A 55535-nucleotide genomic window follows, 5' to 3' on the forward strand; every position below is an offset into this window, starting at 1 on the left:
TTCGTCGAGTTCAACTGGGAGGACCAGCCGCACTACCTGGGCGCCTTCAAGATGAACCTGCCCGGGCAGTACGCCTACCAGCGCAGGCTCTTCGCGCAGTTCATGACCGGGGTGGGCAGCGCCACGCCCTACGGCTTCGTGCTGGCCGGCGACGACGTGTCCTGGACCGGTGGCTGGGCCGAGGGCGCGGTCACCAGCGCACTCAATGCCGTGAACAAGATTGCCGTGTGCCTGGGCGGCGCGAGCGACCCGCGCAACCCCGGCCCGGTGGAATCCTGGGCCGACCTGCAACCGGTCGAACTGCGCTGAAGCTATCCACAAAAAAAGTGGGTAGCTCTGTGGATAAAGCGCTACACGCTGCGTACCACAAGGGCTGCGTCAGTTTGATTACAAACTGAACAGCTTCCCTGGGTATGCGTCGGGGGCTGTTGGCCACTGTGCCAAGTTCGTCATGCCCGTGGTCCGAATCGATCAAGCCCGGCCCCGGTCGATGGGGCACGATGGACGGTCTGTCCAAGGAGCTGACCATGATTCGACTGACCCTTACCCAAGCCCATGAACTGGCAGAGTCGATCCTGCTGCACAACGGTTTCAACGCGGCGCACGCCGCAGCCGTGACGGCCACGGTGGTCGCCGGGGAGCGCGATGGCTGCGCCTCCCATGGGCTGTACCGGGTGATCGGCTGTGTGAACTCGCTCAAGGCCGGCAAGGTGTCGGCGGCGGCCGAGCCGCAGGTGATCGACCAGGCGCCCTCGATCGTGCGTGTGGATGCTGCTGGCGGCTTCTCGCAGCTGGCGTTCCAGGCCGGCTTGCCGATGCTGCAGGCCAAGGCCCGCAGCAACGGTATCGCGGCCCTGGCCATCAACCACTGCGTGCACTTTTCGGCGTTGTGGGTCGAGATCGAACAACTGACCGAGGCCGGCCTGGTGGCGCTGGCGTGCAACCCCAGCCATGCCTGGGTGGCGCCGGCCGGGGGCAGCCAGCCGGTATTTGGCACCAACCCCATCGCGTTCGGCTGGCCGCGTGCGGGCGCCAACCCGTTCGTGTTCGACTTTGCCACCAGCGCGATTGCGCGCGGCGACATCGAGCTGCATCGGCGCGCCGGCAAGGCCATCCCCGAAGGCTGGGGCGTGGATGCCCAGGGGCAGCCGAGCACCGACCCGAACGTGGTGCTCGACAGTGGCGCCATGCTGACCTTTGGCGGGCACAAGGGCTCGGCGCTGGCGGCGATGGTCGAGCTGATTGCCGGGCCGCTGATCGGCGACCTGACCAGTGCCGAGTCGCTGGCCTATGACGCGGGCAGCAAGTCCTCGCCGTACCATGGCGAGCTGATCCTCGCGCTGGACCCGCAGCGGTTTCTGGGGGCGGGCGCCGAGGCGCACCTGGCGCGGGCGGAGGCGGTGTTTGCGGGCATCGAGGGGCAGGGTGCGCGGCTGCCGTCACAGCGCCGCTTCGAGGCGCGCAAGCGCAGCCTGGAGGAGGGCGTGCAGATCCCCGAGGCGCTGTACAACGACCTCAAGGCATTGCTGAACTGAAACCCCATCGCGGGCCAAGCCCGCTCCCACAGGGTCTCCACTGACCATGAACACAGTGGTGTACCTGTGGGAGCGGGCTTGACCCGCGATGGGCTGCAAAGCAGCCCCAAATCAGTCAGAGCGGTTCGCGACTACTACAACCCTCCACCAACCGCACAATCCCCAACGGGTTGCCATCCTGCAACGCCGCCGGCAGCAGATCATCCGGGCAGTTCTGGTAACACACCGGCCGCAGGAACCGATCGATCGCCAGGCTCCCCACCGACGTCCCCCGCGCATCCGAGGTGGCCGGGTAGGGCCCGCCATGCACCATCGCATCGCACACTTCAACACCGGTCGGGTAGCCGTTGAACAGCACCCGCCCAACCTTCTGCTCCAGCAGCGGCAGCACCTGGGCAAACTGCGCCAGGTCGTCGGCTTCTGCAATCAGGGTGGCGGTCAACTGCCCATGCAGGCTCGCCAGCGCGCTGTGCAACTGATCCGCATCGGCCACTTCCACCACCACCGTGGTCGGCCCGAACACCTCCTCCTGCAACAGCGCATCACCGTCGAGCAGCAAGCTCACATCTGCCTTGAACAGCTGCGGCTGCGCCTGGTTGCCCTGTTGTTCACGGCCCGCCAGGTGGCTCACCCCAGGGTGCGCCTGCAACGCCTGTACGCCCCTGGCATAACTGCGCAGGGTGCCGGCATTGAGCATGGTCTGCGCTGGCTGCTCGCCTAGCGTCGCCGCCAAGTGCGCAACAAACGCCGAAAACTGCGGCGAGCGCAGCCCGATCACCAACCCGGGGTTGGTACAGAACTGCCCGCAGCCCATCACCACCGACGCCGCCAGCTCCGTGGCGATTTTCTCGCTGCGCACCTGCAGCGCCTGCGGCAGCACCAGCACCGGGTTGATGCTGCTCATTTCGGCAAACACCGGGATCGGCTGCGCCCGCGCCGCCGCCATGTCGCACAGCGCGCGCCCGCCCTTGAGCGAGCCGGTAAAGCCCACGGCCTGGATCGCCGGGTGCTTGACCAGCGCCTCGCCCACCCCGGCGCCATAGATCATGTTGAACACGCCCTCGGGCATGCCGGTGCGCTCGGCGGCGCGAATGATCGCGTTGGCCACGTGCTCGGCCGTGGCCATGTGCCCGCTGTGGGCCTTGAACACCACCGGGCAGCCGGCCGCCAGCGCCGCCGCGGTATCGCCCCCGGCGGTGGAGAACGCCAGCGGAAAGTTGCTGGCGCCGAACACCGCCACCGGCCCCACGCCGATACGGTACTGGCGCAGGTCCACCCGTGGCAGTGGCTGGCGCTCGGGCAATGCGCGGTCGATGCGCGCACCGTAGAAGTCGCCCCGGCGCAGCACCTGGGCAAACAGGCGCATCTGCCCGCTGGTGCGGCCGCGCTCGCCCTTGATCCGTGCCGTGGGCAAGGCTGTTTCGCGGGTTACCAGCGCGACGAAGTCATCGTCCAGCGCGTCCAGCTGCTCGGCTATGGCCTCCAGAAACTCCGCCCGGCGCCCGGCCGGCAGGTTGCGAAACGTCGGGTAGGCCGCCGCTGCGGCGCGGGCGGCAGCGTCCACTTCCTCGGCGGTGGCCTGGGTGAAACGGTACGGCAGGGCGTCGCCGGTGGTGGCGTCATGGCTGTGCAGGGTGATGCTGCCGGCCGCGCTGCGCGCACCGCCGATGTAGTTGTGGCCGATGATCTCGGTCATGCAGACCTCCTGTTGAAAGGGTTGGGCTCAGGCCAGCGAGTTGCCGCGAGCGCTGGCGGTGTCGGTGCTGGCGGCAACCCGCTCGGCCGACTCGGCGTCGACCAGGTGCAGCGACTTGCCACGGGTTTCACGGGTCAGGCCGACGGCGACGATGGAGATCGCCGCGGCGCCCACCAGGTACCAGGCAATCGGCGTCGAGCTGTTGTACTTGTTGAGCAGGGTGATGGCGATCAGCGGTGCCAGGGAGCCGGCGAAAATCGGCGCCACCTGATAGCACAGCGACAAGGCGGTGTAGCGCACATGGGTGGGGAACATCTCGGCCATCAGCGCCGAGTAGGGCGCATAGGTCATCGACTCGATGGCCAGGCCCAGGGTGATCGCCGCCATGATCAGCCAGTTGTTGCCGGTGTCCATCATCGGGAAGCCGACGAAGCCCCAGAACGCGGTCAGCACCGCACCGGTCAGGTACACCGGCTTGCGCCCCACCAGGTCGGACAGGTAGCCCATCAGCGGGATCAGGAAGAAGTGCAGCAGGTGCGCGCCGAACATCAGCAGCAGAATCTGCGAGGTGTCCTTGTGCACCACCAGCTTGAGGTAGGTGATCGAGAAGGTCACCACGGTGTAGTACAGGATGTTCTCGGCAAACCGCGCACCGATGCCCACCAGTACCGAACGCCAGTGATGGCGCAGCACTTCCACCACACCCAGCTGTTGCACCTTGTGCTGTGCCTGGCGGGCCTGGGCCTGCTTGAAGATCGGGGCATCATCCACGCTGGTGCGGATCCAGTAGCCGATCAGCACCACCAGTGCCGACAGCCAGAACGCCACGCGCCAGCCCCAGGCCAGGAACTGCTCCTCGCTCAGGGTGCTCGACAGCGCCAGCAGCGCCACCGTGGCCAGCAGGTTGCCCGCCGGTACGCCGGCCTGCGGCCAGCTGGCCCAGAAGCCGCGTCGGTTGTCCGGGCAGTGCTCGGACACCAGCAAAATCGCGCCGCCCCATTCGCCGCCAAAGGCGAACCCCTGGATCAGGCGCAGCAGCACCAGCAGGATGGGCGCGGCGTAGCCGATGCTGTCGAAACCGGGCAGGCAGCCCATCAGAAAGGTGGTGATGCCGACCACCACCAGGCTCAGTTGCAGCAGGCGCTTGCGCCCGAACTTGTCGCCATAGTGGCCGAACACCAGGCCGCCCAGCGGGCGGGCCAGGAAACCTACGGCGTAGAGGGCGAAGGCGGCGATGATGCCGTCGATGGGGCTGTCGGTCTGGCGAAAGAACAACTGGCCGAACACCAGTGCCGAGGCCGTACCGTAGAGAAAGAATTCATACCATTCGGCGACGGTACCGGCCATGGCGGCCGCTACCACACGCTTGAGTCCCGCCGGGGCGGTGGTTGCGCGGGGAGAGGGGTGTGCAGTGCTCATGCTGGCGTTTCCTGTGCAGGCGCAAGACAGAAAAACAGGCGCGCCGGGTGGGCCCCGCAGAGAGGCCCGCCCGGCACTCACTCAGAGGCCGACATCCGGCAGTTCGGGGCGGTTGGCCAGGGCCTTGGCCATGATCTGCTCGACGAACTCGCGGTCGTCCTTTGGCAGGGCCAGGCGCGGTGGACGGGTCAGCGCGCTGCCGCGACCGGCAATGGCTTCACACAGCTTGATGCACTGCACCAGGTCGGCGCGGGCATCCAGGTGCAGGATCGGCATCAGCCACTCGTAGATCGGCATGGCCTCGGCAAAACGTCCGGCCTTGGCCAGGCGGAAGATCGTCTCGCCCTCCTTGGGGAACACGTTGGACATGCCCGACACCCAGCCCTCGGCGCCCACCGCGATGCTTTCAAGCACCACGTCGTCGAGGCCGGCGAACAGCACGAAGCGGTCACCCACCTCGTTGCGCACGTCGATGAAACGACGGGTGTCGCCGGAGGAATCCTTGAAGCACACCACGTTGTCGCAGTCGGCCAGGGAAATCAGGATGTCCGGGGTCACGTCGTTTTTGTAGATCGGCGGGTTGTTGTAGACCATCAGCGGCACGTCGGCATGCTTGGCCACGTAACGGTAGTGCTCGGCGGTCTCGAACGGCTTGGAGCCGTACACCAGTGCCGGCATCAGCATCACCCCGTCCACGCCCACCTTGCGCACCGCGTTGGCCACCTTGGCGGCCTGCACGCTGGTGAACTCGGCCACGCCGCAGATCACCGGCACACGCCCACGCGAGGCATCCACAGCCACTTCGGTCACGGCAATCTTTTCTTCGGCCGTCAGCGAGGTGTTCTCGCCCACCGAGCCGCACACCACCAGGCCCGACACGCCGTCGCGGATCACGTTGGAAATCACCTGGTGGGTTTTTTCCAGGTTGATGGAGAAGTCGTCGTTGAATTGGGTGGTGACCGCAGGGAACACGCCACTCCAGTTGATGCGCTTGCTCATTGGTTGTCTCCGGTGGTTGTTAGTATTTCGTATACGATATTTTATGTGTGTGGAGCAGACCAGCGTTATTTCGGGGTTTTTGCTGGTCTTTTTGCTTAGGGTTTGTGAATCAAGGGCTTAGCGATCAGGCGCCGGGCCAGGTGTCCGACAGTCGGTAGCCTTGTGGCCACGGGTCGGCGGGGTCGAGCAGCAACTGATGGGTACCGGTGATCCAGGCACGCCCCGAAATGCACGGGTAGATGGCGGCGCGGCCGGCCACTTCGGTCAGCGAATCAATGCGACAGTGGAACTCCGAGCCCAGGATCGAGCGGCCGATGAAGCGTTCGCCCACCTGCATCAGGCCCTTGGCCTGCAACACTGCCATGCGCGCCGAACAGCCGGTGCCGGTGGGGGAGCGGTCGATCTTGCCGGGCTGGATCACCACCGCGTTGGCACCGGTGGCCACGCCATTCTCCATCACGATGGGCGCGGCGATCTGGCAGAACGAGATATGCGACCAGCCGGGGTTGAGCGGGTGCACAAAACCCAGTTGCTCGTTGGCGGCGCGGGTGATCTTCAGGCCCACCTCCACCAGGTCGGCGGCCTCGTCGGGGCGAATGGCAAAGCCCAGGCGCTGGGCATCGACAATCGCGAAACTGTCGCCGCCATAGGCGGTGTCGACCTGCAGCGAGCCCACGCCCTCGACCTCGATCCAGGCGTCCAGGCGGTCGGCGAAGGAGGGCACGTTCCTGACCTCCACGCGCTGCACCTTGCCGTCCCGGCATTCGGCCACGGCCTCGATCAGGCCGCCGGGGGCTTCGAGCACCAGGCGGGTCTGCGGCTCGGTCATCGGCAGGATGCCGCTGTCGAGCAGCACCGTGGCCACGCACAGCGAGTTGGAGCCGGACATCGGCGGGGTGTCGGCCGGCTCCATGATGATCCAGCCCATCTGCGCGGCCGGGTTCTTGGGCGGCACCAGCAGGTTGACGTGGCGGAACACGCCGCCACGCGGTTCGTTGAGCACGAAATTGCGCAGGGTGTCGTCCTGCGCGATCCAGCGCGACTGTTCCCACAGGGTGTCGCCCGGTGGCGGCGCGACGCCACCGACAATCACATCGCCGACCTCGCCTTCGGCGTGGCAGCTGACTACATGAATCACCTTTGATGAACGCATTGCCTGGCTCCTGATTGATTGGGGCTGCTGCGCAGCCTCATCGCGGGTCAAGCCCGCTCCCACAGGGTATGGGCTGATCTGTGTGGGAGCGGGCTTGACCCGCGATGAGGCCCCTGGTTACTTCACTGACTTGAGAAACGCCGCCGTCTCCGGCTGCTGCGGATTGCCGATCACCTGGTCCGGCGAGCCGATCTCGTGCACCAGCCCGTTGCGAAAGAACGCCACCCGGTCCGACACATCCCGCGCAAAGCGGATCTCGTGCGTCACCAGCACCATGGTCATGCCGTCCTCGGCAAGCATGCGCATGGTGTCCAGCACTTCGCCCACCAGTTGCGGATCGAGCGCCGAGGTGGCCTCGTCGAACAGCATGTAGTCCGGCGACATCGCCAGCGCCCGGGCAATCGCCATGCGCTGCTGCTGGCCACCGGACAACTTGCCGGGGAAGGTCTTGAACTTGTCGCCCAGCCCCACGTGGGTCAGCTGCTGGATCGCCAGTGCCTCGGCTTCCTCGCGGCTCTTGCCCAGTACCTTGCGCGGCGCCAGCATCACGTTCTCCAGCACCGTCAGGTGCGGGAAGGCATTCCATTGCTGGAACACGATGCCGATCTTCTGGCGCAGGCGGTTGAGGTCGGTGGCGCGGTTGTGCACCTCGATGCCGTCCACGCGAATGCTGCCCTTCTGGATCGGCTCCAGGCCGTTGATGCACATCAGCAGGGTCGACTTGCCCGAGCCCGAACCGCCGATGATCGACACCACCTCGCCCTTGTTCACCGTCAGGCTCACGCCCTTGACCACTTCCAGGTCGCCGAAGGATTTGTGTACGTTGTCGATCTCAATCATTTTCTTGCCACCTTCTTTCCAGTCGGGCGCCCAGGCGTGCGACCACCAGGCTCATGACGTAATAGATGAGGCCCGCGATGCACAGCACCAGCAGGGGTTCCTGAATCCGTGTGACGATGGTCTGGGAGGCGCGCAGCAATTCGACGATGCCGATCCACATCACCAGCGCGGTGTCCTTCATCACGCTCAGCACCAGGTTCAGCCAGCCCGGAAAGGCCACCCGCGAGGCCATCGGCAGCACGATCCAGCGCAGGTCCTGCAGGTAGCTCAGGCCCAGCGACCGGCTGGCCCGGCGCACGCTGGGCGGCACCGCCAGCACACCGCTGCGCACGATCTCGGTGAAGTACGCCGCGGCGTACACCCCCAGCACGATGCAGCCCACGCTGAAGGCGCTGATGTTCAGGCCCACGATGCTCTTGAACGAGTTGAACAGCACGAACTGGATCAGCAGCGGCACGCTGCGAAACACATCCAGCACCCAGGCCAGCGGCAGGCTGGCGCGTGGCAGCAGCGCACGCAGCAGGCCGAACACCAGCCCGGCCACCGAGCCCAGCATGATCGACCAGAAGGTCAGCTGCAGGGTGACCCAGGCCCCGTCGAGCAGGAACAGCATGTCGTTCCAGGTAAAGCTTGTAGAAAACATGGACAGCTCCTCAGTAACGGAACAGCCGCCAGGCCATCAGCCGGGCCACCGCGACGATCAGCTTGGCGATCAGGTAATACAGCACCGCTGCAATGGCGAAGTACTCGAAGGTGCGGAAGGTCTTGACGTTGTAGTCCTGGGTCACGCCGGTGAGGTCGTTGTTGAGCCCCACGATCACCCCCAGCGAGGTCATCAGCACCGCCCACACCATCTGGTTGCTCAAGGGGTAGAACACCACCCGCAGCAGCTGCGGCACGATGATCATGCGGTAGGCCTGGAACGCGCTCATGCCCAGCGAGCGTGCCGCGCGCATCTGCGTGGTCGGCACTGCCTTGAGCCCGCCGCGAAAGTTCTCCGCCAGGTACCCGGCGTTGTTGAAGGTGATGCCAGCCAGCAGCGCGAACCACGAACTCACGTGCAGCCCCAGCGAGCCAAGCCCGAAGTACAGGATGTAGATCTGGAACAGCGAAGGGGTGTTGCGCGCAATCGATACCCAGGCATTGCCGATGCCGCGCAACACCGGCTGCTGCGCTTCACGCATCACGGTCAAGGCCAGGGCGATCAGCACGCCGAAGATCATCGACAGCGCGGCGGTCTCGAAGGTGACCCAGGCACCGGCCAGCATGTCGGGCAGGGCGCGCAGGGCCGAGCGCCATTGGAAGGTGTAGTCAAACATGCGCGGGGCTCTCCTGTGGGGCGGCCGGCTGCAGCCAGGCCGGCAGGCGACCGCTGGCGCTGCCGGTGCAGGCGGCCTCGACGCACTCGCCAAGGCTGGCGAAATGCACCGCCCGGCCCGCCAGCCCGGGGGCGTAGTGGGCGTATTTGCCCGAGTTGGTCATCAGTGTGCGGGCGGCGGGCGGGATCACCGGCTCGCCGAGCATGCACCAGCAGGTGTCGGTCACCAGCACCGCGCCGAAGGCTTCGATCGGGGCAAGGTGGCCGGCGTCACGGGCCTGCTCCAGCACCGCACGGCCGCAGGTGATCACCAGGCTGACCGCCGGGTTGCGTGTGCGCCCGCGGCACAGCTGTGCCAGGTGCGCGAACTCGCCCAGGGAGAAGTGCGGGTTGCCCAGCGACACCAGGTCCACCTGGCTGTCACGGGCACTGTTCAGCTCGCGCCAGCTCACCAGCAGGTCGGCCAGGGCAATGCGTTTTACCGGCAGCACCTCGCCCGCGCTGACCGCCTGAACCGGGTCCAGCGCTTCGGGTGTGACCCCGGCGATATGGAACAGCGGCGCCGCCGAGGTGGTGGCGAACGCGGCGCCGAAGGCCTTGAGGTCGTCGTGGGTCGGGGCAAAACGCTCCAGCCCCGTCACCAGCGGGATCTGGCTGCCGACCATGGCGCCGATGTGATAGCCCAGCAGCGGGTAGAACGCATCGTCCAGGTGGGTCAGCGCCGGCAGGTCGATCTGCACCCGCGCCTTGCGCTGGGCCTCCAGGTGGCAGCCGATCAGCGGCGCGCGGCCGGTCAGGGCGATGCAGATATCCAGGTAGTCGGGGTACTTCAGGGTACGCGCGCCGAGCACGCTGTTGGCGTACACCACGGCGTTGGACTCGGCCCACACGATCTGCTCGCCGAGCTTCGGCGCGCTGTCGAGCAGGTAGGGGGCGCAGGTAAAGCTCATCTGCGCGCCCATCGCCATGTAGGCATCGCCCAGCGCACTGGCAGGTACGCCCAGCGCCGCGTCGATACCCAGTTCGCGCCAGCGGCGCTGGTCCACGGAAATCGAATTGAGGGTGGTCGGCACCCGCACCCTGGCGCCCCACTGCACCAGCTGCTGCGCAAAGCGCAGGCTGGCGGGGCCGGTGTAGATGCAGCCGTCGATATGCGCCTGGCTGATGTCCACCAGGCTGTGTGCGCCCTGCAGCTCGGCCATGCGCAGCACGATCTGCATCGCCACCTGCGCGGCCTTGCCCAGGTCGCCCGCGAGCAAGGCCTGGTCGTGGTCGGTAAGGGTGAGGGTGGTCGGGCGCGTCGCCGCCGGCGGGCTGGCCGGGGCTGCCGGCAGCGCCTCGGCGGGGGCCTGGTCGAACAGCACCAGGCGCTCGCCCTGCACCTGCGCAAAGGCCTTGCCGCGCAGGGCGGCAAAGGCCTGCTGGCCGATGCACAGCACCGGCAGCGAGCGCCCGAACAGCAACTGCGCCACCAGCACGCCCAGGGTCAGGATCTCATCCGGCTCGGCCAGCACCAGTGCCGCCGGTGCATGGCCGTTGCTGATCAGTTCCATCATCACACTGCTGCCGGTACACGAGCCGCGCCCGCTGGGAATGGCCAGCACGCGGCCGGCCAGGTGTGCGCCGCTGAGCGGGTGATGGCGGTCGATGACCTCGCCGCTGAAGGCGTCGACACCGCCCCAGAAACTCAGGCCGATGTCGGCGAACAGCAACTCGCCACTGGCCGCGCCATCGACCAGGCTACGCCCGTTCAGGGCAGTGGAAGGGCTGGGCATGCCGGGCACCTCAGTAGTAGACCTTCGGCACGGTCAGGTCGGTCGGCGGGATATCGGTGCCTACCCATTTGACGAACAGCTCGTTGTAGCGGCCGCTACGTACCTGCTGGTTGACGAACAGGTTGAGGTAGTTGAGCAGGCCGTACTCGTTGCGCTTGGCTCCCAGCGACACGTAGTCGATCACGTAGGGTGCGTTGCCGGCGATCTTCAGGTTCTTGTACTTGCCCGACTTGAGCGTGGCGGCGGCCACGGTGTTGGTCACCACGGTGGCATCGATGTGCCCCTGGGCCACGGCCAGGATGGTGTCGTTCTGCGACTGGTAGGCGCGGAAACTGCCGCTGCCCCACTGCTTCACGTCCTTCTCCAGCGCGATGGCTTCATAGGTGCCGCTGGTGTTGCCCAGGGCCTTGCCCTTGATGTCGTCGAAGCTGTTGATGCCGGTGTTGTCGCGGGTCAGCACGACCATCTGGAAGGCAAAGTAGGGCACCGTGAGGCCGACCGTCTTGGCCCGCTCCAGGGTGTCGGAGGTGGACGCCACGATCACGTCGGCCCGCCCCGAGACCAGCGCCGGGATACGGTCCGGGAACGGCGTCTCGACGATCTCGGCATCTACCCCGAGGACCTTCGCCAGGTCGTTGCAGTAGTCGACGTCGAAGCCGGCCGGCTTGTTGGCGTCGTCGCGAAAGCCCATGGGCGGGAAGTCCAGGGTCACGGCGCAGCGCAGCTTGCCGGAGCCGATGATGTCATCGAGCTTGTCGGCCTGGGCGGTGGCGATGAAGGAGGTACTGAGCACAGCGCTGAGAGCTACAACAAAAGCGGGGTTTTTCATGGAAGCCTCGTTTGTCGGAAGGTGCTGGTAGCGGGCGTATTGTGAATTTCGTATACGATATTTTTATAGCAATGCGCGTGCCTGTTTTTGCCCGGGCGATGCAATTGCTGTGCGGCCCTTGAGCCAGAGGACTTGCGTTGAATCCGGCAGGGCAGGCGGGCGGTGCGCAGGAAACGCTGCCCGGTGCCGGCGGTGTTACATATGGGAGCAGTGGGCGCGGCGGCGCACCCTAAAGGAACACACCGCGTCTAGCGGCGGGTATCGCGGTACTGGCTTGGCGACAGGCTGGTGAGGGCGCGGAACTGGCGGCTGAACGCGCTGTGGTCGGTGTAGCCGCAGCGCAGGGCGATCTCGGTGATCGGCAGGTCGCTGTGGTGCAGCAGCCGCGAGGCTTCTTCAAGGCGCACCTTGTGGATCATCTGGCGCGGGGTGAGCTGGAACACGCGCTTGCAGTTGCGCTCCAGCTGCGCGGCAGACAACCCGGCAATCGCGGTCAGCTCGGCCAGGCTCACGGGCCGTGCGAAGTGCTCGCGAATGTGCGCATCCACCGCCGCCAGGCGATCGAAGCCGGGGTGGCTGGCCTGGGGCGCCTGCAGGTCGCGGGAGATGCCGGCCAGGCCGACGATCTGGCCCTGGGTGTCGAACAGTGCCAGCTTGTGGGTCAGGCACCACACCGGCTGGTTGCCGAAGTACAGGTGCAGTTCGAGCTGGTCGGCCAGCTCGCGGCCGCTGTCGAGCACGCGGCGGTCCTGCGCGGTGTACAGCGGGCCGAAGCGTTCGGGGAACACGCTGTCGGCGGTCAGCCCCAGCAGCTCGTGGCTGTGCCTGAAGCCGCAGCGCCGCGCCAGGGTGTGGTTGACGAAGGCGTAGCGGGCCTGGGTGTCCTTGATGAAGAACACCACGTCGCTCAGCGTATCGAGCAGCGGCGCGATCGGCTGCAGGCTGCTCAGCAGGCTGGGCAGGTCGCAGGGCTGGAAGCTGTTGAGCGATACGTACATGGCGCTGGCGGTCTGGTGGGCACCTTCGGGATCATAGAGATCCGGCGCCCGCCTCGAAAGCCCCGGGCTGCGTTTCATGCGGGCGGGGTGTCGTCCAGGCACAGCAGGGTCTCGATGCGCGCCGGGCTGAACGGCGGGCGCGGCGCCGAGGGCTGCCAGCCGAACAGGTGCTGCGCTGCGGCGCCGCACACCCGGCCCTGGCAGGCGCCCATGCCGCAGCGGCTGCTCAGCTTGGCCTCGCGCCAGTCACGCTGGCCGGCGAGCTTGCTGTAGGGCACGTCCTCGCAGCGGCATACCAGGGTGTCGGGGCGGGCCAGTTGCTTGAGCTGCGGGGCAAGGGCGAAGGCGTGGTTGAGCGCCTTGGCGAAGCCCTGCCAGCGCGCTCGCTGCGGCCAGTGGCGGGCGGCGCCCTGGCGGTCGCCCACGGCCGCCAGCCCGGCAATGGTGCCTTCCACCAGCGCCAGTTCGCTGCCCCCAAAACCGGTGCATTCCCCCGCCGCGAACAGGCCCGGCTCACTGGTGGCCTGCCACGCATCCACGGCCAGCGCCTGGCCGTGGAGTGTGCAGCCCAGGGCCTGGCCGAGCTGGCTGTTGGGAATCAGGCCGAAGCCGCAGGCCAGGCGCTCGCAGGCTAGCTCGACCAACTTGCCGTGCTGGCGCAGGCGCACGCCTTCGAGGCGCTCGCTGCCGAGTGCCTCCACCACATGGCTGTCGGTGCGGTAGTGGCGGTCGAACAGGCCGAACGCCTGCAGCAGCTTGTTTGGCCAGCGCGGCAGTTGTGCGGCAAAACCCGCCACCGCGCCGCGGGTTGCCTGTTCGGCAACGCCTACCACCTGCGCGCCGTTGTGCCGCGCCGTGGCAGCGCTGGCCAGCAGCAGCGGGCCGCTGCCGGCGATCACCACGCGTTGGTCGCGCACCGGCAGGCCGCCCTTGACCAGTGCCTGCAGGCCACCGGCACCGGTCACGCCAGGCAGGGTCCAGCCGGGGAAGGGCAGCAGCAGTTCGCGTGCGCCGGTGCACAGGATCAGCGTGTCGTAGTCGATCACCCAGCCGCGCTCGGCGTCTTCCACCAGCAACTGGCGCGGGCCCGTGGCGGCGATCACGCGGGTCTGCGGGTGGTGCTGCACATTGTTCAAGGCGCCCACGTGCTCGCGCAGGCGCTGTGCCTGCGCCGGCACGCTGGCCTGCGGGCCGTCGCGCCAGATCTGCCCGCCGGGCCAGGGGTTGTCGTCCAGCAGCACGATGCGTGCACCGCTGGGGGCAGCGGCCAGTGCGGCATTGAGGCCGGCCGGGCCGGCGCCGATGATCAGTACGTCGGCATGGGCGCTCATGCGTGGGTCTCCACCTGCATGCCGTCGCGGCACAGGGTCTGGCAGGCCAGGCGGCGCCGGCCGTCGATGCTCACCCGGCATTCCTGGCAGATGCCCATGCCGCACAGCGGTGCGCGGCGCTGGCCGCTTACCGAGGTACGCGTGCAGCCGTCGCCAGCCAGGGCCAGTGCAGCGGCCACGCTGGTGCCTTCGGCCACGCGCAGGGCACGTCCGTCCAGGGTCAGTTCAGGCATGGGTCGGTTCTCCGAGAAAACGCTGTGGCAGGTAGGCCTGTGCGGCCAGGGGCGGGTGTTCGTCGAACAGTTGCGCCACCAGCAGGTCGGCGGTGGCCGGGGCCGTGGTCACGCCCAGTCCTTCATGCCCCACCGCCAGCCACAGGCCGGGGCGTTGCGGGTGCTGGCCCACCAGCGGCAGGCCGTCGGGGCTGGCGGCGCGAAAGCCGGTCCAGGCGCGAATCGCATTGAGCTGGGCCAGCGCCGGCACGTATTCGGTGGCGCGCTTGAGCATCCTGGCAAGCATCCAGCCTTCCACCTGCGGGTCGGTGGTGCCGAACTGGCGTGAGGCACCGATGAACAGCTGGCCGGTAGGGCGCGGCTGGATATTGCACGCGGCCGACGGGCCGCTGGCGTTGTGCGCACTGGTCACGTAGCCCAGTTCCACCAGGGTGTGGGTGACCTGGCCGGGGTAACGGTCGGTGATCAGCAGGTGGCCCTTCTTGGGTTGTATCGGCAGTTCGGGGCACAGTTCGGTGGCCTGGATACCGTTGGCCAGCACTACGGCCGTGGCGGCCAGCCACTGGCCGTCGTCCAGGCGCACGCGGGCGCCATCCACCTCGGCGACCCGTGCCTGGCGCTGGCGAATGCGCGGCTGGTCGAGCATCCAGCGTGCGGTGGCCGGGGCATACAGAATGCCGTCGTCCTCGATCAGCAGGCCGCCCTCCAGCCCTTCGCGCAGCAGCGGTTCGCGTTCGCGCAATCGAGGTGCGCCAACCAGCTGGCAGATCACCCCATGGGCGCGCAGGTTGGCATGCTTGTGCTCGGCCACGGCCATTTCTTCAGCGTTGGCGGCCAGCCACAGGGTGCCGTTGCTGCGGTAGGCGCAGCCTTCGGGCAGGTTGCGCGCAATGTCGCGCCAGCGTTGCAGCGAGTATTGGCTCAGGGCCAGTTCGGCGGGGTTGTCGTCCAGCACCAGCAGGTGGCCCATGCCGGCGGCGGTGGCGCCGGGCAGCCCGGCATCCAGCACCAGCACGTCGAGGCCGCGCCGGGCCAGGGCCTGGGCGCAGGCCGCGCCGATGATGCCGGCGCCCACCACGATCACATCGGCGGCCAGGCCCTGGGTCACAGGCGGATGCCCCAGGCGAACGGGTCGTCCTGCTCGATGATCAGCGTGGCTTCGGCGCTGATATGCGCGCGGCCGCGAATGGTCGGCACGATGCGATCGCCTGCGGTTTCGAACGAGCCTTCGAACTGGCTGCCGATCACGCTGGCCTGGCGCCAGATCTGGCCCGGTTGCAGCTTGCCGTCGGCGGCCAGGCACGCCAGCTTGGCGCTGGTGCCGGTGCCGCAGGGCGAGCGGTCATAGGCCTTGCCGGGGCACAGCACGAAGTTGCGGCTGTCGGCGTCGGGGTCGTCGGCGAACAGCTCGACGTGATCGATCAGGCCGCCGTCCTCGCCGCGCAGGCCCTGATCTTCCAGGGCCTGCTGCACGGCCACGGTGTAGGCGGTGAGCGCGTCGAGGTTGTCGCCGCTGATACGCAGGCCGTGCTCGGCCACCAGGAAGAACCAGTTGCCGCCCCAGGCGATATCGCCGGTCACTTCGCCGATGCCGGGCACCTGCACGCTGACGGCGTGGCGATAGCGGTAGGCGGGTACATTGCGCACGCTGACCGAGTGGTCGTCGTGCAGGGTGGCTTGCACGTTGCCCACGGGGGTTTCGAGGGTGTGGGTGCCGGGGCCGATCCTGCCCAGGTGGGCCAGCGAGATCACCAGGCCGATGGTGCCGTGGCCGCACATGCCCAGGTAGCCGGTGTTGTTGAAGAAGATCACCCCGGCGCAGGCGCTGGGGTCGACCGGTTCGCAGAGCAGTGCGCCCACCAACACATCATTGCCGCGGGGTTCGAGCATGCAGGCGGCGCGCCACTGATCGTGGTGTTCGGCCAGCTGTTGCCTGCGTTCGGCCATGTTGCCGTGGCCCAGGTCGGGGAAGCCTGCGGTGACCAGGCGCGTGGGTTCGCCGCCGGTGTGGGAGTCGATCACGGTGATGCGTTTCATGGGGCGCGTCCGTTGGGGGTATGGACGCAAGGGTGGCGGTTGGTGGGGGGTGGCGTCTTGATGGAATTGCGCGGTGTGGATGACGAAATCGGCATAGGGCCATGACATGTCCGAACTGTTGCAACGCGCCATGGCCTGGGGGTTTTGAGAGATCAGCCTTGTTGGCCCGGCTCCAGACTGGGGTGGGGCTTGGCCATCGGCAAGTGCTCCAGCAAGGTCTCGCACACCCCCGCAATATGCTCATCCAGCAAGCCCACCGCGCGCTCCACATCACCCGCCCGGCATGCATCGAGGATCTCGCGGTGTTCGTGGTCGGCACGCTCCTTGCCCGCCGACAGGCTCATCTGCATGCGCAGGTACCGCTCCAGCTTGTCGTTCACCGAACGGATCATGCTCACCAGAAACGGTCGCTGCGCCGGCTCGTACAGGCACGCATGCAACTCCCAGTTCAACTGCGCCCAGCGGCCCACATCGTTCTCGCCAATGAACTCCTGGCAGATGCGCTCGGCCTGTTCGAACGTGGCCTCGGTCATGTTCGGGATGGCCAGGCGCAACACCTTGTCCTCCAGCAACATGCGCACCTCGAACATCTGCGCCAACTCGAAATCCGACAAGCGCGTGACCATCGCCCCACGGTTGCGCTGGAACATCACCAACCCCTCGGCCTCAAGCCGCTTGAGCGCCTCGCGCACCGGGATCTTGCTGACGTTGAACTGGCGCGCGATGTCGTCCTGGCGAATCGGCTCGTCTTCGTCGAAGTGCCCGGCCACGATGGCATCGCGCAGGTGCCGGGTGATGATCTCGGACGTGGAGGGCGTGTTGCCTAGGTCCGGCGCGTTGAGTTTGGGTAGGTTCACGGTGGCAATCATTCGAGGGGATTTAGGGATATGGTATACGAATTATCTGGAAACGTTCGCCCGAGAGCGCGACGCGTTGCCACACGATGACGGCGACGGCGGCTCGAAACCGTCCCCCGACAGGCACTGGCGCAGGTGCGTCAGCAGCGTCGCGACCTTGGGCTGCGCCTGCCGGCTCTTGAGCCACGCCAGGTGAATCGGCAGGCCGTCGGTGGCCAGCGGCGCCAGCACCTGTACCAGGCTGCCGTCTTCCAGCTGACGGCGAATCAGCCAGGTCGGCAGCTGTGCGATGCCATGCCCGGCCAGCACTGCGGCCACCTGGCCCTCGGCATCGCCCACCGCCATGCGTGCCGGCATGATCCGACGCTCGGTATGCCCGGGGCGGGCGGTAGGGAAGTGCCACGGGCCGACCATGCCGTCATTGAGCCCGTACACGATGCAGCTGTGGCGTTCCAGTTCGAGTTCGTTGCCGGGCTCGCCATGACGCTCCAGGTACGCGGGGGCGGCGCAGAACACCACGCGCTGCGAGCCCAGGTAATGGTGCCCCACCGCCGCCGGCCAGCTTTGCGGCCCGCCGATGCGCACGAACAGGTCGATGCCGGCCTCGACCGGGTCCACGAAGCGGTCGGAGAAGGTCACGTGCGGCATCAGCAGCGCATGCTCGCGCACGCAGGCCAGAATCGCCGGCAGCCCGTGCAGGCGCCCGAAGGCCGCCGGCAGGTCGATGCGTACCCGGCCGCGTGGCTCGGCGTCTTGGGTGCTCAGCGCCAGCTCCGCCTCTTCCAGCTCGGCCAGCACGCCGGTGCAGGTGCGATAGAACGCCGCCCCGGCTTCGGTCAGCGCCACGCGCCGTGTTGTGCGTGCCAACAGGCGCGTGTGCAGCCGCGCCTCGAGCCGCGCGACGCTCTTGCTGACTGCCGAGCCGGTCAGGTTAAGGCGCTCGGCCGCGGCCTTGAAGCTGCCCAGGTCGGCCACGCAGACGAACACGTCGATGCCCTTGAGGCGTTCCGAAGAATACATGTGCCCACCCCATTGATGAATTGCAGTCACTTTACCCGGTAAAACATATCGCCAATACGCCGTTTGTTCCCGAGTAGCCTGATTCAACCTCTACTGCACAACAGGTTGCGACCATGCACGACACCAAGCCCACCGTCCTCATCACCGGCGCCACCGGCCAGATCGGCGGCGACACCCTGCGCTTTCTGCAAGGCGACGACACCATCGAACTGGTGGCCGCCGTGCGTTCGCCGGCCAAGGCGCAGCCCTTCGAGGCCCGTGGCATCCGCACGGTGATCATGGACTTCGACCACGAGCACACCCTGGCGCCGGCCCTGCAGGGCGTCGACCGGGTGCTGCTGGTGACCGGCTACAGCGTCGACATGCTGCGCCAGAGCAAGGCCTTTCTCGACCGCGCACGCCACGCCGGGGTGCAGCACGTGGTGCACCTGGGGGCCTGTGGCGACGACGACGCCACCATCGGCCACTGGGCCTGGCACCAGTTCGTGGAGCGCTATGTGCAATGGTGCGGCTTCAGCTTCACCCACCTGCGCCCGGAGTGCTTCATGCAGAACCTGCTCAGCTACGACGGCACCCAGGCCGTGCGCAACGGCGTGATCGAACAGTACACCGGCCACACGCGGTTCAGCTGGGTCGACGGCGAAGACGTGGCGCGGGTGGCGGCGCAGGCCCTGCTGCACCCGCAGCGCCATGCCGGGCAGACCTACCGCCTGGGCTACGACGTGAAGTCCTACGACGAGGTGGCACAGGTGATGAGCGAGGTACTCGGCCAGCCGTTTCGCTATGACGCGCAATCACCCGACGTGTTTCTCGAAAACATGCGCGCCGCCGGCGCCGAGATGGCCTACATGAGCTGCGTGCACGACAACTTCACGCGCATGGCCGCCGGCACCATCCCCGGGGTCGACCAGGTGTTCGACAATTTCCAGGCCATCACCGGCCGCGAGCCGGTGCGCTGGGTGGACTTCGTGCGCAAGCACCGGGCCGCATTCGCCTACTGATCGAATACATGTCTGAATCTTTTTGTAAGAGGTAAATGACATATTAGAAGCGGGGCAATCTTCATTTTAAAATACAATAGTGTATGTTTGTGCGCGGTGCGCCTTGCGCCGTCGTGCATAACAATAAAATGAGGTATTGCCCCCTATGATCGGGTTGAGACATCTGCGTATCAGCACCCGCATCACCGTGCTGGTGATCGGTATCACCCTGTTTGTCGTGTTGCTCAGTGGCTGGCTGGGGCTGACCCTGCAACGCAGCCTGCTGCAGGAGAAGATGGCCGGTGTCGGCACTGCGCTGGACACCGCATCCACCCTGCTGGCGCATTATGAGAAGCAGGCCGAGGAAGGCCACCTGAGCCGCGCCGAGGCGCAGCGCCAGGCGGCAGAAATGGTCAGCCGCATTCGCTACCTGGGCGACAACTACCTGCTGATTCTCGACCTGCAGCACCGCATGCTCATGCACCCCAAGGCACCCGCCCTGGTGGGCAAGTCGCAGGCCGATTTCAAGGACGTCAACGGCAAGCCGTTCGCCCGTGAAATGATCGACCGGGCCGTGGCCCAGGGGCGCGGCACGGTCGAGTACTGGTTCCCGCGGGCAGCCGGGCAGGCGCCGGAATTCAAGGTGTCCGAGGTGGTGCTGTTCAAGCCCTGGGGCTGGGTGCTGGCCAGCGGCATCCACCCGCAGGACGTGCGCCACGAAGTGAACACGGTGCTGCGCATGCCGGCGTTGCTGGTGCTGGTGGCATTGCTCGGCATGGCGCTGTGCGCCTGGCTGCTGATTCGCAGCATCACTCGGCCGCTCAACCACACCGTGCAGGCGCTGGCCCGCGCCACCGATGGCCACACCGACCTGACCTTGCGCCTGCCCACCGACGGCTTCGACGAGCTGACCCAGGTGGCGCACAGCTTCAACCGCCTGGTGGAGGCTGCGCACCGCGTCACCCGCAGCATGGCCAAGGCCAGCCAGCGCATCTCCAGCACCAGCGACAGCCTGGGGCAGATCACCGAGGCGGCGCAGCGCAGCATGCAGGCCCAGCAACTGGAGACCGACAGCGTGGTCACGGCCATGAGCGAGATGGTCAGCACCGTGCAGGACGTGGCGCACAACGCCAGCGTCGCCGCCAGCGCCACCCGCGATGCCGAGCAACAGGCCACGGCCGGCAGCGCCACGGTGCGCGATGCCGGTGAGGCGATTGGTGCGCTGGCCGAGGCGCTGGAGCACAGCCGCAGCGTGGTGGACCAACTGGCCACCGACTCGGGCAGTGTCGGGCGTGTGCTGGACGTGATCACCGCGATTGCCGAGCAGACCAACCTGCTGGCGTTGAATGCTGCCATCGAGGCTGCGCGTGCAGGTGAGCACGGGCGTGGCTTTGCGGTGGTGGCGGACGAGGTGCGCACGTTGGCGCGGCGTACGCAGCAGTCGACGCTGGAGATCCAGCAGATCATCAACCGCGTGCAGGCCGGTGCCAGCCAGGCGGCGGCGCAGATCGGCGCCAACGTCGAGTCGGCGCAGCAGCCGGTGGCCGCCTCGGCGCGGGCCGGGCAGGCGCTGGCGTTGATCGATGCGTCGGCGTCCACGGTGAGCCAGATGACCTTGCAGATTGCCAGTGCGGCGGAGCAGCAGGCGGCCACGGCAGACGGTATCAACCGCAGCGTCACGCGCATCCACGACGCCTCGACGGTGAGCGCGCGCACCATCGAGCAGACGCGCCAGTCGTGTGATGAGCTGAGGGCGTTGGCGCAGCAGCTGGAGGAGCAGGTGGGGCAGGTAGTTACGGGGTAAATTGTGAGGGCCCCTTCGCGGGGCAAGCCCGCTCCCACAGGATCTCACCCGCCACGCCAGCGTTTTGGACGCACCGCAAGACCCTGTGGGAGCGGGCTTGACCCGCGAGAGGCCTGACCAGGCACTGCAAGACAATCGGACTGTCATGGCCACCCTGGAATGCAAAACGCCCCGGCAAGCCGGGGCGTTTGTTCATCTACACACGATGCCAGCGCGTTACCAAAGCGCCACGGTGTAATCCACGTTCACCCGCAGCTCGTTGTCATCCCTGAACGCCGCAGTCGAGGCAAAGTCATTGCGGTACCATGCATGGCGCAACCGCAATGCAACGTTCTTGAACGTGCCGCTCTGCACCACGTACGACAACTCGATGTCCTTCTCGCTCTCGCTGCGCCCGCTGCCGCCCAGCGCATTCGGCAATTCGATGCGGCTGCCGTCCAGGTAACGCAGCATGCCCTTGAGCCCCGGTACGCCCAGGGCGACGAAGTCGTAGTCATAGCGCACCTGCCAGGTACGCTCCTTGGGGTTGAGGAACTCGCTGCTCAATGCGCCCTCGCTCACCACCATCGGCTCGGACCCGGCGATGTACGGCATCGCCGTATCGCCGCTCAATTGCATGTAGCCCAGCCCCAGGCTGTGTGCGCCCAGACTGTAGGTGCTCATCACGCCGAAGGTACGGTTGTCGACCTTGCCGGCCCTGGCCGGGCCGTCCTCGCCGCTGATGTGGTAACGCACATCGGTCTTCAGGCGCCCGTTCGCCACCGCACGGTTGTCGACGAAGCCGACGTAGTCCTGGCGATAGATGTCCTCCAGCTGCGCATGGTAGTACTTGAGCACCAGCTGCTCGGACCACTGATAGTCGCCGCCGCCATAGGTGAAGCTGTCCGACTCGGCCGCACCATTGAAGCGCCGGTTGGGCGCGGCGACGGTGATCTTCTGGTAGTTGGTGGAATCGCGCTGGTTCATGCGGTCCAGGCGCCCGCCGCTGAGGGTCAGGTTGTCGATGTCCTGGGACTTGAACTGCACCCCGCGAAAGGTCTGCGGCAGCAGGCGCGTGGGGCTGGCGAACAGGATCGGCGAAAACGGTGCCAGGGTGCCGGCCTGCAGTTCGGTCCTGGAGACCTTGACCTTGCCGGTCAGGCCCAGCTCCGAATAATCGTCGCGCGGGTCGCGGTCCCTGGGGTCGAACGGCAGCAGCCCGGTGCCGGTGCGCGCGGGGCTGGAGTCCAGTTTCAGGCCCAGCATGGCCTGGGCATCCAGGCCGAAGCCGACGGTGCCCGGGGTGTAGCCGGAAGTGAAGCGCAGGATGAAGCCCTGGGCCCATTCGCGCGTCGCCGACTGCGCCGATTCGCCCTTGTAATCACGGTCGAAGTAGTAGTTGCGCGCGGTCAGGGTGGCCTTGCTGTCTTCGATGAAACCCTGGGCCAGCAGTGCCGGGCTGAGCCCGCACAGGGTGCCGAGGGCGAGGGTGGTGTTGACCCGTTTCAGAGTGCTCATGGATCTGCCTTTTTTATTATTGTTGTGGGGGTTTATTCAGGGGCATGCAGCAGGACCCATTGCTGGTCCTGCACGCTCACCAGTGCACGCGCGCGCTGGTCATGGCCGAAATGGTCGGTGGCGCTGAGGTTGTACACGCCATGGGTGCCGACCACGTCGCGGGTCTGCTCCAGCTGGTCGCGCAGTTGCTGGCGAAATTGCGTGGTGCCGGGCTCGGCACCCTTGAGCGCCGCCGGGGTGGCCGCCTGCACCAGCAGCATGGCGTCGTACAGGTAGGCGCCGAACGGCGACAGGCTGTTGTCGCCGTACTTGGCCTGGTAGTCCTGCGCGTACTGGCTGGCGATGGCCTTGGAGGGGTGGCTGGCGGGCAGCTTGTCCCACACCACCACCGGGCCCACCGGCAGTATCGCACCGTTGAGCGCCTTGTCGCCGATGCGCAGGAACGCGCTGTTGGCCGCGCCGTGGGTGTGGTACACGGTGCCCTTGTAGCCCAGCCGGCGCAGCTCGGTATGCGGCAGCGCCGCCGGGGTGCCGGTGGCGCCGATCAGCACCGCGTCGGGCTTGCTGCTCATCACCTTCAGCGCCTGGCCGCTGACCGACGAGTCGGTGCGGTTGAAGCGCTCGTCGCGCACCAGCGTGATGCCTGCCGCCGACGCCATTTCGCTGAGCACCTTGTGCCAGTCTTCGCCCCACACATCGTTGTAGCCGATGTAGGCGAGGGTCTTCACACCGTTCTGCTGCATGTGCTCGATCAGCGCCTGGGCCATCAGGGTGTTGGTCTGGGCGATGGTGAAGATCCAGCTCTGCTCGCCGCTGGCGGGGCTGAACGGTGCCAGGGCGATCTGCGCGGTCTGGCTCTCCTTGGCGATCTGCGCGACTGCTGCCGAGGTGGGCACGGTGGTCGAGCCGATCAGCAGGTCGACCTTGTGCTCGCTGACCAGCTTGCGCGCGTTCTTGGCCGCGGCGGTACTGTCGCTGGCATCGTCCAGTACCACGTATTTGACGGCCTGCCCGGCAATCTCCCTGGGCAGCAGCGCCACGGTATTGCGCTCGGGGATGCCCAGCGAGGCCCCCGGGCCGGTGGTGGAGAGAATCACGCCGACGGTCATGTCGGCCTGTGCAGCGGTCGACAGCGTGGCCAGCAACAGCAAGGGAAGAATAGGTTTCATGCAAGCTCCTGATATTGTTTTTATGGGTGTGGCAAGTGCTGCGGGGCGCTACGTGCCGGTAGCGCTGATCACCTCCGTGGTGGCGGTGGGCGCGGGTGCGCGGCCCAGGTAGCTTTCGACCACCCGGGGGTTGCTGGCCAACGCCTGGGCGTCGCCTTCAAGCACGATCTCGCCGACCTCCAGCACGTAGCCGTAGTCGGAAATCTTCAGCGCAGCGCGGGCGTTCTGCTCCACCAGCAGGATCGACACGCCGCTCTGGCGCAGGGTGTCGAAGATGGTGAAGATCTCGCCGATCACCCGCGGCGCCAGGCCCAGGCTCGGTTCGTCGAGCATCAGCAGGCGCGGTTTGGCCATCAGCGCGCGGCCGATGGCGAGCATCTGGCGCTCGCCGCCCGAGAGCGTGCAGGCGGCCTGCTGGCGCCGTTCGAGCAGGCGCGGGAACAGCCCGAACACCTCGTCGAGGGTCTGCTGATGGTCGCGAAAACCGCGCCGGTGGCGGCTGAAGGCGCCCAGGCGCAGGTTGTCCTCCACGCTCATCAGGCCGAACAGCTCGCGGCTCTCGGGCACCAGCACCATGCCCTGGTCGATGCGCTGGGCCACGTCGTGGTGGCCCAGCAACGCCTGGCCGGCGTAGGTCACCTGGCCCTGGCAGGGCAGCAGGCCGATCAGCGCCGCCATCAGGGTGGTCTTGCCGGCGCCATTGGGGCCGATCAGGCTGACGATCTGGCCTTCTTCCAGGTGCAGGTCGAGGTTGCGTACCGCCTCGACCTTGCCGTGGTTGATCGACAGGTTGCGCACATCCAGCAGGCGACTCATTCGACACCTCCGAGGTAGGCGGCCAGCACCGCAGGGTTCTGCTGGATCTGCAGCGGGGTGCCGCTGGCCAGGGGCTGGCCGAATTCCATCACCACGATGTGGTCGGCCAGGCCCATCACGAACTCCATGTCGTGCTCCACCAGCAGCACGCCCAGGCCCTCGCCACGCAACTGCTCGAGCAGTTGCGCCAGCGCCTGTTTCTCGCCATGGCGCAGGCCGGCGGCGGGTTCGTCGAGCAGCAACAGCAACGGGTCGCTGCACAGCGCCCGGGCGATCTCGACGATGCGCTGCTGGCCCAGCGGCAGGCTGCCGGCCGGGGTGTGCAGGTATTCGCCCAGGCCCACCCGCTGGATCTGACGCGTGGCCTCGGCGAGCAGGGCGGCTTCTTCCTTGCGTTCCAGGTGCAGCATCGAGCGCAGCAGCCCGGCCTTGCCCCGGGCATGGGCACCGAGGGCGACGTTCTCCAGCACGCTCATCTCGCCCAGCAGGCGCACGTGCTGGAAGGTGCGGCTCACGCCCAGGTGGGCAATGGCGCGCGGCGACAGGCCTTCGATGCGCTGGCCGTTGAAGGTGATCTGCCCGGCATTGGGCGTCAGCACCCCCGACAACAGGTTGAACAGGGTCGACTTGCCGGCGCCGTTGGGGCCGATCAGCGCGGTGACCTCGGCGGCATTCACCGACAGGCCCATGTTCTTGTTGGCCACCAGCCCGCCGAACTGCTTGAGCAGCCCCTGGGCCACCATCAGCGGCTTGCCGGCCGCCGGCATGCTGCGCCGGGGCAGGGCCGGCGCGTCATCCAGCGCCAGGGTGCGCGGGCGGCTGGCCGGCAGCACGCTGCGCAGCACCGGCAGCAGGCCGCCGCGGGCGTACTGCAGCACCAGGATCACCAGCACGCCGAAGAAGATCATCTCGACGTTGTCGGCATGCCCGAACAGCTGCGGCAGCACGTCCTGCAGCACCTGCTTGATCAGGGTCAGCAACGCTGCGCCCAGCAGCGCGCCCCACAGGCTGGCGACGCCGCCCAGCACGATCATGAACAGGTACTCGATGCCCATCACCACCGAGAACGGCGTGGGGTTGACCACCCGCTGCAGGTGCGCGTACAGCCAGCCCGACAGGGCCGCCAGCAGGGCGGCGATGATGAACACCTGCAGACGGCTGCGTGCGGTATCGATGCCCATCGCCTCGGCCATCCCGGCCGATTCCTTGAGGGTGCGGATGGCACGGCCCTGGCGGCTGTGCAGCAGGTTGTCGAGCAGCCACAGGCTGGCCGCCAGCAACAACCCGATCAGCACGGCGAAATCGGCCGAGCCGCTGATCTGCCAGCCCAGCAGCTCGATGTTCGGCAGGTTCTGCAGGCCGCCGAAGCCGCCCAGGCCCGGCAGGTTGCCGAACAGGTAGAACAGCGCCAGGCCCCAGGCCAGGGTGCCGATGGGCAGGTAGTGCCCGGCCAGGCGCAGGGTCAGCAGGCCCAGGCTGGTGGCCACCACCAGGGTGATCGCCAGCCCCGCCAGCAGGCCCAGCCACGGCGACAGGCCGTACTGGGTGGTGAGCACCGCGCTGGCGTAGGCGCCAATGCCCACGAATGCGGCCTGGCCGAACGAGGTCATGCCGCCGATGCCGGTCAGCAGCACCAGGCCCAGGGCCACCAGGCTGTACAGGCCGATGTAGTTGAGCAGGGTCACGTGAAACGCGGGCAGCACCAGCGGCGCCAGGCCCGCCACCAGCAGCAGGGCCAACAGGGGGATCAGTCGCAGGGCCATCAGTGTTGCTCCTCCAGATGCGGGTTTTTCAGCGACAGCCACAGCAGCACCGGGATCACCACGGTGAACACGATGACCTCCTTGTAGGCCGAGGCGCCGAAGTTGGCGAAGCTCTCCAGCACGCCGACGAAGAACGCACTGGCCGCGGCTATCGGGTAACTGGCCAGGCCGCCGAAGATCGCCGCCACAAAGCCCTTGAGGCTGATCAGAAAGCCCGAGTCGTAATACAGCGTGGTCAGCGGGCCGATCAGTACCCCGGAGATCGCGCCGATCAGCGCGGCCAGGCCGAACGCGGCCTTGCCGGCCAACTGGGTGGGGATGCCCACCAGCTGTGCGCCGGTACGGTTGAGCGCAGTGGCACGCAGCGCCTTGCCGTACAGGCTGTGGCCGAAGAAGGCATACAGCAGGCCGATCAGCAGCAGCGCGCTGCCGATCACCAGCAGGCTCTGCAGGCCCACCGGCAGCTCGCCGAGCATGAACACCGACTCGGCCAGGGCCTCGGTGCGCACGCCCTCGGCGCCGAACATCAGCAGGCTCACGCCCACCAGCGCGATATGCACCGCCACCGACACGATCAACAGCAACAGCACCGAGGTCTCGGCCACCCGCTGGTACACCAGGCGGTACAGCAACGGCCCCAGCGGCGTGACCAGGGCCAGGGTCAGCAGAATCTGCAGCAGCGCCGGCAGGCTCGCCAGGTCGAGGTTGCCCAGCACCGCCCACAACAGCAGCGGCAGGCTCAGGTAGCGCGCCAACAGGCCCGGCAGCCGGCGCCATTGACGGCGCCGTGCGGCGTCGGTGCAGTCCAGTGCGCAGGCGGCCAGCGAGCAGCCCAGCAGCAGCCACACGGTGCCGGGCATCAGGCCCAGCTGCAGGGTGGCCAGGGTCAGGGCGCTGTAGGTGACGAAGTCGCCCTGGCACACCAGGATGGTGCGCGTCACCGAGAACACCAGCACCAGGGCCAGCGCCACCAGTGCGTAGATCGCGCCCGTGGTCAGGCCGTCCTGGGCAAGAAACGCCAGTATCGAGAAATCCATGGGCAGGCCTCAGCGAGCAGTGGGCAAGGGGGAGGTGGGGTGCCGGTCGCAGAGGGCGGTCGGCGTCGGTGCGGCGGTGCCGTACCGGGGGCGTGACGGGTCGGGCGCGCAGGGCGGGACCCGGCGAGAGCGTGCAGGCGCGTGCATAGTGAAGTACTCGTTTTCTATTCTTATTGTGGTGCGCCCCTGCCCGGGGCAGGGCAACATGCAAGGCGTTTAAATACACATGTGCATGTGTATGTATAGACTACGCGGGAAGGTGGGCGGCTTGTCAACAGGCGCCGCAGCGGCGCGCCTGCATTCGCCGATTTATTCGATTATCTATTTGAATTTATTGAATAAATATTTTTCAAGACGAGCGTGCCAATACCCGCTGGATGGCGGGTATTGGATATACAAAGATACATTTGTGTATTTGCAATGTGCCGAGCGGGTCGGCACAGGCGCTCAGGCCGGGGCGTGGCTGCACGCGGGGAGGAGGATGCCGGCCATGCGCTGGCTGCGCGCCAGGCGTTGTTGCGGGGTGTCTTCGCTGTGCAGCAGCGACAGGCTGATCTGGTAGGCGTAGATCAGGTAGGCGCGGTCCTGGGCTTCGTCGCTGGGCACGCCGGCCTGAATCAGCAACCCCTCGATGTAGTTCAGGCGGTGGCTGTCCACCTCGTCGATGGCCTGGCGCGCCTGCTTGTCGCGCCGAGCCCAGCCGCGGATGCCCAGTTCGATTGAGGCGGCGTCCTTGGCGGTCTGGCCGTGGGAAGGCAGCTCCAGCAGGCGCTGCAACTGCTGCAGCGGCGAGCTGTGGGCCGTGCGCAGGTTGAGGATCACATCCTCGGTGGCGCGTGCGCGCCAGTTGCCCAGGATGCCTTCGAGCAGTTCGCCGCGGCTTTTGAAGTGGTAGTAGAAACTGCCACGGGTGATCTTCAGTTCCTTGGCCAGGGTGTCGACGCGCACGGCGTCGACGCCGCTGGTGACAAGCACTTCCTGTGCCGCATGAATCCAATCTTCCCGCGTGAGGTTGGTGCGTGATGACATTGTGTAGGGCCTTGTCCAACAAGCTGGATAAGCGCCAGGGCAGCGCAGGGTTCGACGCTTGGCCTTGGCAGCAAACCGTCATTCTAACGCCCGCCGCAACGGCGAAGCTATTGCCGGCATTGGCCACAAGGCCAGTGCCGGGTGTCCGCATCCTGCCATACATGACAGTACATAGGTGTAGGTACGGCTGCTCATTATTTGAAAATAGTCATGTTTTTTCATTGACTCAGGTCAAAACGGTAAATAGCATGCAGATACACAACTGTATGTTAAGAATAAAAACCGGAGGCCGACATGAGCGCAACTGCAAAGACTCTGCTCGCAGCAGGGCACCACACCCACTACCACGAGGCCGGCCAGGGCGAGCCGCTGTTCCTGCTGCACGGCTCGGGCCCGGGTGTTTCGGGTTGGGCCAACTGGGCCGCCAGTGTGCCGGTGTTCGCCGACCGCTGGCGGGTGATCGTGCCGGACATCGCCGGCTTCGGTTTCACCGAGTTCAAGGATGACGCCCGGTACGACATCAAGCTGTGGGTCAGCCACCTGATCGGCATCATGGATGCCCTGGATATCCAGAAGGCCTCCTTCATCGGCAACTCGTTCGGCGGCGCCCTGGCCATCGGCCTGGCGGTGTTCGCCCCCGAGCGCGTCAACAAGCTGGTGCTGCTCGGCACCCCGGCCGGCGAGTTCGTGCAGACCCCCGGCCTGCGCGGTGCCTGGGAGTACGAGCCGTCGCTGGCCAACATGCGCCAGCTGATGGAGCTGTTCCCCTACGACAAGGCGCTGATCACCGACGCCATGGTGCAGGCCCGCTACGAGGCCAGTGCCCGGCCCGGTGCCCAGGCCGCCTTGCGCAAGCTGATCCCGCAGCCCGCCGCCGAAGGCCAGACGATGGTCAAGGGCTTCCCCGCCGCCGCGCTGGCCAAGATCGTGGCGCCGACGCTGGTGGTACACGGCCGCGAAGACCGTGTGGTGCCGCCGGAGTGCGGGCTGCTGATCGCCAACAGCATTGCCGACGCCGACCTGCACCTGTTCGGGCGCTGCGGTCACTGGGTCCAGAGCGAACAGCCACGGCGCTTTGCCGCGCTGGTTCGCGACTTTCTCGGCGAGTAGTCCGGCATGAGCAGAAACGTGATGGAGCGGGTGCTGTGGCAGCTGTGCGTGGAGCGCGCGGCCAAGCAGCGCTTTCGTGAAGACGCCGCAGGCTTCGTGCAGCGCTTCGCCCTGGCCCCCGACGAGGCGCAGATGATCCTCGACTTCGACGTGGCCGGCCTGCAGGCGGCCGGGGTCAACCCGATGCTGACCATGGGCTTCTGGCAGGAGCTTTCGCCGCAACGCAGCATGCGCGTCTACAAGCAGCGCCTGGGCTGTACCGATGAACAAGGCGCGGGGTTTTCCGCCGCGCTCAAGGGGTGAACCGATGGGCAAGATAGTGGGCGGCTTCTGGATGCCGCATGACCCGGTGATGTTCGTGGCGCCCGATGCGCCACCGGCCGCACAACGCGATGCCGTATGGGGCGCCTATGCCCAATGCGCCGAGCGCCTGGCCGCCTTGCAGCCCACGGCGGTGATCATCGTCGGCTGTGATCACTACATCCTGTTCGGCCCCCATTGCCTGCCGCGCTACGTGATCGGCACCGGCGACGTGGACGGCCCCATCGACCGCCTGCCGGGCCTGGACCGGGGCGTGGTGCGCAACCACCAGGCGCTGGCCGAGCACATCGTCCATCACGGTGAAGGGCAGGGCGTGGACTGGACCGTGGCGCGCAGCTTCACCGTCGACCATTCGTTCTCGATCCCGCACCAGCTGGTGGTCAAGCCGGCCGAGGCCCTGCTGGGCCGTGAGCTGCCGAGCATCCCGGTGTACCTGGCGTGCGGCGTCGACCCGTACATCTCGCTGGAGCGCTCGGCCGACCTGGGCCGGCAACTGCGCGCGGCAGTCGAGGCGTTCGACGCCGACGAGCGCGTGGTGATCATCGGCAGCGGCGGCATCAGCCACTGGGTAGGCACCGTCGAGATGGGCCAGGTGGCCGAGGACTTCGACCGCGAAATCCTTGCCCACGGGGTCAACGGCGACCTGCAGGCACTGTGCGCCTACCGCGACGAAGACATCCTGCGTCGGGCCGGCAACGGCGCGATGGAAATCCGCAACTTCGCCTGCGCCATGGCCGCCCTGGAGCGTCCGCGCGGTGAAGTGATCGCCTATGAAGCCGTGCCCGCCTGGGTCACCGGCCTGGGCTTTGTGCAACTCAACAACGAGGAGCCGGCATGAGCCGCGTACTGCTTTGCCAGCGTGACGAGCTGGCGCCGGGCGAACTGAAGAAGGTCGCCAACGGCGATGGCGATGCCCTGTGCGTCTACAACCTGGGCGGCACCTTCTACGCCACCACCGACATGTGCACCCACGCCACCGCCTCGCTGGCCGAAGGCGACATGGAAGACGACCTGATCACCTGCCCGGTGCACTGGGGCCAGTTCCATATCCCCAGCGGCAAGGCCGTGACCTTCCCCTGCGAACGGCACCTGCGCACCTACAAGGTCATTGTCACCGACCGCGAGGTGTATGCCGACACGGCCCTGGAAGCCGACGAGGCGCTGGCCGACGCCGACAGCCCGGTCTGACCGGGCGCCGTCCAACCGCATACCTGTGAGTCTGAACCATGGATAACAACAAGCACATACCGCTCAGAACCCTCGAAAGCACGCCCGCCCTGGGCAACCTCGACCGCCTCTGCGACATGCAGGAGGGGCGCCTGTCGGGCAAGGTGTTCTGGGACGAGGCGATCTACGAGCAGGAGCTGGAGAAGATCTTCGCGCGCTGCTGGCTGTTCGTCGCCCACGAATCCCAGCTGCCCAGGTCCGGCGACTACCTGACCACCTCGATGGGTGAAGACGAAGTGCTGGTGGTACGCCAGAAGGACGCCTCGATCAAGGTGTTCCTCAATGCCTGCCCGCACCGCGGCAACAAGGTGTGCTTTGCCGAGGCCGGCAGCGCCCGCGGCTTCATCTGCAACTACCACGGCTGGTCGTTCGGCGCCGATGGCGGGCGCCTGATGGGCATGCACGAATCCAAGTGCTACGAAGAAAGCCAGTTCGACAAGTCCAGGCATGGCCTGCGCGAAGCCCGCGTGGCCAGCTACAAGGGCCTGGTGTTCGCCACCTTTGCCAGCGATGCGCCGACCCTGGAGGAGTACCTCGGGCCGATGACCTGGTACATGGACGTGATGCTCGACATGGACGAGGGCGGCAGCGAGTTCCTGGGCGGCTGCATCCGCTCCACCATCGAGTGCAACTGGAAGATCGCCGCCGAAAACTTCGTCGGCGACATCCTGCACGGCGGCTGGACCCACGACTCGGCGGCCAAGGCCATGCTCGGCGGCCCGGTGGCCAATGTCGGCGAACTGCCCGAATCCTACTCGGTGAACTGGAACGGCCACGGCTACGAGTTCGCCACCGACGTGGTCGGCAACGCCGCCACCCTGGGCGAAAAGGACATCAACAAGTACCTGCACGTGCTGCGCCCCAAGGTCGCCGAGCGCCTGGGCGAGTTCCGCTCAAAGCTGATCGGCGCGATCTCCTCGTTCACCGTGTTCCCCAACTTCTCGTTCCTGCCGGGGCAGAACACCGTGCGCATCTGGCAGCCGCGTGGCCCGCACAAGATCGAGCTGTTCACCTGGGTCATCGTCAACAAGAACGCCCCGCAGGACATCAAGGACAAATGGCGCCGTGGCGCGATGATGACCTTCTCGCCCACCGGCGTGTTCGAGATGGACGACGGCGAGAACTGGGAATACTGCACCAAGACCAGCCGTGGCGTGGTCACGCGCTACCAGGACCTGTACGTGGGCCTGGGCATGCACACCCGCCTGGACGACAGCGAGCTGCCGGGCAACGTGTTCAAGGGCCAGCTCAACGAATGCAACGCGCGGGCGTTCTACCAGCGCTGGAAAGACCTGCTGCAGGCACCGACCTGGGCCGACGTACCAGACCGCAACGGCACGCTGCGCTGAGGGGGGCGAGATGACACACCAACTGCAGGACACCCCGGTGTCCATCGACGAGGCCCGCCGGGTCGAACAGTTTCTGCTGCGCGAGGCGCGCCTGCTCGACAACGAGTGCTGGGACCAATGGCTGCTGAGCCTGAGCGAAGCCATCCACTACTGGATGCCCGGCATCGAGAACCGTCGCCGCGAAGACAAGTCCGGGCCCTACCGCCTGGAGCACATGGCCTTCTTCGATGACGGCATGCGCGAGCTCAAGCGCCGCGTGGCGCGCTTCAAGCAGCCCTCGGCCTGGGCCGAGAACCCGCCCACGCGCAACGTGCACCTGGTCAGCAACATCGAGGTGTACGCCGGCGCCGCGCCGGGCGAGTACCTGGCGTACTCGTGCTTCGTCAACGTGCGCAGCCGCGGCCTGGACGAACACGCCCAGCTGGCCGGGCGGCGCGAGGACGTGCTGCGCCTGGAGGCCGAGGGCCTCAAGCTGCTCAAGCGCAAGATTCTGATCCCCAACGCGATGTTGCTGTGCAAGAACATCAACACGTTCCTATGAGGGCCTGCACATGGCTTGGTTGAAAGGGCAGGTGGCACTGGTCACCGGCGGTACCGGCGGCATCGGCAGCGCCATCGTGCGCCGCTACGTGGCCGAAGGCGCCAGGGTCGCGGTAATGGGCCGCGACGCGGCGCAACTGGCGGCGCTGGCTGCCGAGCTGGGCGATGCGGTGATCACCGTGCAGGGCGACGTGGCGCGCTATCAGGATAACCAGCGCGCCGTGGCCGCCACCCTGGAGGCGTTCGGCAGGCTCGACACCTTCGTCGGCAACGCCGCGGTGTTCGACTATTTCACCCGCCTGGACCGCATCGCCCCGCAGGATTTCGAGGGTGCGTTCCAGAAACTCTTCGCCACCAACGTGCAGGGCTACCTGCTCGGCGCGCAGGCGTCGATCGAGGCGCTGCGCCAAACCCGTGGCAGCATGATCTTTACCTTGTCCAACAGTGCCTTTTATGCCGGCGGTGGTGGCATTCTGTACGTCACCGCCAAGCATGCGCTGGTGGGCATGATCCGCCAGCTGGCCTACGAGCTGGCGCCGGATATCCGGGTCAACGGCGTGGCGCCGGGGGCGACCAACACGCCGATGAAAAGCCTGGATGGCCTGAACAGCCGCAGCGTACCGCTCAACCAGATCCCCGGGTTCGAGGCCGGTGCCGCGCAGGCTGTGCCCCTGCAACGGATTGCCGAGCCCGAGGACCACACCGGGCACTACGTGCTGCTGGCCTCGCGCGAGAATGCCGGGTTGACCACCGCCAACATCATCCACAGCGATGGCGGCTGGGAGATTCGCAGCGCCGGCCCCACGCGGTCGCGCAAGGCCTGAGCCTTGATAACCAGAACAAGAGAGATGCGTGATGACAACAACAAGCCTGAGTGCACCGCAACAGCAACTCCTGAACCTGTTCGCCGGGCTCGACCTGCCGGTGCTGGCCGCGCCGATGTTCCTGGTGTCGGGCCCGCGCCTGCTCGCCGCCAGCTGCCAGGCCGGCATCGTCGGCAGCCTGCCGGCGCCCAATGCGCGCACCGTCGAGCAACTGCAGCAATGGCTGGAACAGATCGTCGGCGAGCGTGACGCCGCGCAGCAGCGTGGCGAACAGTGGGCGCCGTGGATGCTCAACATGATCGTGCACAGCACCTACGACCGCTTCGAGGCCGAGCTTGAGCTGGTGCGCCGTTACCAGCCGCCGATCGTTTCCACCGCCCTGGGCAGCCCCAAGCGCGTGCTCGACACCGTGCACGCCTATGGCGGGGTGGTGATCGCCGACGTGATCAGCCCGGCCCTGGCACGCAAGGCCGTGGCCGCCGGCGTCGATGGCCTGGTGCTGGTGTGCAACGGCGCCGGCGGGCATACAGGCAACTACAACCCGTTCGCCTTCGTCGCCGAAGTGCGCGAGTTCTGGGACGGCCCGCTGGGCCTGGCCGGGGCGATCTCCAACGGGCGCGACATCCATGCCGCGCAGGTGCTGGGCTGCGACTTCTCGCTGGTGGGCACGCGCCTGATCGCCACCCACGAAAGCCTGGTCGAGGACGCCTACCGCGACATGCTGGTGGAGTGCTCGCTGGACCAGGTGACCACCACCAAGGCGGTCAGCGGTGTGCTGGCCAACTGGATGCAGCCGTCGCTGGACAAGGCCGGCATCGACCCGCGCAGCGAAACCCGCCCCAGCATCGACTTCTCCGGCGACATCGCCACCGCCAACAAGGCGTGGAAGCACGTGTGGTCGGCGGGGCAGGGCGTGGGCCAGATCACCCGCACCTGCAGCGTGGCCGAGCTGGTCGACGAACTGCACCAGGGCTATCGCCAGAGTCGCGCGCGCGCGTTGTAAGCCAACCGGACCCGTTCAGGAGCAATCCCATGACCCACCCCAACCTTCAGGCCGCCGCCGCAGCGCTGGCCCAGGCCCGCTCGACCCGCACCCCGTGCGGGCGCATTTCCGAGCGTTTCGACATCCAGTCGCTGCACGACGCCTACGCCGTGCAGGAACTCGCCACCCAGGCCGCGCTGGCCGCCGGCCGGCGCCTGAGCGGGCGCAAGGTCGGCCTCACCTCGCTGGCGGTGCAGCAGCAACTGGGCGTCGACCAGCCCGATTTCGGCATGCTGTTCACCGACATGGAATGCCACGATGGCCAGGCCATCGACAGCACGCGGCTGATCCAGCCCAAGGCCGAGGGCGAGATCGCCTTCGTGCTGGGGCGCGACCTGCCCGACCCCGACACCACCCTGGGCGAGCTGCTGCGCGCGGTCGACCATGTGCTGCCGGCGCTGGAGATCGTCGACTCGGCCATCGAGGACTGGAAGATCACCCTGGTCGACACCGTGGCCGACAACGCCTCCTCGGGCCTCTACGTGCTGGGCAAGACCCCGGTCAGCCTGCACGGCCTGGACCTGGCCCTGGAAGGCATGCTGCTGGAGAAGAACGGTGCCCAGGCCGCCATCGGCGTGGGCGCCGCGTGTATGGGCAACCCGCTGGATGCCTGCCTGTGGCTGGCGCGCACCATGGCCCTGGCCGGGCGCCCGCTGCAGGCCGGGGACGTGCTGCTGTCCGGCGCGCTGGGGCCGATGGTGCCGGTGGTGGCGGGCGACAGCCTGCGCCTGCGCCTGACCCGCCTGGGCGAAGTGAGCTGTCGCTTCACCTGAGCCGTGCCGGCTTGAACCCGGCGGCCTGACCGACCGCCGGTACCTACAACAATAAAACCAGTGAGCAGCGGGCCGACGGCCTGCCGCGCTCACGAGGGCGTGCAATGTACGACTTCTTCAACGACCCCACCCAGCTGGCCCCCGCCCAGGTGCTGTACGAACCGCGTGCCGACGGCAGCTTCGTGCTCAGCTCGCCCGAGCCGCTGCAACCCTATGCGCGCTGCATCGGCCAGTGGCTGGAACACTGGGCCGTGCAGGCGCCGCAGCGTGCCTACCTGGCCGAACGGCGCGGCGCGGGCTGGTTCAGCCTGACCTACGAGCAGGTGCGCCAGCGCGTCGGCGCCCTGGCCCAGGGCCTGCTGGAACTGGACATCGCAGCCGGCCGGCCGCTACTGATGCTCTCGGAGAACGACCTGGACCAGGCGCTGCTGACCCTGGCGGCGATGCACGTGGGCATCCCGGTGTCGACCATCTCGGTGGCCTACTCGCGCAATACCGGCAGCGGCTGCGCCAAGCTCAAGGCGATTGTCGAGGTGCTCAAGCCGGGGCTGATCTTCGTCAACGACGGCGATGCCTATGGCCGCGCCATCGCCCTGGTCGACCCGGACTGCCCGGTGGTGGCGGCGCGCAACGCCCAGGAAATCCCCGGCGCGCTGGCCCTGCCGCACCTGTACAAGGCCGAGACCCCGGCGGTGATGGCCGCCTTCGCGCGCCTGGATGGCGACACCCCGGCGCGCTACCTGATGACCTCCGGCTCCACTGGTGCGCCCAAGGCCGTGGTCAACACCCACGGCATGCTCTGCGCCAACCAGCAGGCGATTGCCCAGTGCTGGCGCTTTCTGGAGCAGGGCGAACTGATCGTGCTCGACTGGCTGCCCTGGAGCCACGTGTTCGGCGCCAACCACAACTTCAACCTGGTACTGCGCAACGGCGGCACCCTGTACATCGACGACGGCCTGCCGGTGCCGGGGCAGATCGACCGTACGCTGGAGAACATCCGCTCGGTCAGGCCCACGCTGTTCTTCAACGTGCCGCGCGGCTACGAGATGCTGCTGCCGCACCTGGAGCGCGACCCGGCGCTGGCCCAGGCCCTGTTCGGGCGCCTGCGCATGCTGTTCTATGCCGCTGCCGCCCTGCCGCAAAGCAGCTGGAGCCGGCTGGTGGCGTGTGCCGGGAAGGTGCGCGACATGCCGCTGTTCTTCGCCACTGAATGGGGCTCCACCGAAACCTCGCCGGTGGTCACCAGCGTGCATTTTGCCGCCGACAAGGCCGGCATCATCGGCCTGCCGGTACCGGGCACCCAGCTCAAGTTCGTGCCGGCCGGCGACAAGCTGGAGATGCGCGTGCGCGGCCCCTCGGTGTTCCCGCGCTACCTGGGCGACCCGGCCAGCACCCTGGCGGCGTTCGATGAAGAGGGCTTCTACCGCATCGGCGACGCCGGGCGCCTGGTCGACCCGGCGCGCCCCGAGCTGGGCGTGCAGTTCGACGGCCGCGTGACCGAGGACTTCAAGCTCAGCAGCGGCACCTGGGTGTCGGTGGGCACGCTGCGCCCACGCCTGGTCAGCGCGCTGGCGCCGTATGCCAGCGACTGCGTGATCGGCGGGCATGACCGCGACATGATCGGCGCGCTGGTCTACCCGTCCCAGGCCCTGCGCGACCTGCTCGGCGCCGAGGGCCAGCACATGAGCGGTGCACAGCTGGCGCTGCAGCCCGAGGTGCGCCTGGCGCTGTGCGCGGGCCTGCAGGCACTGGCCCGGGAATACCCGGCCTCGTCCCAGCATGCCGTGCGCCTGGTGATCCTCGATTCGCCGCCCAGCCTCAACGACGGCGAGATCACCGACAAGGGCTACATCAACCAGCGCACCGCCTTGAGCCTGCGCGCCGAGGCCGTGCAGCGCCTGTACGCCGACAGCCTCGACCCGAGCGTCATCCTCCTCGCCGAAGTCTACGGAGAAGCCGTATGAACCCTGCAAAATTCAATGTCGCCATCATCGGCTCCGGCAATATCGGCACCGACCTGATGATCAAGCTGCTGCGCCACGGCAAGCACCTGAAAATGGCCGTGATGGTCGGCATCGACCCGGCCTCCGACGGCCTGGAACGCGCCCGCCGCCTGGGCGTGGCCACCACCCACGAAGGGGTCGAGGGCCTGGCGCGCATGCCCGAGTTCGCCGATATCGACTTCGTGTTCGATGCCACCTCGGCCGGCGCCCATGTACGCAACGACGCCTACCTGCGCGCACGCAAGCCCGGCATCCGCCTGATCGACCTGACCCCGGCAGCCATCGGCCCGTACTGCGTGCCGGTGGTGAACCTGGAGCAGAACCTGGCGCAGTTGAACGTCAACATGGTCACCTGCGGCGGCCAGGCGACCATCCCGATGGTGGCCGCGGTGTCGCGGGTGGCCAAGGTGCACTACGCCGAAATCGTCGCCTCGATTGCCAGCAAGTCCGCCGGCCCCGGCACCCGCGCCAACATCGACGAGTTCACCGAAACCACCTCCAAGGCCATCGAAGCCATCGGCGGTGCAGCCAGGGGCAAGGCGATCATCGTGATGAACCCGGCCGAGCCGCCGCTGATCATGCGCGACACCGTGTTCGTGCTCTCCGAAGCCTGCGAGCAGGCCCGCGTGCAGGCCTCCATCCACGAGATGGCCCAGGCGGTGCAGGCCTACGTGCCCGGCTACCGGCTCAAGCAGCAGGTGCAGTTCGAGGTGATCGAGCCCCAGGCGCCGCTGCTGATCCCGGGCCTGGGCCGCTTCAGCGGGCTCAAGACCTCGGTGTTTCTCGAAGTCGAAGGCGCCGCCCACTACCTGCCGGCCTACGCCGGCAATCTCGACATCATGACGTCCGCCGCGATGGCGACCGCCGAGCGCATGGCCCAGGCCATGGCGCACAACTGAGGATGCCCGCATGACGTTCAATCCCGCCAAGAAGCTCTACATCAGCGACGTGACCCTGCGCGACGGCAGCCACGCGGTGCGCCACCAGTACTCGCTGCAGAACGTGCAGGACATCGCCCGTGCGCTGGACAAGGCCAGGGTCGATTCCATCGAAGTGGCCCACGGCGATGGCCTGCAGGGCTCCAGCTTCAACTACGGGTTTGCCGCCCACACCGACCTGGAGTGGATCGAGGCCGTGGCCGACGTGATCAGCCACGCCAGGATCACCACCCTGCTGCTGCCCGGCATCGGCACGGTGCATGACCTCAAGGCCGCGTATGACGCCGGCGCCCGCGTGGTGCGCGTGGCCACCCACTGCACCGAGGCCGACGTGGCCCGCCAGCACATCGAATATGCGCGCGCGCTGGGCATGGACACCGTGGGCTTTCTGATGATGAGCCACATGATCCCGGCCGAGCAGCTGGCCGCCCAGGCCAAGCTGATGGAAAGCTATGGCGCCACCTGCGTGTACATGGCCGACTCCGGTGGGGCGATGAACATGCAGGACGTGCGTGATCGCTTTCGCGCGTTCAAGGCCGTGCTCAAGCCCGAGACCGAAACCGGCATGCATGCCCACCACAACCTCAGCCTCGGGGTCGCCAACTCGATCACCGCGGTGGAGGAGGGGTGCGATCGCATCGATGGGAGCCTGGCCGGCATGGGCGCGGGCGCCGGCAACGCGCCCCTGGAAGTGTTCATCGCCGCCGCCGAGCGCCTGGGCTGGAACCACGGCACCGACCTCTACACGCTGATGGATGCAGCCGACGACATCGTGCGCCCGTTGCAGGACCGCCCTGTGCGGGTCGACCGCGAATCGCTGGCGCTGGGCTATGCCGGGGTCTACTCCAGCTTCCTGCGCCACGCCGAAATCGCTGCGGCGCGCTATGGCCTGAAAACCGTCGACATCCTGGTCGAGCTGGGCAAGCGGCGCATGGTCGGCGGCCAGGAGGACATGATCGTCGACGTGGCGCTGGACCTGCTGGCCGCCGCCGGACGCGCGCAGTGACGGAGGGTACGCACATGAGCTTCACCCTGCAGATCCAGCCGGTCGGCCTGAGCTGCCCGGTCAACGCCGGGCAGAGCGTGCTCGACGCTGCCCTGGCCGATGGCCTGATGCTCAAGCACAGCTGCCGCACCGGCACCTGTGGCAGTTGCAAGGGCCAGGTGCTCAGCGGCGAGGTGGACCACGCCGACAGCCCGCTGGCAGTGCTCAGCGAAGCCGAGCGGGCCCAGGGCCTGGCGCTGTTCTGCTGCGCCAGGGCACGTTCCGACCTGGTCATCGACGCGCCGGAAGTCACCGAGCTGCGCGGCATCGGCATCCAGCAGATGGGCGTGCGCGTGGCCAGCCTCGACAAGGTCAGCCACGACGTGGCGGTGCTGCGCCTGATGCTCGCGCCGGGCGCCGCATTCGCCTACCTGCCGGGGCAGTACGTGCAGGTGCTGCTCAAGGACGGCAGCCGGCGCAGCTACTCGATGGCCACCGCAGCGGCGCGCGACAACCAGCTTGAACTGCACATCCGGCACATGCCGGGCGGGGTGTTCAGCGGGCATGTGTTCAATGCGTTGCAGCCCAGGGCGATTCTGCGCATGGAGGGGCCGTTCGGTTCGTTCTACCTGCGCGACAGCCAACGGCCGATGGTGTTGCTGGCCAGCGGCACCGGCTTTGCCCCGGTGCAGGCGCTGCTCGAGCAACTGCGCGAGCGCGGCGACAACCGCCGCCCGGTGTACCTGTACTGGGGCGGGCGGCGCCGTGAGGACCTCTACCGGCATGAACAGCTGCAGGCCTGGGAGGCGCAGTTGCCGTGGCTGCGCTACACCCCGGTGCTGTCCGAGCCGGGCCCGACCTGCGACTGGCAGGGCGCCACCGGCTTCGTGCACCGCCAGGTGCTGCAGGACTTTCATAGCCTCAAGGACTTCGAGGTCTATGCCTGCGGTGCGCCGATCGTGGTCGACTCGGCGCGACGCGATTTCGTCGAGCAGCGGGGGCTGGAGCCCGCGCATTTTCATGCCGATGCGTTCGTGTAGCTCAGGCCGGGCGAGCCCACGCACAGCGGGTGAGTGATGGCGTCACCGTCCTCGGCCCTCATGGCCCTGGCCGGTGACGCCCCCATGCAGCCTTGATACAAAAAGTTACCTTGGGAAAACCCATTCAAATCAACCCATTAGGAAATTTACGGGATTCAGATACAAAAAATTTCAAAACTCCCGTGTACAGCTGAGGAAGGCCAGGGGTAATTTCTCCTACAAGCTGCGCGGTCAACTCTGCAATGGAATGCAGCCTGTAGCATCCCGGATCTTCATGCCTCCACCGGGGTTGCACCTACAACAATAGAGGGAGCTATCCGTGAACTGCATTTTCTGTGCAATCGCCAAGAAAGAAGCACCGGCTGCCGTTGTCTACGAAGACGAGCAGTGCCTGGCCTTTCTCTCGATTCAGCCGATCACTCCTGGCCATGTCTTGGTCATTCCCAAGGCCCACGCAAGCGGCCTGGGTGATATCCCTCCTCAAACCTGTGGCCACATGATGCGTGTGGGTCAACGGATGGCGGCCGCCCTGCGTGAAAGCGGCCTGAGCCTCGAAGAACAGCCCTGTGAAGGTATCAACCTGCTGCTGTGCGATGGCGCAGTGGCCGGGCAGACCGTAGGTCACGCGCACCTGCATGTGCTGGCCCGCTTTGTCGGTGACGGTTTCAACCTGGGTCATGCGGACCTCCCGATCGCCACGCCACAGGTGCTGGGCGAGCGCGCGGAGCAGATCCGCCGAGCCTTGGCCTCGCTACCACCGAACTGACTGCACCTCGCTCTGGTTCAGCGGCACGCCCGCCACTAGCGGGTGAGTGTCTGGCTGTGCGCAGCCCGTAAATCAACAACCTATGGCTATCTACGCAAGGAGGCGAAGCTATGTATTGTCCTGTGGAAACTTAAGTCGTGCGCTGGGCTGAGTTGAATACTACAGATCACAATAAGAAGGGATTTCTCATGCCGTCACTCGCCAGTAACAAGGCTGACTTGCCTTCGGCAAGTATGCAGTTGGTCAAGGATGATTCCGCCGGTTCGGCCATCTACAGTTTCTATGATTCAGTCCTCCAGGAGTTGTGCCAGTCTGACAAGGTAAAGGTCAGGCAGGTGGTAACGCCTGCGCAATTCATCGAACTTTCTCGTGCCCGTAGCCGGTTGTATGGGCAGCGCAAGATCTATTACAAGACGCTGTTTGGTAACTCGGTCGACAATACCGTGTGCCTGGATGAATACGACCCGCGTTCCTATGTGTTTGCCTTTTATCATGATGGTGAAATCATCGGCACTCAGCGTATTACGCCGTTCCCTCACGAGTCGGGTGAGTTCATCAGCCATGAACAACTGGTGCAGTTCTCCGGGCCCAACTACGAGCACGAGTGCGTCGAACTTTCACGCCTGATCGTCGACAAGCATGCCCCGGTCAAGAACGTGGTCAACGGGCTGGCCATGACCGGTGCCTCGCTGGTGGCCCTGCAAGGCGGCTACAAGACGTTCATCACCTATGTGAAGCCACGGCTGGCGCCGAAGTTCGACAGCTTCGTGTTCGATCAGGACGGCATCTTCTTCCAGATCAAGGCCCGTGGCGATCATTACTACGCCCTGTACAAAGGCGATCTGATGCCGTCGGTGACGCCCTTCTTCGGCCTGCCCAGCTGCCCGGCAGACCTGAAGGACGTCGATGACCTGATTCGCCATACCTTGGCCGCCCGTCACGCGAGGCAGTCACTGGCGGGATAAGCATCACACAATAACGACAACATTGAGGTTGATCCAAGATGGAAGCCAGGAACAAAGAAGTGGTCATCGAGTTTTACGAGCGCATGTTTGGTCAGCGTGAACTGGCGGTTGCCGATACCTTGATTGCCGAGGACTACGTGCAGCACAACAACGTGTTCATTCCCCCGCGCCGCGAAGGCTTCAAGACCTACTTCACGCAGTTCTTCAAGACGTTCCCCGAGTCGGGTACCAGTATCGAGCGGGTCTGCGCCGAAGGCGATTATGTCTTCCTGTATGCCAAGCACTGGGCCAAGCACAGGTTCTTCACGGTGAACTACAAGGTGATCGATATCTACCGTGTTGAAAATGGTGTGCTGATGGAACACTGGGACACTATTGAAGGCCTGGGCTTCTTTTCCAAGTTCATCTACATCATCAAGTCCGTGCTGCGCCTGTAACGCCGTATTCGCCTGACCGTATAACACGTGTCATGAACGATTTATCAACACGCCAAGGAAGAGAGTGAAATGACTGAAGTGACCGCGTTTCGCAAAGAGCTCAAAGCCATCTGTGACGCCGAATGGGAAAAGATCAAGGCCGGCCGTTTCTTCCAGATGATGAAGCGTCCCGAACTGCAGCGTGAGCTGTACATCAAGTCGATTGTCCAGGTGTACCACTACACCAAGAACAACGCGATCAACCAGGCGGTGGCGTGCTGGAACCAGGACCACAAGAAGGTCGGCCTGCTGCGTTTCGCGATGAAGCATGCGCTGGAAGAGCTGGGCCACGAAAACATGGCGTACAACGACCTGATCGCCATTGGCGTGGACCCGTCGGAGTTCGAGAAACCGATGCTGCCGGCCACCGAGGCGTTCTACGGCTACCTGGACTTCGTTTCCGTATGCCGCGGCATCATTCCGCGCCTGGGCTACAGCTTCTGGGCCGAGGACTGCTATGAGCACCTCGAACCCCTGATGGACGTGTGCAAGAACCATCTCAAGCTGACCGATCAGCAACTGACCTTCTTCGTCGCCCACGCGATCATCGACGAGAAGCACTCCGAGCAGGTCAACGCCGCCATCGACCGCTGGGTCGTGACCGATGAAGAAAAAGAGGCGGTCAAGCAAGTGGCCCGCACCACGGTCTACCTGATGGGCAAGATCCTCGAGTCGGTCGCCGACGAGTTCTGATTGTTCGGCACCAGGCGTCCTCGCGCACCCCGCTGCGCGAGGACTTTTTCACATGGCGTGCACAACAATAAAAACGATTGGCTGGTCATGGCGTTTGTCGAACCGCCTGGCGGCCACGGTCAATCCACCAGGAGGTGCCATGAGTAGTAATAGCGACATGATTACCTGGGGCATGATGCTGCGCAAAATTCCCTCGATCACTCGGGCCATTCCTCGGCTCGTCAGGGGCCTCAAGGTTTCCAAACTCAAGGCCGATCAGCCCTGTGGCCTGGGCTGGGCCTTCGAACAGGCGGTGGCGCGCAACCCTCAAGGGCCGGCGCTGCTCTACAAGGACACACGCTTCAGTTACGAACAGGTCAACCAGTGGGCCAACCGTTTCGCCCACTACCTGCTGGCCCGTGGCCTGAAAAAAGGCGATGTGGTAGGCATCTTCATCGAGAACCGCCCCGAATTGCTGGTCAGCGTACTGGCCGTGAGCAAGATCGGCGGCATCTGCGCCATGCTCAACACCTCGCAGACCAACAACGTGCTGATCCACAGCCTGGGCCTGGTCAACCCGTCGGCGATCATCGTCGGCCAGGAGCTGGTGCCATCGTTCGAGGCGGTGCGCGACGAGGTGGCCATCGACAGGCAGCGCACCTTTTTCCTGGCCGACACCGACACCACGCGCGATGCCGGCACCGCCCCCGAGGGCTACGTCAACCTGACCCTTGCCAGTCAGGGGCACGCTACGGCCAATCCGGCGACTACCCAGCAGGTCTACCTCGACGACGCCTGCTTCTACATCTACACCTCCGGTACCACCGGCCTGCCCAAGGCCGGGGTGTTCAAGCATGGGCGCTGGATGAAGGTCTACGGCAGCTTCGGCATGATCGCCCTGGACATGCGCCCCGATGACATCGTCTATTGCACCTTGCCGCTGTATCACGGCACCGGCCTGTGCGTGAGCTGGGGCTCGGCATTGGCCGGTGCCTCGGGCTTCGCCATCCGCCGCAAGTTCAGCGCCAGCCAGTTCTGGGAAGACACGCGCAAATTCAAGGCCACCACCATCTGCTACGTCGGTGAACTGTGTCGCTACCTGATCGATCAGCCTGCGGCCGGCAACGATGGCGACAACCCGGTGGTGAAGATGATCGGCAACGGCCTGCGTCCGGGCGTGTGGCTCGACTTCAAGAAACGCTTCAACATCGAGCGGGTCTGCGAGTTCTACGCCGCCAGTGACGGCAACATCGGCTTTACCAACATCCTCAATTTCGAGAACACCATCGGCTTTGCCATCAACGCCTGGTCGCTGGTGGAGTACGAACACGACACCGGCGAACCACGGCGCAACGCCGACGGATTCATGCAGAAGGTCGGCAAGGGCGGTCAGGGCCTGTTGCTGGCCAAGATCGACGACGACGCCCCGTTCGATGGCTACACCGACCCGGAGAAGAGCAAGAAGGTGGTGCTCTACGACGTGTTCGAAAAGGGCGACCGCTACTTCAACAGCGGCGACCTGATTCGCGATATCGGCTTTGGCCATGCCCAGTTCGTCGACCGCCTGGGGGACACCTTCCGCTGGAAGGGCGAGAACGTCTCCACCACCGAAGTCGAGAACATCATGGTGCAGCACCCCCACATTGCCGAAGCCGTGGCCTACGGGGTGGAAATCAAGAACACCAACGGTCGCGCCGGGATGGCCGCCATCACCCCGTCGGCGCCGCTGGAGCAGCTGGATTTCTGCGACCTGCTGCGCTTCGTCAAGAGCCAGATGCCTCACTACGCGGTGCCGATGTTCTTGCGCGTCAAGACCTGCATGGAAACCACCGGCACCTTCAAGTACCAGAAGACCAAGCTCAGAAGCGAAGCCTTCGACCCCAGCCAGACCGGCGAAGACCCGGTGTATGCCTGGCTGCCGGGCACCGAAACCTACGTGCGGGTGACCGATCAGGTGCTGCAGGACATTCATGGCGGCAAGTTCCGCTACTGAAGGGCAACCGCGCCAGCGGCGCACCGCAAGGCCTGCCTGCATGCATGCGCAAGGCTGCTCACTGGAGCGGGCGGCCTTGCGTCCCACTTTCAGCTTCACTGCCCTGCAACTTCTGCCTGCCGGATTCTGCAGCAGCCCGTCGTGACCCCCACCGCTTGATTGCGCGCCTGATGCTCTGCCCCTTGCGGTACAGGGCATTCCGGAGTACAGCTGATGGCAGGATGCCTTCAGTTGTGGCATCGCAGGAGCGTTTCATGATGTCGACCCCCTTACTGCCGGTGCCGCTGCCGCACAAGCGTGACGTGCGCCTGGCCGTGCTGCTGTTGCTGGTGATCTGCGTATCGCTGGCATCGCTGACGGCCTGGAAGATATGGGCTGCACGTCAGCGCGCGCTGAACGAGGTTCAGGTACACAGCCTCAACCTGACCCAGGCACTGGACACCTATGCCGAGGGCATCATCCGCCAGAGTTCGATGATGCTGCTGGGCCTGAGCGAGCGGCTCGAAGTCGATGGCGGCGGGCCGCAGCAACTGGCGCGCCTGGCCGGGCTGGTGGAGGAGCAGAACGAACTGCTGACGCAACTGCATGGGCTGACCATCTATGGCCCGACGGGCGAATGGCTGATGTCGACCAACGGCCCGATTCCGGACGGTGCGAACAGCGCCGACCGCGAGTTCTTCATCCACCATCGTGACAACCCGTCCCGCGAGGTGTTCATCGGCCCGCCGATCCGCAGCCGCTCCACCCATGACTGGGTGATCACCGTCAGCCGGCGTTTCGAGCAGCCCGGGGGGCAGTTCGCCGGGGTGATCGCGGTGACCCTGGGGGTGGAGAACTTTCTGCGCCTGTTCGGCAAGATCGACGTGGGCAAAGACGGTGCGATCGCGCTCACCTACACCAGTGGGCGCATCCTGGTGCGCTACCCGTTTCGCGAGCAGGACATGGGCCGCGACTTTTCCCGGTCGCCGATCTACACCCGCTACCTGGTGGAGAACTCGGTGGGCACGGCTTCGTTTGCCTCGAGCCTGGATGGGGTGGAGCGCCTGTATGCGTTTCGCAAGAACGAGCACCTGCCACTGGTGACCACCGTGGCCATCGGCAAGCGCGAGGCCCTGGACGCCTGGCGCATGGAGGCGTGGCTGACGGTGGGGCTGGTGCTGGCGTTGCAGGGGGTGATCGCGGTGATTGGCCGGCTGCTGATCCGTGACATGCGCCATCGCGCCGAGATGGATGCGCAATTGCTGGTGGCGCGCGAAGAACTGCTGGCCACCAACCGGCAGTTGGCGGTGCTGGCCACCCACGACACGCTCACCGGGCTGGCCAACCGCCGGCGTTTCGACGAGGTGCTGGCCAGCGAAGTGCGGCGTGCCCAGCGCGAGGCCCAGCCGCTGGCGCTGCTGCTGATCGATATCGATCATTTCAAACGCTTCAATGACGCCTACGGACACATCGGAGGTGACGAATGCCTCAAGGCGGTGAGCGCCTTGTTGCGCGAGTGCGTGCGCCGCCCGACGGATGTGGTGGCGCGTTATGGCGGGGAAGAGCTGGCGATGGTGCTGCCCAATACCGAGGTGGCGGGCGCGGTGGTGGTGGCCGAGACGGTGCTGGCGCGGTTGGCCGAGCTGAACATCGTGCATGCTGGCAGCCCGTTCGGGCGGGTGTCGGTGAGTATCGGCGTGGCAGGCATGGCGGGGCAGGGCGAAACGCCCCTGACGCTGGTGGCGGCGGCCGATCAGGCGCTGTATGCGGCCAAGGCGGCGGGGCGTAATCGGTGTGTGGTGTTCGAGGGGGGCGGTGCCGCCCATCGCGGGTCAAGCCCGCTCCCACAGGGGTAGCGCAAGCCTCTGTAGGAGCGGGCTTGGCCCGCGAAGAGGCCCTCACAGACGACACAAAAAGCCTTATTGCCCCAACCACTGCGGCGTATTGAAGTTGCTCAGGCGCCGGTCCTCCTCTGCACACTCCACTGCCTGCAACGGATGCTCCAGCAACGCCCGCAGCAGGCTGCGCTCACCGGCCTGCCATGCCGCCAGCAAGCTCGCCTGCTGGCGCACCGGGATCACGCAGAACATCGGCTGCCACTGCTGGCCCTGGCGCACCATCGCCGCGCAGTCCCCGGTGACCGCCACGCTCAGCAACTGCTCGAGCAACCCGCGGTCGATCAGCGGTGCATCACACGCCAGCACCACCAGCCAGGCATGCCGCGCCACCGCGAGCCCGGCCAGCACCCCGGCCAGCGGCCCGGGAAACCCAGGCTCGGCATCGCCCACCAACTGGTCGGCAAACGCCCGATAGGCGTGCTGGTTGCGATTGCAGGAAAGGATCAGGTCATCGCTCAGGTCACGTACAACGGCGTGCACGTGCGCGATCAGCGGGCGGCCCTGCCAGGACAGCAGGCCCTTGTCCTGCCCGCCCATGCGCTGGCCACGGCCGCCGGCCAGCAAAAGAATGGAGCAGGGGGGAAGTACGGCGGCGGTCATTGCAGGGTTCCAGTCCAGAAGCGGGCTAGCACCATCCCATGACCGCCGCGCGGCTGTCCATCAGCTTTGTTCGACCACCGCAGTGTCGGCCTGGGCGTCACGCCGGCGCCAGCCGGTCACGCGCATCACCACCACGAAGAACACCGGCACGAACACGATCGCCAGCGTGGCGCTGAGCATGCCGCCGATCACTCCGGTGCCGATGGCCTGCTGACTCGCCGAGCTGGCGCCGGTGGCAATCGCCAGCGGCACCACGCCCAGGATGAACGCCAGCGAGGTCATCACGATGGGCCGCAGGCGCAGGCGCGCGGCCTGCACGGTGGCCTCGACCAGGTCATGCCCTTCGTCCACCAGGCTCTTGGCGAACTCGATGATCAGGATCGCGTTCTTCGCCGACAGGCCGATCAGGGTGATCAGGCCGACCTTGAAGAACACATCGTTGGGCATGTCGCGCAGGGTCACCGCCAGCACCGCACCGAGCACGCCCAGCGGCACCACCAGCAGCACCGAGGTGGGGATCGACCAGCTTTCGTACAGCGCCGCCAGGCACAGGAACACCACCAGCAGCGACAGCGCCATCAGCATCGGTGCCTGCGCCCCGGACAACTGCTCCTGCAGCGACAGCCCGGTCCATTCCAGGCCAAAGCCCAGCGGCAGGGCATCGACCAGGCGCTGCACCTCGGCCATCGCCGCGCCCGAGCTGTAGCCCGGTGCCGGCTCGCCCGACACGGCAATGGCCGGGTAGCCGTTGTAGCGGGTCAGTTGCACCGGCCCCGATACCCACTGCGCCTGGGCGAAGGCCGACAACGGCACCATCTTGCCGCTGGTGTTGCGCACGTGGATCTTGAGCAGGTCCTCGACCTGGCTGCGCTGGTCGCCCTCGGCCTGCACCACCACCCGCTGCATGCGACCCTGGTTGGGGAAGTCGTTGACGTAGGTCGAGCCGATGGCCGTGTTGAGCACCGTGCCGATGTCGTCGAACGACACGCCCAGCGCGTTGGCCTGCTTGCGGTCGATCAGCAGCTGCACCTGCGGGCTTTCGGCCAGGGCGCTCTCGCGCACGTTGGCCAGCACCGGGCTTTTCGCGGCCTCGGCCAGCAACTGGTCACGCGCCGCCATCAGCCCGGCATGGCCCACGCCGGCACGGTCCTGCAGGCGGAACTCGAAACCGGTCGAGGTGCCCAGGCCATCCACCGAGGGCGGCAGCACCGCATAGGCCACCGCGTTCTTGAACTGGCTGAAGGCGATGTTGGCGCGCTCGGCGATGGCCTCGGCGCTGTCCTTGGCGGTGCGCTCGGACCAGTCCTTGAGCGTGGTGAACACCAGCGCCGCGTTCTGCCCGCTGCCCGAGAAACTGAAGCCCAGGATCACCGTGGTGTTGCCCACGCCAGGTTCGCCTGCGCTGTGCGCCTCGATCTGCTCGGCCACCTGCACGGTACGGTTGCGGCTGGCGCCGGGCGGCAGCTGCACATCGGTGATGGTGTAGCCCTGGTCTTCGGTAGGCAGGAACGAGGAGGGCAGCTGGCTGAAGGTCCAGCCCAGCGCCACCAGCAGCAGGCCATACACCACCAGGTAGCGGCCGCTGCGCTGGATCGCGTGCATCACCCAGCGCTGGTAGCCGTTGCTCATGCCTTCGAACTTGCGGTTGAACCAGCCGAAGAAACCGCGCTTGACGTGGTGTTCACCCTTGGCGATCGGCTTGAGCAGGGTGGCGCACAACGCCGGGGTCAGGCTCAGGGCAAGGAACGCCGAGAACAGGATCGATACCGCCATCGACGCCGAGAACTGCTGGTAGATCACCCCCACCGAGCCCTGCATGAACGCCATCGGCACGAACACCGCCACCAGCACCACGGTGATGCCGACGATGGCGCCGCTGATCTGCTGCATGGCCTTGCGCGTGGCTTGCTTGGGCGGCAGGCCCTCCTCGGCCATGATCCGCTCGACGTTCTCCACCACCACGATGGCGTCGTCCACCAGGATGCCGATGGCCAGCACCATGCCGAACAGGGTCAGCACGTTGATCGAGAAGCCCAGCGTCAGCATCACCGCGAAGGTGCCCATCAGCGCTACCGGCACCACGAGGGTCGGGATCAGCGTGTAGCGGATGTTCTGCAGGAACAGGAACATCACCAGGAACACCAGCACCATGGCCTCGATCAGGGTGTTGATCACCTGTTCGATCGACACCTTGACGAACGGCGAGGTGTCATACGGGATGTCGTACACCGCCCCGGGCGGGAAGTAGCGCGACAGCTCGTCCATCTTGGCCTTGACCAGGGTTGCGGTCTGCATGGCGTTGGCACCGGGCGCCAGCTGCACGCTGAAGGCGGTGGACGGCTTGCCGTTCAGGCGCGTGCCGTACTGGTACTCCTGGGCGCCGATCTCGACCCGCGCCACATCACCCACGGTGACCCGCGAGCCATCCGGGTTGGCACGCAGCACGATGTCGGCGAACTCCTGGGGCGTCGACAGCTGGCCCTTGATCAGCACGTTGGCAGTGATTTCCTGGGTCGGGCTGCCGGGCAGGTCGCCGATGCTGCCAGGGGCCACCTGGGCGTTCTGCGCGGCAATCGCAAGGTTCACGTCCTCGGGGGTGAGGTTGAAGCCGATCAGCTTCTGCGGGTCGAGCCAGATACGCATGGCGCGTTCCGAGCCATACAGCTGCGCCTTGCCCACGCCCGGTACCCGGCGCACCTCGTTCATCACGTTGCGCGCCAGAAAGTCGCTCAGCGCGGTTTCGTCTAGGCGGTCATCGTCGGCGGTCAGGGTCACCAGCATCAGGAACCCGGTGGAGATCTTCTCCACCTGCAGGCCCTGCTGGGTCACCGCCCGCGGCAGGCGCGACTCGACGATCTTCAGGCGGTTCTGCACATCGACCTGGGCCAGTTCCGGGTTGGTGCCCGGCTGGAAGGTCGCCGTTACCGTGGCGCTGCCCAGGCTGCTGGTGGACTGGAAGTACAGCAGGTGATCGGCGCCGTTGAGCTCCTGCTCGATCAGGCTGACCACGCTCTCGTCCATGGTCTGCGCCGAGGCACCGGGGTATACCGCGTACACCTCGATCTGTGGCGGCGCCACGTTGGGGTACTGGGCCACCGGCAACTGCGGGATGGCCAGCGCACCGCCGAGCAGGATGAACAGCGCGACCACCCAGGCGAACACCGGGCGGTCAATAAAGAACTGCGGCATGGATCAGGGCCTCACTGGGCGGTGGTCTGGGCGATGGGGGCAGCCGTGTCGGTGGCGGGGGTCACACTCACCTGGTCACCCACCTTCACGTGCTGCAGGCCTTCGGTGACGATGCGATCGCCCGGGGCCAGGCCCTCGGTGACGATCCAGCGGTCCTGCTGCACGCTGCCCAGCACCACGGCGCGCTCGCTCACGCGCTGCTCGGCGTCCACCAGCAGCACCCGCGGCAGGCCCGCGCTGTCACGCAGGATGGCCTGCTGCGGCACGCTGATGCCCTTGGGCTGCACCGCCTGTTCCAGGCGCACGCGGATGAAGCTGCCGGGCAGCAGGTCCAGGTCGGGGTTGGGGAACTCGCTGCGCAGGGTGATCTGGCCGGTGCTCGGGTCCACGCTGATGTCGGAGAACAGCAGCTTGCCCGCCAGCGGGTAAGGCGTGCCGTCATCCTGGATCAGCGTGGCGCGGGCCTGGTCCTGGCCCACCTGCTTGAGCTCGCCGGCACGCAGGGCACGGCGCAGGGCGTTGATCTCGCGGGTCGACTGGGTCAGGTCGGCATGGATCGGGTCGAGCTGCTGAATGATCGCCAGCGGGGTCGATTCGTTCTGCCCCACCAGCGCGCCCTCGGTCACCAGGGCACGGCCCACGCGCCCGGAAATCGGCGCGGTCACGGTGGCATAGCCCAGGTTCAGGCGCGCACGCTCGAGCGCGGCCTTGGCCGCTGCCACTTCGGCGTCGGCTTGCATGGCGGCGGCGCGCGCGTTGTCGTGCTCCTGGCGGCTGATCGCGTCGATCGAAATCAGCTCGGCGTAGCGCTGGTCCTGCAGGCGCGCCTGAAAGCGCGTGGCCTCGGCCTTGGCCAGGTTGGCGCGGGCGCTGTCGTAGTCGGCCTTGAACGGTGCCGGATCGATGCGAAACAGCACGTCGCCCTGTTTCACGTCGCTGCCCTCACGGTACACCCGCTTGAGCACCACCCCGGCCACCCGCGCGCGCACCTCGGCGATGCGTGGCGCCAGGATGCGCCCCGACAGCTCGGTGCTGATGGCCAGGGGTTGCTCGCGCACGGTTTCGACGCTGACGGCGGGCTTGGGGGCTTGTTCTTCGGCGGGCGGCTTGCTGTCGCAGCCGGCCAGGGCCAGGCTCAGCAGCAACAGGGGCGCCAGGGTACGCAGACGGACGGGGCTTGAACTGGGCATGCGGATCTTCCATAAATGACCCGGCAATGCTAAGGCAGCCGCGCTACAGGCAGTTGTTAAGCTATGTAGGGCGAGTGTGAAAAAGTGTGAAGAATTTCGCGACCTGCGAATAAGCGCTATATCCTGCCTGACTTTCCCGGCCTTTCAAACTACCCATGCCCACTATCCTTCTGGTCGAAGACGACTGCGCCCTGAGCGAACTGATCGCCAGCTACCTGCAACGCAATGGTTTCAGCGTCAGCGTGATTGCGCGGGGGGACCACGTGCTGGAAGAGGCGCGGCGCAGCAAACCCGACCTGGTGATCCTCGACCTGATGCTGCCGGGCCTGGACGGCCTGCAGGTGTGCCGGCAGCTGCGCGCCGAATCGCTGCTGCTGCCGATCCTCATGCTCACCGCCCGCGACGACAGCCACGACCAGGTGCTGGGCCTGGAGATGGGCGCCGACGACTACGTCAGCAAGCCGTGCGAGCCGCGCGTGCTGCTGGCGCGGGTGCGGACCCTGCTGCGGCGCAGCAGCATCAACGAGCCGCATCTCGAGAGCGACCTGATCGTGATCGGCGGGCTGCGCATCGACCTGGCCGAACGCACCGTGCTGTGGCGCGACCAGACGGTGGAGTTGTCCAGCGGCGAGTTCAACCTGCTGGTGGTGCTGGCGCGCAATGCCGGCAGCGTGCTCAGCCGCGACTGCATCCTGCAGCAGTTGCGCGGCATCGAGTTCAACGGCACCGACCGCTCGGTGGACGTGGCCATATCCAAGCTGCGGCGCAAGTTCGACGACAGCGCCGGCGAGGCGCGCAAGATCAAGACGGTGTGGGGCAAGGGCTACCTGTTCAGCCGAGTCGAGTGGGAATTCTGAGGAGCGGCCACGGCCATGCTGAAAATTCTGGTACGCCTGTATCTGGTGACCATCGTCGCGTATGCCGGGTCGATCTTCCTGATCCCCGAACTGATCCTGCATGTGTTCCATGACCGCTACATCGCCTACAACCAGGACCAGGCGCGGGGCGTGCAGCGCCTGATCGTCAACCAGTTCCACCTCAAGCACCGCGACAGCTGGCCCCAGGTGGCCGAGGCGCTGAACACCGATTTCGCCCCCCTCAGCATCGAGCTGCGCCGGCGCGCCGACCTGGACCTGAACGCCGAGGAGCAGGCGCACCTGCAGGCCGGCCAGTACGTGGTGCGCCTGGGGGAGTGGGGCTATTACGAAACCGCCCTGGCGCCGCTGGACAGCGAGTGGATGGTGGTGCTGCGCAACCCGCCGGACCCGGCGGACATCTACCTGCTGTCGTGGGGCATCACCGTGCTGATCGGTGCGGCGCTGCTGGGCTGCCTGCTGTTCTGGGTGCGCCCGCACTGGCGTGACCTGCAGCGGCTCAAGGCCACGGCGCAGCGCCTGGGCGAAGGCAACCTGGCGGAGCGCACGCTGATCTCGCCACGCTCGAACATCGGCGCGCTGGCCAAGGTGTTCGATACCATGGCGGCGGATATCGAATGCCTGCTGACCCAGCAGCGCGAGTTGCTCAATGCGGTGTCGCATGAGCTGCGCACGCCGCTGACCCGCCTGGATTTCGGCCTGGTGCTGCTGTACGACGAAATGCCCCCGGCCAGTCGCAAGCGCCTGCTGGAACTGGTGGGGCACGTGCGCGAGCTGGATGCGCTGGTGCTTGAGCTGCTGTCGTACAACCGCTTGCAGAATGGCCAGGGTGGCGAGCGGGTGGAGGTGGCGCTGCCCGAGTTCGTCGACAGCATCCTGGGCAGCTATGCCGAAGAGCTGGATGGGCGCGGGGTGAGCCTGGAGGTGCGTGCCGAGCCGGATCTGCCGCGCTTTGTGCTGGACCCGCGGTTGACGGCGCGGGCGGTGCAGAACCTTATCCGCAACGCCATGCGTTATTGCGGGCAGCGCATCCTGCTGCGCCTGAGCGTGGATGCCAAGGGCGCGTGCGTGCTGACCGTCGAGGATGACGGCATTGGCATTCCGCAGGAGGAGCGCGAGCGCATCTTCCAGCCGTTCTACCGCCTGGATCGCAGTCGGGACCGTGCCACGGGCGGGTTTGGCCTGGGGTTGGCGATCAGCCGTCGGGTGATCGAGGGGCAGGGTGGCACCCTGACGGTGGGGCAGTCGGCGTTGGGGGGGGCGCAGTTTCGCATCTGCTTGCCGCGGGGGCGGTAGGGGCCGCTGCGCGGCCCATCGCGGGTCAAGCCCGCTCCCACAGGTTTTGCACAGGCCCCGGGTCCCCACGGTACCTGTGGGAGCGGGCTTGCCCCGCGATGGGCTCACCACGATCTTGCAGATCTTTACGCGGTCCTTGAGTCACCACCTGTGGGAGCTGGCTTGCCAGCGAAGAGGGCGGCACTGACAACCCCCCGCAGTCGAATTCACGGCCCCGGCCGCTGCGGCCGCACCGACACCCCGAACGCATTGCCCATGCGCTGCCCCGTGGCCGACTGGTTGAACAACCCCAGCTGGTTCGGCGCGCGCCGGCTCACATCCACCTCCATCGCCTTGCGGTTGGCCTGCGCCGCGCGCTGCCCGTTGCCGTTCTGCAACTGGCGCGTCAGGCAGTCGTACGCCAGCGCCCGCGCCTGGCCCACCTGCACGTCGATGCAACCCTCGTCCTGACCCGCCTGCACCACGCCACTCGACAGGCCACTCAGCAGACCGGCAACCAGCCACAACCCCGCGATTCGACAGCCCATGTCCATGCCCTCCCTGAAGCGGTTTCCCCCAGTCTAGCCCCAGGCGACTTCCCACATCGTTAAGGTTTTTTGCCTACCGCTGTCACATCAGATTCATACACAGGCCCCACGATGGCGACTTTCGGGGGAGACACCGGTTTGCGCCACTGCCTTGCCAGAATCGCCGTGCTGCTGTTGGCCGTGCTGGCGATGCCGGTGCACGGCGCAGGCCCGATCCGTTTCGACATACCGGCCCAGCCACTGGACGAGGCGCTGCACGCCTTCGGCCAGCAGAGCGGCATGGCGGTACTGGTGGACCGGGAGCTGACCGCACGCCAGCGCTCGATGCCGCTGAGCGGCGCGTTCAGCGCCCGCGACGGCCTGCGCAGGCTGCTCGAAGGCACCGGGCTGATGGCCCGCTACAGCGGCGCCGAGGCCTTCACCGTGCAGCGCGTGGCACTGCCGGCAGCCGCGCCTAACTCGCGTGCCACAGGCGGGGCCGGCGCGGCCGGCAATTATGCGCGCACGCTGCAACGCGCCGTGGAACAGGCGCTGTGTGCCAGCGCGCTGGCACGCCCAGGCCATTACCGGGCCGCGGTGCAGGTATGGATCGACGCCCGCGGGGTGCTGGCCCAGAGCCGCCTGCTGGCCTCCACCGGCGATCACCGGCGTGACAGCGCGCTGGTCGAAAGCCTGCGTGCCCTGCGCCTGGAGCGGCCACCGCCCTCGGCGCTGGCGCAACCGGTGACGCTGCTGCTGTTGCCCGATACACGCATGGACTGCCCTTAATCGCATGGAGGCTAGGCAGTATGAATACACCTCTGGTCACGTTGTTCCTGACCT

Annotated in this window: 52 protein-coding genes and 2 pseudogenes (2 of these 54 cut by a window edge); 28 read left to right on the forward strand and 26 right to left on the reverse strand. The window is 66.5% G+C overall.

Going from position 1 to position 55535, the window contains the following annotated elements:
* On the forward strand, positions 1–309 hold the 3' portion of the coding sequence (locus ACPRTJ_RS20880) for a flavin monoamine oxidase family protein (RefSeq protein ID WP_426427247.1). It extends 1527 nt beyond the left edge of the window; only the last 309 of its 1836 coding nucleotides appear in the window; its start codon lies off the left edge, out of view; the stop codon is at positions 307–309.
* A 218-nt stretch (positions 310–527) separates the two neighbouring features.
* Complete coding sequence (locus ACPRTJ_RS20885; protein WP_054916121.1) at positions 528–1535, forward strand: Ldh family oxidoreductase; 1008 nt, start codon at positions 528–530, stop codon at positions 1533–1535.
* Positions 1536–1650: 115 nt separating this feature from the next.
* Here ACPRTJ_RS20885 and ACPRTJ_RS20890 read toward each other — a convergent pair whose 3' ends face one another.
* From ACPRTJ_RS20890 to ACPRTJ_RS20965, 16 genes are all read right to left on the reverse strand, one after another.
* Positions 1651–3231: an aldehyde dehydrogenase (NADP(+)) gene (locus ACPRTJ_RS20890; protein ID WP_274097273.1), complete on the reverse strand. Its 1581-nt coding sequence runs from the start codon at positions 3229–3231 to the stop codon at positions 1651–1653.
* A gap of 27 nt (positions 3232–3258) precedes the next feature.
* A complete protein-coding gene (gene abaF / locus ACPRTJ_RS20895; RefSeq protein ID WP_054916119.1) occupies positions 3259–4650 on the reverse strand; it encodes a fosfomycin efflux MFS transporter AbaF in 1392 nt (463 codons plus the stop codon).
* Between the two features lie 81 nt (positions 4651–4731).
* A complete protein-coding gene (locus tag ACPRTJ_RS20900) occupies positions 4732–5649 on the reverse strand; it encodes a dihydrodipicolinate synthase family protein (RefSeq protein WP_043861054.1) in 918 nt (305 codons plus the stop codon).
* Between the two features lie 124 nt (positions 5650–5773).
* Complete coding sequence (locus ACPRTJ_RS20905; protein WP_054916117.1) at positions 5774–6802, reverse strand: trans-3-hydroxy-L-proline dehydratase; 1029 nt, start codon at positions 6800–6802, stop codon at positions 5774–5776.
* Between the two features lie 117 nt (positions 6803–6919).
* Positions 6920–7642, reverse strand: coding sequence for an amino acid ABC transporter ATP-binding protein (locus ACPRTJ_RS20910; protein ID WP_054916116.1), 723 nt, complete (start codon positions 7640–7642; stop codon positions 6920–6922).
* Positions 7635–8285 (reverse strand): amino acid ABC transporter permease, encoded by a 651-nt coding sequence (locus ACPRTJ_RS20915; RefSeq protein ID WP_043861057.1) that lies wholly within the window; start codon positions 8283–8285, stop codon positions 7635–7637. Before ACPRTJ_RS20915 ends, ACPRTJ_RS20910 begins: the two co-directional genes overlap by 8 nt.
* Before the next feature lie 10 nt (positions 8286–8295).
* The gene (locus ACPRTJ_RS20920) at positions 8296–8961 is read right to left on the reverse strand and encodes an amino acid ABC transporter permease (RefSeq protein WP_043861058.1); all 666 of its coding nucleotides are present in this window, start codon (positions 8959–8961) and stop codon (positions 8296–8298) included.
* The gene (locus tag ACPRTJ_RS20925) at positions 8954–10735 is read right to left on the reverse strand and encodes an aconitase X (protein ID WP_426427248.1); all 1782 of its coding nucleotides are present in this window, start codon (positions 10733–10735) and stop codon (positions 8954–8956) included. The genes ACPRTJ_RS20920 and ACPRTJ_RS20925 overlap by 8 nt, the downstream gene beginning before the upstream one ends.
* A gap of 10 nt (positions 10736–10745) precedes the next feature.
* On the reverse strand, positions 10746–11564 hold the full coding sequence (locus ACPRTJ_RS20930; protein ID WP_043861060.1) for a transporter substrate-binding domain-containing protein: 819 nt from the start codon (positions 11562–11564) through the stop codon (positions 10746–10748).
* 248 nt (positions 11565–11812) lie between these two features.
* Positions 11813–12562 (reverse strand): AraC family transcriptional regulator, encoded by a 750-nt coding sequence (locus ACPRTJ_RS20935; protein WP_043861061.1) that lies wholly within the window; start codon positions 12560–12562, stop codon positions 11813–11815.
* A gap of 74 nt (positions 12563–12636) precedes the next feature.
* Positions 12637–13893, reverse strand: a complete 1257-nt coding sequence (locus ACPRTJ_RS20940; RefSeq protein ID WP_426427249.1) for an FAD-dependent oxidoreductase — start codon at positions 13891–13893, stop codon at positions 12637–12639.
* Complete coding sequence (locus tag ACPRTJ_RS20945; RefSeq protein WP_088515459.1) at positions 13890–14126, reverse strand: 2Fe-2S iron-sulfur cluster-binding protein; 237 nt, start codon at positions 14124–14126, stop codon at positions 13890–13892. The genes ACPRTJ_RS20940 and ACPRTJ_RS20945 overlap by 4 nt, the downstream gene beginning before the upstream one ends.
* Positions 14119–15234 (reverse strand): NAD(P)/FAD-dependent oxidoreductase, encoded by a 1116-nt coding sequence (locus ACPRTJ_RS20950; protein WP_078480796.1) that lies wholly within the window; start codon positions 15232–15234, stop codon positions 14119–14121. The genes ACPRTJ_RS20945 and ACPRTJ_RS20950 overlap by 8 nt, the downstream gene beginning before the upstream one ends.
* Positions 15231–16163 carry a 4-hydroxyproline epimerase gene (locus tag ACPRTJ_RS20955; RefSeq protein ID WP_213605809.1) on the reverse strand — a complete coding sequence of 311 codons (933 nt, stop codon included), beginning with the start codon at positions 16161–16163 and terminating at the stop codon, positions 15231–15233. The genes ACPRTJ_RS20950 and ACPRTJ_RS20955 overlap by 4 nt, the downstream gene beginning before the upstream one ends.
* Positions 16164–16315: 152 nt before the next feature.
* Entirely contained in the window at positions 16316–17020 is a 705-nt protein-coding gene (locus tag ACPRTJ_RS20960; protein ID WP_043861088.1) for a GntR family transcriptional regulator, read from the reverse strand.
* Positions 17021–17062: 42 nt separating this feature from the next.
* Positions 17063–18040, reverse strand: coding sequence for a LysR family transcriptional regulator (locus ACPRTJ_RS20965; protein WP_088515457.1), 978 nt, complete (start codon positions 18038–18040; stop codon positions 17063–17065).
* Between the two features lie 113 nt (positions 18041–18153).
* Here ACPRTJ_RS20965 and ACPRTJ_RS20970 point away from each other — a divergent pair, with 113 nt between their 5' ends.
* The 3 genes and pseudogenes from ACPRTJ_RS20970 to ACPRTJ_RS20980 all read left to right on the forward strand — a co-directional run.
* Positions 18154–19041, forward strand: a complete 888-nt coding sequence (locus ACPRTJ_RS20970; protein ID WP_054916111.1) for an SDR family oxidoreductase — start codon at positions 18154–18156, stop codon at positions 19039–19041.
* Between the two features lie 274 nt (positions 19042–19315).
* Positions 19316–19912, forward strand: a pseudogene (locus ACPRTJ_RS20975) (cache domain-containing protein); the annotation flags it as partial.
* A gap of 318 nt (positions 19913–20230) precedes the next feature.
* Positions 20231–20824: pseudogene (locus ACPRTJ_RS20980) on the forward strand (methyl-accepting chemotaxis protein); the annotation flags it as partial.
* Between the two features lie 216 nt (positions 20825–21040).
* Here ACPRTJ_RS20980 and ACPRTJ_RS20985 read toward each other — a convergent pair.
* The 6 genes from ACPRTJ_RS20985 to ACPRTJ_RS21010 all read right to left on the reverse strand — a co-directional run bounded on the left by ACPRTJ_RS20985 (position 21041) and on the right by ACPRTJ_RS21010 (position 28135).
* Positions 21041–22321, reverse strand: coding sequence for an OprD family porin (locus ACPRTJ_RS20985; RefSeq protein WP_054916110.1), 1281 nt, complete (start codon positions 22319–22321; stop codon positions 21041–21043).
* Between the two features lie 32 nt (positions 22322–22353).
* Positions 22354–23490 carry an ABC transporter substrate-binding protein gene (locus ACPRTJ_RS20990; protein WP_426427250.1) on the reverse strand — a complete coding sequence of 379 codons (1137 nt, stop codon included), beginning with the start codon at positions 23488–23490 and terminating at the stop codon, positions 22354–22356.
* Positions 23491–23538: 48 nt separating this feature from the next.
* Positions 23539–24297 (reverse strand): ABC transporter ATP-binding protein, encoded by a 759-nt coding sequence (locus tag ACPRTJ_RS20995; RefSeq protein ID WP_229589366.1) that lies wholly within the window; start codon positions 24295–24297, stop codon positions 23539–23541.
* Positions 24298–24302: 5 nt separating this feature from the next.
* Positions 24303–26069, reverse strand: a complete 1767-nt coding sequence (locus tag ACPRTJ_RS21000) for an ABC transporter permease subunit (RefSeq protein ID WP_052504234.1) — start codon at positions 26067–26069, stop codon at positions 24303–24305.
* Positions 26069–27106, reverse strand: coding sequence for a branched-chain amino acid ABC transporter permease (locus ACPRTJ_RS21005; RefSeq protein WP_043861071.1), 1038 nt, complete (start codon positions 27104–27106; stop codon positions 26069–26071). The genes ACPRTJ_RS21000 and ACPRTJ_RS21005 overlap by 1 nt, the downstream gene beginning before the upstream one ends.
* Before the next feature lie 447 nt (positions 27107–27553).
* On the reverse strand, positions 27554–28135 hold the full coding sequence (locus ACPRTJ_RS21010; RefSeq protein ID WP_043861072.1) for a TetR/AcrR family transcriptional regulator: 582 nt from the start codon (positions 28133–28135) through the stop codon (positions 27554–27556).
* 294 nt (positions 28136–28429) lie between these two features.
* On the opposite strand from ACPRTJ_RS21010, the gene ACPRTJ_RS21015 reads away from it, so the two are divergent.
* The 19 genes from ACPRTJ_RS21015 (at position 28430) to ACPRTJ_RS21105 (ending at position 46994) form a co-directional block, all read left to right on the forward strand.
* On the forward strand, positions 28430–29245 hold the full coding sequence (locus ACPRTJ_RS21015; protein WP_054916107.1) for an alpha/beta fold hydrolase: 816 nt from the start codon (positions 28430–28432) through the stop codon (positions 29243–29245).
* Between the two features lie 6 nt (positions 29246–29251).
* Entirely contained in the window at positions 29252–29548 is a 297-nt protein-coding gene (locus ACPRTJ_RS21020; RefSeq protein ID WP_043861074.1) for an extradiol ring-cleavage dioxygenase, read from the forward strand.
* A gap of 4 nt (positions 29549–29552) precedes the next feature.
* Positions 29553–30404, forward strand: a complete 852-nt coding sequence (locus tag ACPRTJ_RS21025) for a protocatechuate 3,4-dioxygenase (protein WP_058541176.1) — start codon at positions 29553–29555, stop codon at positions 30402–30404.
* Positions 30401–30754 (forward strand): non-heme iron oxygenase ferredoxin subunit, encoded by a 354-nt coding sequence (locus tag ACPRTJ_RS21030; RefSeq protein WP_043861076.1) that lies wholly within the window; start codon positions 30401–30403, stop codon positions 30752–30754. The genes ACPRTJ_RS21025 and ACPRTJ_RS21030 overlap by 4 nt, the downstream gene beginning before the upstream one ends.
* Positions 30755–30792: 38 nt before the next feature.
* Positions 30793–32142 (forward strand): SRPBCC family protein, encoded by a 1350-nt coding sequence (locus ACPRTJ_RS21035; protein ID WP_426427251.1) that lies wholly within the window; start codon positions 30793–30795, stop codon positions 32140–32142.
* 10 nt (positions 32143–32152) lie between these two features.
* Complete coding sequence (locus ACPRTJ_RS21040; RefSeq protein ID WP_426427252.1) at positions 32153–32683, forward strand: 3-phenylpropionate/cinnamic acid dioxygenase subunit beta; 531 nt, start codon at positions 32153–32155, stop codon at positions 32681–32683.
* A gap of 10 nt (positions 32684–32693) precedes the next feature.
* Positions 32694–33506, forward strand: a complete 813-nt coding sequence (gene hcaB / locus ACPRTJ_RS21045; RefSeq protein WP_054916105.1) for a 3-(cis-5,6-dihydroxycyclohexa-1,3-dien-1-yl)propanoate dehydrogenase — start codon at positions 32694–32696, stop codon at positions 33504–33506.
* 31 nt (positions 33507–33537) lie between these two features.
* Entirely contained in the window at positions 33538–34509 is a 972-nt protein-coding gene (locus tag ACPRTJ_RS21050; RefSeq protein ID WP_043861080.1) for an NAD(P)H-dependent flavin oxidoreductase, read from the forward strand.
* 29 nt (positions 34510–34538) lie between these two features.
* A complete protein-coding gene (locus ACPRTJ_RS21055; protein ID WP_426427253.1) occupies positions 34539–35321 on the forward strand; it encodes a 2-keto-4-pentenoate hydratase in 783 nt (260 codons plus the stop codon).
* Positions 35322–35425: 104 nt separating this feature from the next.
* Positions 35426–37285 (forward strand): feruloyl-CoA synthase, encoded by a 1860-nt coding sequence (locus ACPRTJ_RS21060; RefSeq protein ID WP_426427254.1) that lies wholly within the window; start codon positions 35426–35428, stop codon positions 37283–37285.
* On the forward strand, positions 37282–38223 hold the full coding sequence (locus ACPRTJ_RS21065) for an acetaldehyde dehydrogenase (acetylating) (RefSeq protein ID WP_043859792.1): 942 nt from the start codon (positions 37282–37284) through the stop codon (positions 38221–38223). Before ACPRTJ_RS21060 ends, ACPRTJ_RS21065 begins: the two co-directional genes overlap by 4 nt.
* Before the next feature lie 10 nt (positions 38224–38233).
* A complete protein-coding gene (gene dmpG / locus ACPRTJ_RS21070) occupies positions 38234–39268 on the forward strand; it encodes a 4-hydroxy-2-oxovalerate aldolase (RefSeq protein WP_426427255.1) in 1035 nt (344 codons plus the stop codon).
* A gap of 14 nt (positions 39269–39282) precedes the next feature.
* Positions 39283–40287, forward strand: a complete 1005-nt coding sequence (locus ACPRTJ_RS21075; protein WP_426427256.1) for a CDP-6-deoxy-delta-3,4-glucoseen reductase — start codon at positions 39283–39285, stop codon at positions 40285–40287.
* Positions 40288–40606: 319 nt separating this feature from the next.
* Entirely contained in the window at positions 40607–41053 is a 447-nt protein-coding gene (locus ACPRTJ_RS21080) for an HIT family protein (RefSeq protein ID WP_043859795.1), read from the forward strand.
* A gap of 188 nt (positions 41054–41241) precedes the next feature.
* Positions 41242–42018 (forward strand): hypothetical protein, encoded by a 777-nt coding sequence (locus ACPRTJ_RS21085; RefSeq protein ID WP_231390606.1) that lies wholly within the window; start codon positions 41242–41244, stop codon positions 42016–42018.
* Positions 42019–42056: 38 nt separating this feature from the next.
* Entirely contained in the window at positions 42057–42455 is a 399-nt protein-coding gene (locus tag ACPRTJ_RS21090; RefSeq protein WP_043859797.1) for a nuclear transport factor 2 family protein, read from the forward strand.
* 69 nt (positions 42456–42524) lie between these two features.
* Positions 42525–43187 carry an iron-containing redox enzyme family protein gene (locus ACPRTJ_RS21095; RefSeq protein WP_043859798.1) on the forward strand — a complete coding sequence of 221 codons (663 nt, stop codon included), beginning with the start codon at positions 42525–42527 and terminating at the stop codon, positions 43185–43187.
* A gap of 139 nt (positions 43188–43326) precedes the next feature.
* Positions 43327–45159 (forward strand): long-chain-acyl-CoA synthetase, encoded by a 1833-nt coding sequence (locus tag ACPRTJ_RS21100; RefSeq protein WP_043859799.1) that lies wholly within the window; start codon positions 43327–43329, stop codon positions 45157–45159.
* A 257-nt stretch (positions 45160–45416) separates the two neighbouring features.
* Entirely contained in the window at positions 45417–46994 is a 1578-nt protein-coding gene (locus ACPRTJ_RS21105; RefSeq protein ID WP_426427257.1) for a sensor domain-containing diguanylate cyclase, read from the forward strand.
* 63 nt (positions 46995–47057) lie between these two features.
* On the opposite strand, the gene mobA is transcribed toward ACPRTJ_RS21105, so the two are convergent.
* From mobA to ACPRTJ_RS21120, 3 genes are read right to left on the reverse strand one after another with little or no spacing between them, the layout of a single operon-like run.
* Positions 47058–47636: a molybdenum cofactor guanylyltransferase MobA gene (mobA, locus tag ACPRTJ_RS21110; protein ID WP_426427258.1), complete on the reverse strand. Its 579-nt coding sequence runs from the start codon at positions 47634–47636 to the stop codon at positions 47058–47060.
* A gap of 60 nt (positions 47637–47696) precedes the next feature.
* Entirely contained in the window at positions 47697–50825 is a 3129-nt protein-coding gene (locus ACPRTJ_RS21115) for an efflux RND transporter permease subunit (protein WP_043859687.1), read from the reverse strand.
* Positions 50826–50836: 11 nt separating this feature from the next.
* Complete coding sequence (locus tag ACPRTJ_RS21120) at positions 50837–52015, reverse strand: efflux RND transporter periplasmic adaptor subunit (protein WP_043859688.1); 1179 nt, start codon at positions 52013–52015, stop codon at positions 50837–50839.
* A gap of 155 nt (positions 52016–52170) precedes the next feature.
* Here ACPRTJ_RS21120 and ACPRTJ_RS21125 point away from each other — a divergent pair, with 155 nt between their 5' ends.
* A complete protein-coding gene (locus ACPRTJ_RS21125) occupies positions 52171–52872 on the forward strand; it encodes a response regulator transcription factor (RefSeq protein WP_043859689.1) in 702 nt (233 codons plus the stop codon).
* 15 nt (positions 52873–52887) lie between these two features.
* Positions 52888–54186, forward strand: a complete 1299-nt coding sequence (locus ACPRTJ_RS21130; protein ID WP_054916096.1) for an ATP-binding protein — start codon at positions 52888–52890, stop codon at positions 54184–54186.
* A 206-nt stretch (positions 54187–54392) separates the two neighbouring features.
* Here ACPRTJ_RS21130 and ACPRTJ_RS21135 read toward each other — a convergent pair whose 3' ends face one another.
* Positions 54393–54713 carry a hypothetical protein gene (locus tag ACPRTJ_RS21135; protein ID WP_054916095.1) on the reverse strand — a complete coding sequence of 107 codons (321 nt, stop codon included), beginning with the start codon at positions 54711–54713 and terminating at the stop codon, positions 54393–54395.
* Between the two features lie 138 nt (positions 54714–54851).
* Between ACPRTJ_RS21135 and ACPRTJ_RS21140 the strand changes: the two genes are divergently transcribed.
* Both ACPRTJ_RS21140 and ACPRTJ_RS21145 read left to right on the forward strand, forming a co-directional pair.
* Positions 54852–55481 (forward strand): STN domain-containing protein, encoded by a 630-nt coding sequence (locus tag ACPRTJ_RS21140; RefSeq protein ID WP_426427259.1) that lies wholly within the window; start codon positions 54852–54854, stop codon positions 55479–55481.
* A 20-nt stretch (positions 55482–55501) separates the two neighbouring features.
* A protein-coding gene (locus ACPRTJ_RS21145; protein WP_043860351.1) for a sigma-70 family RNA polymerase sigma factor crosses the window boundary here: on the forward strand, positions 55502–55535 show its start. The gene runs 497 nt beyond the window's last position; 34 of the gene's 531 nt are visible here — the first part of the coding sequence; it begins with the start codon at positions 55502–55504; its stop codon lies beyond the right edge, outside the window.

Source organism: Pseudomonas palmensis (assembly GCF_049942755.1).
GTDB lineage: Bacteria > Pseudomonadota > Gammaproteobacteria > Pseudomonadales > Pseudomonadaceae > Aquipseudomonas > Aquipseudomonas palmensis.

What these genes read in the sequence shown, in the direction of transcription:
- ACPRTJ_RS20885 (WP_054916121.1), top strand. Translation starts at nt 528, where the DNA reads ATGATTCGACTGACCCTTACCCAAGCCCATGAACTGGCAGAGTCGATC.
- ACPRTJ_RS20890 (WP_274097273.1), bottom strand. Translation starts at nt 3,231, where the DNA reads ATGACCGAGATCATCGGCCACAACTACATCGGCGGTGCGCGCAGCGCG.
- abaF (WP_054916119.1), bottom strand. Translation starts at nt 4,650, where the DNA reads ATGAGCACTGCACACCCCTCTCCCCGCGCAACCACCGCCCCGGCGGGA.
- ACPRTJ_RS20900 (WP_043861054.1), bottom strand. Translation starts at nt 5,649, where the DNA reads ATGAGCAAGCGCATCAACTGGAGTGGCGTGTTCCCTGCGGTCACCACC.
- ACPRTJ_RS20905 (WP_054916117.1), bottom strand. Translation starts at nt 6,802, where the DNA reads ATGCGTTCATCAAAGGTGATTCATGTAGTCAGCTGCCACGCCGAAGGC.
- ACPRTJ_RS20910 (WP_054916116.1), bottom strand. Translation starts at nt 7,642, where the DNA reads ATGATTGAGATCGACAACGTACACAAATCCTTCGGCGACCTGGAAGTG.
- ACPRTJ_RS20915 (WP_043861057.1), bottom strand. Translation starts at nt 8,285, where the DNA reads ATGTTTTCTACAAGCTTTACCTGGAACGACATGCTGTTCCTGCTCGAC.
- ACPRTJ_RS20920 (WP_043861058.1), bottom strand. Translation starts at nt 8,961, where the DNA reads ATGTTTGACTACACCTTCCAATGGCGCTCGGCCCTGCGCGCCCTGCCC.
- ACPRTJ_RS20925 (WP_426427248.1), bottom strand. Translation starts at nt 10,735, where the DNA reads ATGCCCAGCCCTTCCACTGCCCTGAACGGGCGTAGCCTGGTCGATGGC.
- ACPRTJ_RS20930 (WP_043861060.1), bottom strand. Translation starts at nt 11,564, where the DNA reads ATGAAAAACCCCGCTTTTGTTGTAGCTCTCAGCGCTGTGCTCAGTACC.
- ACPRTJ_RS20935 (WP_043861061.1), bottom strand. Translation starts at nt 12,562, where the DNA reads ATGTACGTATCGCTCAACAGCTTCCAGCCCTGCGACCTGCCCAGCCTG.
- ACPRTJ_RS20940 (WP_426427249.1), bottom strand. Translation starts at nt 13,893, where the DNA reads ATGAGCGCCCATGCCGACGTACTGATCATCGGCGCCGGCCCGGCCGGC.
- ACPRTJ_RS20945 (WP_088515459.1), bottom strand. Translation starts at nt 14,126, where the DNA reads ATGCCTGAACTGACCCTGGACGGACGTGCCCTGCGCGTGGCCGAAGGC.
- ACPRTJ_RS20955 (WP_213605809.1), bottom strand. Translation starts at nt 16,163, where the DNA reads ATGAAACGCATCACCGTGATCGACTCCCACACCGGCGGCGAACCCACG.
- ACPRTJ_RS20965 (WP_088515457.1), bottom strand. Translation starts at nt 18,040, where the DNA reads ATGTATTCTTCGGAACGCCTCAAGGGCATCGACGTGTTCGTCTGCGTG.
- ACPRTJ_RS20970 (WP_054916111.1), top strand. Translation starts at nt 18,154, where the DNA reads ATGCACGACACCAAGCCCACCGTCCTCATCACCGGCGCCACCGGCCAG.
- ACPRTJ_RS20985 (WP_054916110.1), bottom strand. Translation starts at nt 22,321, where the DNA reads ATGAGCACTCTGAAACGGGTCAACACCACCCTCGCCCTCGGCACCCTG.
- ACPRTJ_RS20990 (WP_426427250.1), bottom strand. Translation starts at nt 23,490, where the DNA reads ATGAAACCTATTCTTCCCTTGCTGTTGCTGGCCACGCTGTCGACCGCT.
- ACPRTJ_RS21000 (WP_052504234.1), bottom strand. Translation starts at nt 26,069, where the DNA reads ATGGCCCTGCGACTGATCCCCCTGTTGGCCCTGCTGCTGGTGGCGGGC.
- ACPRTJ_RS21005 (WP_043861071.1), bottom strand. Translation starts at nt 27,106, where the DNA reads ATGGATTTCTCGATACTGGCGTTTCTTGCCCAGGACGGCCTGACCACG.
- ACPRTJ_RS21010 (WP_043861072.1), bottom strand. Translation starts at nt 28,135, where the DNA reads ATGTCATCACGCACCAACCTCACGCGGGAAGATTGGATTCATGCGGCA.
- ACPRTJ_RS21015 (WP_054916107.1), top strand. Translation starts at nt 28,430, where the DNA reads ATGAGCGCAACTGCAAAGACTCTGCTCGCAGCAGGGCACCACACCCAC.
- ACPRTJ_RS21020 (WP_043861074.1), top strand. Translation starts at nt 29,252, where the DNA reads ATGAGCAGAAACGTGATGGAGCGGGTGCTGTGGCAGCTGTGCGTGGAG.
- ACPRTJ_RS21025 (WP_058541176.1), top strand. Translation starts at nt 29,553, where the DNA reads ATGGGCAAGATAGTGGGCGGCTTCTGGATGCCGCATGACCCGGTGATG.
- ACPRTJ_RS21030 (WP_043861076.1), top strand. Translation starts at nt 30,401, where the DNA reads ATGAGCCGCGTACTGCTTTGCCAGCGTGACGAGCTGGCGCCGGGCGAA.
- ACPRTJ_RS21035 (WP_426427251.1), top strand. Translation starts at nt 30,793, where the DNA reads ATGGATAACAACAAGCACATACCGCTCAGAACCCTCGAAAGCACGCCC.
- ACPRTJ_RS21040 (WP_426427252.1), top strand. Translation starts at nt 32,153, where the DNA reads ATGACACACCAACTGCAGGACACCCCGGTGTCCATCGACGAGGCCCGC.
- hcaB (WP_054916105.1), top strand. Translation starts at nt 32,694, where the DNA reads ATGGCTTGGTTGAAAGGGCAGGTGGCACTGGTCACCGGCGGTACCGGC.
- ACPRTJ_RS21050 (WP_043861080.1), top strand. Translation starts at nt 33,538, where the DNA reads ATGACAACAACAAGCCTGAGTGCACCGCAACAGCAACTCCTGAACCTG.
- ACPRTJ_RS21055 (WP_426427253.1), top strand. Translation starts at nt 34,539, where the DNA reads ATGACCCACCCCAACCTTCAGGCCGCCGCCGCAGCGCTGGCCCAGGCC.
- ACPRTJ_RS21060 (WP_426427254.1), top strand. Translation starts at nt 35,426, where the DNA reads ATGTACGACTTCTTCAACGACCCCACCCAGCTGGCCCCCGCCCAGGTG.
- ACPRTJ_RS21065 (WP_043859792.1), top strand. Translation starts at nt 37,282, where the DNA reads ATGAACCCTGCAAAATTCAATGTCGCCATCATCGGCTCCGGCAATATC.
- dmpG (WP_426427255.1), top strand. Translation starts at nt 38,234, where the DNA reads ATGACGTTCAATCCCGCCAAGAAGCTCTACATCAGCGACGTGACCCTG.
- ACPRTJ_RS21075 (WP_426427256.1), top strand. Translation starts at nt 39,283, where the DNA reads ATGAGCTTCACCCTGCAGATCCAGCCGGTCGGCCTGAGCTGCCCGGTC.
- ACPRTJ_RS21085 (WP_231390606.1), top strand. Translation starts at nt 41,242, where the DNA reads ATGCCGTCACTCGCCAGTAACAAGGCTGACTTGCCTTCGGCAAGTATG.
- ACPRTJ_RS21090 (WP_043859797.1), top strand. Translation starts at nt 42,057, where the DNA reads ATGGAAGCCAGGAACAAAGAAGTGGTCATCGAGTTTTACGAGCGCATG.
- ACPRTJ_RS21095 (WP_043859798.1), top strand. Translation starts at nt 42,525, where the DNA reads ATGACTGAAGTGACCGCGTTTCGCAAAGAGCTCAAAGCCATCTGTGAC.
- ACPRTJ_RS21100 (WP_043859799.1), top strand. Translation starts at nt 43,327, where the DNA reads ATGAGTAGTAATAGCGACATGATTACCTGGGGCATGATGCTGCGCAAA.
- ACPRTJ_RS21105 (WP_426427257.1), top strand. Translation starts at nt 45,417, where the DNA reads ATGTCGACCCCCTTACTGCCGGTGCCGCTGCCGCACAAGCGTGACGTG.
- mobA (WP_426427258.1), bottom strand. Translation starts at nt 47,636, where the DNA reads ATGACCGCCGCCGTACTTCCCCCCTGCTCCATTCTTTTGCTGGCCGGC.
- ACPRTJ_RS21115 (WP_043859687.1), bottom strand. Translation starts at nt 50,825, where the DNA reads ATGCCGCAGTTCTTTATTGACCGCCCGGTGTTCGCCTGGGTGGTCGCG.
- ACPRTJ_RS21120 (WP_043859688.1), bottom strand. Translation starts at nt 52,015, where the DNA reads ATGCCCAGTTCAAGCCCCGTCCGTCTGCGTACCCTGGCGCCCCTGTTG.
- ACPRTJ_RS21125 (WP_043859689.1), top strand. Translation starts at nt 52,171, where the DNA reads ATGCCCACTATCCTTCTGGTCGAAGACGACTGCGCCCTGAGCGAACTG.
- ACPRTJ_RS21130 (WP_054916096.1), top strand. Translation starts at nt 52,888, where the DNA reads ATGCTGAAAATTCTGGTACGCCTGTATCTGGTGACCATCGTCGCGTAT.
- ACPRTJ_RS21135 (WP_054916095.1), bottom strand. Translation starts at nt 54,713, where the DNA reads ATGGGCTGTCGAATCGCGGGGTTGTGGCTGGTTGCCGGTCTGCTGAGT.